At 33.2% G+C, this 52,476-nt stretch carries 64 protein-coding genes; 11 read left to right on the top strand and 53 right to left on the bottom strand.

Translation table 11 applies throughout. From position 1 onward, the window contains the following. Positions 1 to 373: 373 nt before the first annotated feature. The 34 genes from GKG01_RS07675 to rpsJ all read right to left on the bottom strand — a co-directional run bounded on the left by GKG01_RS07675 (position 374) and on the right by rpsJ (position 20,621). The gene (locus tag GKG01_RS07675) at positions 374 to 1,609 is read right to left on the bottom strand and encodes a peptidoglycan binding domain-containing protein (protein WP_154271266.1); all 1,236 of its coding nucleotides are present in this window, start codon (positions 1,607 to 1,609) and stop codon (positions 374 to 376) included. A gap of 103 nt (positions 1,610 to 1,712) precedes the next feature. Next, complete coding sequence (rpsD, locus tag GKG01_RS07670; RefSeq protein WP_094205171.1) at positions 1,713 to 2,309, bottom strand: 30S ribosomal protein S4; 597 nt, start codon at positions 2,307 to 2,309, stop codon at positions 1,713 to 1,715. A 96-nt stretch (positions 2,310 to 2,405) separates the two neighbouring features. After that, positions 2,406 to 4,379, bottom strand: coding sequence for a cell wall-binding repeat-containing protein (locus tag GKG01_RS07665; protein WP_154271264.1), 1,974 nt, complete (start codon positions 4,377 to 4,379; stop codon positions 2,406 to 2,408). A gap of 153 nt (positions 4,380 to 4,532) precedes the next feature. Then, positions 4,533 to 6,326: a serine hydrolase domain-containing protein gene (locus GKG01_RS07660; RefSeq protein WP_172975078.1), complete on the bottom strand. Its 1,794-nt coding sequence runs from the start codon at positions 6,324 to 6,326 to the stop codon at positions 4,533 to 4,535. Between the two features lie 411 nt (positions 6,327 to 6,737). Further along, positions 6,738 to 7,133 (bottom strand): 50S ribosomal protein L17, encoded by a 396-nt coding sequence (gene rplQ, locus GKG01_RS07655; RefSeq protein ID WP_094206707.1) that lies wholly within the window; start codon positions 7,131 to 7,133, stop codon positions 6,738 to 6,740. Positions 7,134 to 7,146: 13 nt separating this feature from the next. Then, complete coding sequence (locus GKG01_RS07650) at positions 7,147 to 8,100, bottom strand: DNA-directed RNA polymerase subunit alpha (protein ID WP_094205167.1); 954 nt, start codon at positions 8,098 to 8,100, stop codon at positions 7,147 to 7,149. 55 nt (positions 8,101 to 8,155) lie between these two features. Then, complete coding sequence (gene rpsK / locus GKG01_RS07645) at positions 8,156 to 8,563, bottom strand: 30S ribosomal protein S11 (RefSeq protein ID WP_002836140.1); 408 nt, start codon at positions 8,561 to 8,563, stop codon at positions 8,156 to 8,158. A gap of 15 nt (positions 8,564 to 8,578) precedes the next feature. Further along, on the bottom strand, positions 8,579 to 8,929 hold the full coding sequence (gene rpsM, locus GKG01_RS07640; protein WP_002841105.1) for a 30S ribosomal protein S13: 351 nt from the start codon (positions 8,927 to 8,929) through the stop codon (positions 8,579 to 8,581). A gap of 12 nt (positions 8,930 to 8,941) precedes the next feature. After that, positions 8,942 to 9,055, bottom strand: coding sequence for a 50S ribosomal protein L36 (gene rpmJ, locus GKG01_RS07635; protein WP_002836138.1), 114 nt, complete (start codon positions 9,053 to 9,055; stop codon positions 8,942 to 8,944). 14 nt (positions 9,056 to 9,069) lie between these two features. Beyond that, positions 9,070 to 9,285 carry a translation initiation factor IF-1 gene (infA, locus tag GKG01_RS07630; protein ID WP_002836137.1) on the bottom strand — a complete coding sequence of 72 codons (216 nt, stop codon included), beginning with the start codon at positions 9,283 to 9,285 and terminating at the stop codon, positions 9,070 to 9,072. Further along, a complete protein-coding gene (locus GKG01_RS07625) occupies positions 9,266 to 9,550 on the bottom strand; it encodes a KOW domain-containing RNA-binding protein (RefSeq protein ID WP_002841110.1) in 285 nt (94 codons plus the stop codon). The genes infA and GKG01_RS07625 overlap by 20 nt, the downstream gene beginning before the upstream one ends. A 5-nt stretch (positions 9,551 to 9,555) precedes the next feature. Beyond that, positions 9,556 to 10,203: an adenylate kinase gene (locus tag GKG01_RS07620; protein ID WP_002841116.1), complete on the bottom strand. Its 648-nt coding sequence runs from the start codon at positions 10,201 to 10,203 to the stop codon at positions 9,556 to 9,558. 10 nt (positions 10,204 to 10,213) lie between these two features. After that, on the bottom strand, positions 10,214 to 11,488 hold the full coding sequence (gene secY, locus GKG01_RS07615) for a preprotein translocase subunit SecY (protein WP_002836134.1): 1,275 nt from the start codon (positions 11,486 to 11,488) through the stop codon (positions 10,214 to 10,216). Between the two features lies 1 nt (position 11,489). Next, positions 11,490 to 11,939, bottom strand: coding sequence for a 50S ribosomal protein L15 (gene rplO, locus GKG01_RS07610; protein ID WP_002836133.1), 450 nt, complete (start codon positions 11,937 to 11,939; stop codon positions 11,490 to 11,492). Between the two features lie 11 nt (positions 11,940 to 11,950). After that, a complete protein-coding gene (rpmD, locus tag GKG01_RS07605) occupies positions 11,951 to 12,133 on the bottom strand; it encodes a 50S ribosomal protein L30 (RefSeq protein ID WP_002836132.1) in 183 nt (60 codons plus the stop codon). Positions 12,134 to 12,146: 13 nt separating this feature from the next. Continuing rightward, positions 12,147 to 12,653 carry a 30S ribosomal protein S5 gene (gene rpsE / locus GKG01_RS07600; RefSeq protein WP_002837356.1) on the bottom strand — a complete coding sequence of 169 codons (507 nt, stop codon included), beginning with the start codon at positions 12,651 to 12,653 and terminating at the stop codon, positions 12,147 to 12,149. 20 nt (positions 12,654 to 12,673) lie between these two features. Then, on the bottom strand, positions 12,674 to 13,036 hold the full coding sequence (rplR, locus tag GKG01_RS07595) for a 50S ribosomal protein L18 (RefSeq protein ID WP_094203273.1): 363 nt from the start codon (positions 13,034 to 13,036) through the stop codon (positions 12,674 to 12,676). Positions 13,037 to 13,050: 14 nt separating this feature from the next. After that, positions 13,051 to 13,590: a 50S ribosomal protein L6 gene (gene rplF / locus GKG01_RS07590; protein WP_094205165.1), complete on the bottom strand. Its 540-nt coding sequence runs from the start codon at positions 13,588 to 13,590 to the stop codon at positions 13,051 to 13,053. Positions 13,591 to 13,616: 26 nt separating this feature from the next. Next, complete coding sequence (gene rpsH / locus GKG01_RS07585; RefSeq protein WP_002836125.1) at positions 13,617 to 14,012, bottom strand: 30S ribosomal protein S8; 396 nt, start codon at positions 14,010 to 14,012, stop codon at positions 13,617 to 13,619. Positions 14,013 to 14,033: 21 nt separating this feature from the next. Then, complete coding sequence (locus GKG01_RS07580; protein WP_002836123.1) at positions 14,034 to 14,219, bottom strand: type Z 30S ribosomal protein S14; 186 nt, start codon at positions 14,217 to 14,219, stop codon at positions 14,034 to 14,036. A 12-nt stretch (positions 14,220 to 14,231) separates the two neighbouring features. Next, positions 14,232 to 14,774: a 50S ribosomal protein L5 gene (gene rplE, locus GKG01_RS07575; protein WP_002836122.1), complete on the bottom strand. Its 543-nt coding sequence runs from the start codon at positions 14,772 to 14,774 to the stop codon at positions 14,232 to 14,234. Between the two features lie 18 nt (positions 14,775 to 14,792). Beyond that, positions 14,793 to 15,101: a 50S ribosomal protein L24 gene (rplX, locus tag GKG01_RS07570; protein ID WP_002841124.1), complete on the bottom strand. Its 309-nt coding sequence runs from the start codon at positions 15,099 to 15,101 to the stop codon at positions 14,793 to 14,795. A gap of 18 nt (positions 15,102 to 15,119) precedes the next feature. Beyond that, entirely contained in the window at positions 15,120 to 15,488 is a 369-nt protein-coding gene (gene rplN / locus GKG01_RS07565; RefSeq protein WP_002836120.1) for a 50S ribosomal protein L14, read from the bottom strand. Positions 15,489 to 15,512: 24 nt separating this feature from the next. After that, positions 15,513 to 15,767, bottom strand: a complete 255-nt coding sequence (rpsQ, locus tag GKG01_RS07560; RefSeq protein ID WP_002836119.1) for a 30S ribosomal protein S17 — start codon at positions 15,765 to 15,767, stop codon at positions 15,513 to 15,515. Between the two features lie 5 nt (positions 15,768 to 15,772). Beyond that, positions 15,773 to 15,979: a 50S ribosomal protein L29 gene (gene rpmC, locus GKG01_RS07555; RefSeq protein WP_002836118.1), complete on the bottom strand. Its 207-nt coding sequence runs from the start codon at positions 15,977 to 15,979 to the stop codon at positions 15,773 to 15,775. After that, entirely contained in the window at positions 15,969 to 16,412 is a 444-nt protein-coding gene (gene rplP / locus GKG01_RS07550; RefSeq protein WP_094209381.1) for a 50S ribosomal protein L16, read from the bottom strand. Before rplP ends, rpmC begins: the two co-directional genes overlap by 11 nt. A 21-nt stretch (positions 16,413 to 16,433) precedes the next feature. Beyond that, positions 16,434 to 17,168 carry a 30S ribosomal protein S3 gene (rpsC, locus tag GKG01_RS07545; protein WP_094205164.1) on the bottom strand — a complete coding sequence of 245 codons (735 nt, stop codon included), beginning with the start codon at positions 17,166 to 17,168 and terminating at the stop codon, positions 16,434 to 16,436. Positions 17,169 to 17,179: 11 nt separating this feature from the next. Next, the gene (gene rplV / locus GKG01_RS07540; protein WP_002836114.1) at positions 17,180 to 17,518 is read right to left on the bottom strand and encodes a 50S ribosomal protein L22; all 339 of its coding nucleotides are present in this window, start codon (positions 17,516 to 17,518) and stop codon (positions 17,180 to 17,182) included. A gap of 17 nt (positions 17,519 to 17,535) precedes the next feature. Continuing rightward, a complete protein-coding gene (gene rpsS / locus GKG01_RS07535; protein WP_002836113.1) occupies positions 17,536 to 17,820 on the bottom strand; it encodes a 30S ribosomal protein S19 in 285 nt (94 codons plus the stop codon). 12 nt (positions 17,821 to 17,832) lie between these two features. Then, a complete protein-coding gene (rplB, locus tag GKG01_RS07530) occupies positions 17,833 to 18,663 on the bottom strand; it encodes a 50S ribosomal protein L2 (protein WP_094203270.1) in 831 nt (276 codons plus the stop codon). 16 nt (positions 18,664 to 18,679) lie between these two features. Further along, complete coding sequence (gene rplW, locus GKG01_RS07525) at positions 18,680 to 18,970, bottom strand: 50S ribosomal protein L23 (protein WP_154254991.1); 291 nt, start codon at positions 18,968 to 18,970, stop codon at positions 18,680 to 18,682. Beyond that, complete coding sequence (gene rplD, locus GKG01_RS07520) at positions 18,970 to 19,593, bottom strand: 50S ribosomal protein L4 (protein ID WP_002836109.1); 624 nt, start codon at positions 19,591 to 19,593, stop codon at positions 18,970 to 18,972. Before rplD ends, rplW begins: the two co-directional genes overlap by 1 nt. A gap of 15 nt (positions 19,594 to 19,608) precedes the next feature. Continuing rightward, positions 19,609 to 20,238, bottom strand: coding sequence for a 50S ribosomal protein L3 (gene rplC / locus GKG01_RS07515; protein ID WP_094209379.1), 630 nt, complete (start codon positions 20,236 to 20,238; stop codon positions 19,609 to 19,611). Between the two features lie 74 nt (positions 20,239 to 20,312). Then, positions 20,313 to 20,621: a 30S ribosomal protein S10 gene (gene rpsJ, locus GKG01_RS07510; RefSeq protein ID WP_002836107.1), complete on the bottom strand. Its 309-nt coding sequence runs from the start codon at positions 20,619 to 20,621 to the stop codon at positions 20,313 to 20,315. A 738-nt stretch (positions 20,622 to 21,359) separates the two neighbouring features. Here rpsJ and GKG01_RS07505 point away from each other — a divergent pair. Then, complete coding sequence (locus tag GKG01_RS07505; RefSeq protein WP_002840199.1) at positions 21,360 to 21,893, top strand: DUF308 domain-containing protein; 534 nt, start codon at positions 21,360 to 21,362, stop codon at positions 21,891 to 21,893. Between the two features lie 80 nt (positions 21,894 to 21,973). Here the strand turns inward: GKG01_RS07505 and GKG01_RS07500 are convergent, their stop codons facing one another. Together GKG01_RS07500 and GKG01_RS07495 are read right to left on the bottom strand one after the other, a co-directional pair. Next, a complete protein-coding gene (locus tag GKG01_RS07500; protein WP_154271260.1) occupies positions 21,974 to 23,314 on the bottom strand; it encodes an MATE family efflux transporter in 1,341 nt (446 codons plus the stop codon). Between the two features lie 67 nt (positions 23,315 to 23,381). Continuing rightward, positions 23,382 to 24,353 carry a GNAT family N-acetyltransferase gene (locus GKG01_RS07495; protein ID WP_154271258.1) on the bottom strand — a complete coding sequence of 324 codons (972 nt, stop codon included), beginning with the start codon at positions 24,351 to 24,353 and terminating at the stop codon, positions 23,382 to 23,384. A 156-nt stretch (positions 24,354 to 24,509) separates the two neighbouring features. Between GKG01_RS07495 and GKG01_RS07490 the strand changes: the two genes are divergently transcribed. Together GKG01_RS07490 and GKG01_RS07485 are read left to right on the top strand one after the other, a co-directional pair. Beyond that, positions 24,510 to 25,346 carry an MIP/aquaporin family protein gene (locus GKG01_RS07490; protein ID WP_154271256.1) on the top strand — a complete coding sequence of 279 codons (837 nt, stop codon included), beginning with the start codon at positions 24,510 to 24,512 and terminating at the stop codon, positions 25,344 to 25,346. Between the two features lie 37 nt (positions 25,347 to 25,383). Beyond that, positions 25,384 to 26,442 carry a methyltransferase domain-containing protein gene (locus tag GKG01_RS07485; RefSeq protein WP_094206697.1) on the top strand — a complete coding sequence of 353 codons (1,059 nt, stop codon included), beginning with the start codon at positions 25,384 to 25,386 and terminating at the stop codon, positions 26,440 to 26,442. Positions 26,443 to 26,498: 56 nt separating this feature from the next. Here the strand turns inward: GKG01_RS07485 and GKG01_RS09190 are convergent, their stop codons facing one another. The 9 genes from GKG01_RS09190 to GKG01_RS07445 all read right to left on the bottom strand — a co-directional run bounded on the left by GKG01_RS09190 (position 26,499) and on the right by GKG01_RS07445 (position 37,365). Next, positions 26,499 to 27,125 (bottom strand): Fic family protein, encoded by a 627-nt coding sequence (locus GKG01_RS09190; protein WP_347233099.1) that lies wholly within the window; start codon positions 27,123 to 27,125, stop codon positions 26,499 to 26,501. Then, positions 27,092 to 27,541 carry a hypothetical protein gene (locus GKG01_RS09185; protein ID WP_241684727.1) on the bottom strand — a complete coding sequence of 150 codons (450 nt, stop codon included), beginning with the start codon at positions 27,539 to 27,541 and terminating at the stop codon, positions 27,092 to 27,094. The genes GKG01_RS09190 and GKG01_RS09185 overlap by 34 nt, the downstream gene beginning before the upstream one ends. Positions 27,542 to 27,698: 157 nt before the next feature. Then, the gene (locus GKG01_RS07475; protein WP_154271254.1) at positions 27,699 to 29,429 is read right to left on the bottom strand and encodes a proline--tRNA ligase; all 1,731 of its coding nucleotides are present in this window, start codon (positions 29,427 to 29,429) and stop codon (positions 27,699 to 27,701) included. Positions 29,430 to 29,696: 267 nt separating this feature from the next. Further along, the gene (locus GKG01_RS07470) at positions 29,697 to 32,030 is read right to left on the bottom strand and encodes a hypothetical protein (protein WP_154271252.1); all 2,334 of its coding nucleotides are present in this window, start codon (positions 32,028 to 32,030) and stop codon (positions 29,697 to 29,699) included. Positions 32,031 to 32,041: 11 nt separating this feature from the next. Continuing rightward, positions 32,042 to 34,096, bottom strand: a complete 2,055-nt coding sequence (locus GKG01_RS07465) for an MMPL family transporter (protein ID WP_154271251.1) — start codon at positions 34,094 to 34,096, stop codon at positions 32,042 to 32,044. A gap of 13 nt (positions 34,097 to 34,109) precedes the next feature. Then, a complete protein-coding gene (locus tag GKG01_RS07460) occupies positions 34,110 to 34,700 on the bottom strand; it encodes a TetR/AcrR family transcriptional regulator (RefSeq protein WP_094206692.1) in 591 nt (196 codons plus the stop codon). 303 nt (positions 34,701 to 35,003) lie between these two features. Then, complete coding sequence (locus tag GKG01_RS07455) at positions 35,004 to 36,260, bottom strand: adenylosuccinate synthase (protein ID WP_154271249.1); 1,257 nt, start codon at positions 36,258 to 36,260, stop codon at positions 35,004 to 35,006. Positions 36,261 to 36,529: 269 nt separating this feature from the next. Further along, positions 36,530 to 36,769 carry a hypothetical protein gene (locus tag GKG01_RS07450; RefSeq protein WP_102164407.1) on the bottom strand — a complete coding sequence of 80 codons (240 nt, stop codon included), beginning with the start codon at positions 36,767 to 36,769 and terminating at the stop codon, positions 36,530 to 36,532. A 98-nt stretch (positions 36,770 to 36,867) separates the two neighbouring features. Then, positions 36,868 to 37,365, bottom strand: a complete 498-nt coding sequence (locus GKG01_RS07445) for a nucleoside 2-deoxyribosyltransferase (RefSeq protein ID WP_102164408.1) — start codon at positions 37,363 to 37,365, stop codon at positions 36,868 to 36,870. A gap of 132 nt (positions 37,366 to 37,497) precedes the next feature. Here GKG01_RS07445 and GKG01_RS07440 point away from each other — a divergent pair, with 132 nt between their 5' ends. The 4 genes from GKG01_RS07440 (at position 37,498) to GKG01_RS09040 (ending at position 39,610) form a co-directional block, all read left to right on the top strand. Next, positions 37,498 to 38,529, top strand: coding sequence for a M42 family metallopeptidase (locus tag GKG01_RS07440; protein ID WP_094206688.1), 1,032 nt, complete (start codon positions 37,498 to 37,500; stop codon positions 38,527 to 38,529). Positions 38,530 to 39,039: 510 nt separating this feature from the next. Beyond that, the gene (locus GKG01_RS07435; RefSeq protein WP_002835797.1) at positions 39,040 to 39,204 is read left to right on the top strand and encodes a hypothetical protein; all 165 of its coding nucleotides are present in this window, start codon (positions 39,040 to 39,042) and stop codon (positions 39,202 to 39,204) included. Between the two features lie 12 nt (positions 39,205 to 39,216). After that, a complete protein-coding gene (locus GKG01_RS07430; RefSeq protein ID WP_002835798.1) occupies positions 39,217 to 39,366 on the top strand; it encodes a hypothetical protein in 150 nt (49 codons plus the stop codon). Between the two features lie 70 nt (positions 39,367 to 39,436). After that, positions 39,437 to 39,610 carry a hypothetical protein gene (locus GKG01_RS09040; protein ID WP_002835799.1) on the top strand — a complete coding sequence of 58 codons (174 nt, stop codon included), beginning with the start codon at positions 39,437 to 39,439 and terminating at the stop codon, positions 39,608 to 39,610. Between the two features lie 116 nt (positions 39,611 to 39,726). Here GKG01_RS09040 and wecB read toward each other — a convergent pair whose 3' ends face one another. From wecB to GKG01_RS07390, 8 genes are all read right to left on the bottom strand, one after another. After that, positions 39,727 to 40,818: a UDP-N-acetylglucosamine 2-epimerase (non-hydrolyzing) gene (wecB, locus tag GKG01_RS07425; protein ID WP_154271247.1), complete on the bottom strand. Its 1,092-nt coding sequence runs from the start codon at positions 40,816 to 40,818 to the stop codon at positions 39,727 to 39,729. Positions 40,819 to 40,873: 55 nt separating this feature from the next. Further along, positions 40,874 to 42,100 (bottom strand): nucleotide sugar dehydrogenase, encoded by a 1,227-nt coding sequence (locus GKG01_RS07420; RefSeq protein ID WP_154271245.1) that lies wholly within the window; start codon positions 42,098 to 42,100, stop codon positions 40,874 to 40,876. Between the two features lie 13 nt (positions 42,101 to 42,113). Beyond that, complete coding sequence (locus GKG01_RS07415) at positions 42,114 to 43,256, bottom strand: glycosyltransferase (protein ID WP_154271243.1); 1,143 nt, start codon at positions 43,254 to 43,256, stop codon at positions 42,114 to 42,116. 215 nt (positions 43,257 to 43,471) lie between these two features. Continuing rightward, a complete protein-coding gene (locus GKG01_RS07410; protein WP_154271241.1) occupies positions 43,472 to 44,155 on the bottom strand; it encodes an ATP-binding cassette domain-containing protein in 684 nt (227 codons plus the stop codon). Next, positions 44,156 to 46,315 carry a hypothetical protein gene (locus tag GKG01_RS07405; RefSeq protein ID WP_154271239.1) on the bottom strand — a complete coding sequence of 720 codons (2,160 nt, stop codon included), beginning with the start codon at positions 46,313 to 46,315 and terminating at the stop codon, positions 44,156 to 44,158. A 118-nt stretch (positions 46,316 to 46,433) separates the two neighbouring features. Next, on the bottom strand, positions 46,434 to 47,516 hold the full coding sequence (locus GKG01_RS07400) for a HAMP domain-containing sensor histidine kinase (RefSeq protein WP_154271237.1): 1,083 nt from the start codon (positions 47,514 to 47,516) through the stop codon (positions 46,434 to 46,436). Continuing rightward, positions 47,509 to 48,210 (bottom strand): response regulator transcription factor, encoded by a 702-nt coding sequence (locus GKG01_RS07395; protein WP_154271235.1) that lies wholly within the window; start codon positions 48,208 to 48,210, stop codon positions 47,509 to 47,511. Before GKG01_RS07395 ends, GKG01_RS07400 begins: the two co-directional genes overlap by 8 nt. 29 nt (positions 48,211 to 48,239) lie before the next feature. After that, a complete protein-coding gene (locus tag GKG01_RS07390) occupies positions 48,240 to 48,506 on the bottom strand; it encodes an ATP-binding cassette domain-containing protein (RefSeq protein ID WP_241684726.1) in 267 nt (88 codons plus the stop codon). A gap of 290 nt (positions 48,507 to 48,796) precedes the next feature. On the opposite strand from GKG01_RS07390, the gene GKG01_RS07380 reads away from it, so the two are divergent. From GKG01_RS07380 to msrB, 4 genes are all read left to right on the top strand, one after another. Beyond that, positions 48,797 to 49,123 carry a carboxymuconolactone decarboxylase family protein gene (locus GKG01_RS07380; protein WP_002835813.1) on the top strand — a complete coding sequence of 109 codons (327 nt, stop codon included), beginning with the start codon at positions 48,797 to 48,799 and terminating at the stop codon, positions 49,121 to 49,123. A gap of 93 nt (positions 49,124 to 49,216) precedes the next feature. Beyond that, positions 49,217 to 49,774, top strand: a complete 558-nt coding sequence (locus GKG01_RS07375) for a TetR/AcrR family transcriptional regulator C-terminal domain-containing protein (protein ID WP_154271233.1) — start codon at positions 49,217 to 49,219, stop codon at positions 49,772 to 49,774. A gap of 150 nt (positions 49,775 to 49,924) precedes the next feature. After that, positions 49,925 to 51,322, top strand: coding sequence for a radical SAM protein (locus GKG01_RS07370; protein ID WP_154271231.1), 1,398 nt, complete (start codon positions 49,925 to 49,927; stop codon positions 51,320 to 51,322). 99 nt (positions 51,323 to 51,421) lie between these two features. Continuing rightward, entirely contained in the window at positions 51,422 to 52,366 is a 945-nt protein-coding gene (gene msrB, locus GKG01_RS07365) for a peptide-methionine (R)-S-oxide reductase MsrB (RefSeq protein ID WP_154271229.1), read from the top strand. Positions 52,367 to 52,476: the final 110 nt, after the last annotated feature.

Below are 52,476 nucleotides of genomic sequence, written 5' to 3'. Positions count from 1 at the left end.
CGTTCGTCCTGAGCCAGGATCAAACTCTCAATTTAATGTTTGTTTGAAGCTAGCTTTTCAGCTGACTTTTGCTTTTTTTATTCTCACCGAATTATTGTTTGGTTTGTACTTCTCTCAAAGTATTTACTTTATTTAATTTATTAAGGTTCTATACTCACGAAATATATTTTAAAACGTGATTTTCAAAGTTTATTTGAAGTTCGCGTTTTGTGAGCTAACTATTACATTATACTCTTGTATTTCTTTATTGTCAAGTGTTTTTTTATTTTTATTTAATTAAAAAATTCACCGAACAATTGAGTGCTTATATATATTATCAAGTTTGCACTGTATTGTCAAGTGAATTTTAAAATTTTTTTACCTTTATTTTACTTTAATACACTATTACTGCTATGTTGTCTGTCACATCATAATATATGCTTTCTAATAGGTTGGGACTTACTTGTATGTCAGAGTTTTGTTCTGTAGATATTGTATGTCTGTAAAATCCGAGTGTGTAGTTTTTGGAGTAGCCTTTTATTTTATTATCTATGTTGTAGATTCCTTTTGGGATTGGTTGTGTGATTTTTATTGGTATACTTTTGTTGATTTTGTAGTTGTTGATGTAGTAGAGTGTTTTGTTTTGTTGGTCGATTTCAATGTATTCGTCTTGAATGTCGTTTTTGAGTCTTGACTTTGCTTTTTTTGAATACACTGGTTCTATTGTTTTATCTTCTGCATCATCTAGTGTAAGTTTTATGAGTTCGACTGTTTTGTGTTTGTCGATTTCCCAGCCGTAGTCTGTTGCGTTGAGTGTGAGTGTTTTGTTTTCTGCTGTTTTTATTGTGTGTGGTTTGTTATATGTGTCGGTTTCTTTTTTCAAATCATCTACGTAGCGTTCGATTTCACTGTCTTTATATACGAATCCATCTCTTTCGTCAAAGTCCATCATATCGCGAAGTTGTGTGCCTTTTAGTTTATGAATTGTGTCGTTGAAATCAAAGCTTATTTCGATGTCTTTGAGTTTGTTGAGTTTGTTTTTGGCGCGTATGATGTTCCAGTCGTTTGCGTAGACTTTTGGTTTGATGTATTCGTTTTTGAGGGTGATGTCTTCTTTTTGTTCTAGGAGTGATTTTTTTATCGTGTCTTTTAGTTTATTTGTATCTATTTCGTTTCCGATTTCTTCTGGTATTATTGTGTATTCGTCATCCAAGTAACTGATGTAGGCGTTGTACGATTTTTTGGCGTTCTTATTGAGCTGTGCTTGGTAGATTTTTTTGTTTAGTTTGTCTTCGTCAATTGTGTAATCGAAATTGATGTTGTATTTTTTGGTGTCAAAAAACGACAACGGCCATGAGAATGGGTTTTGTTCGATTTTGAAATCTTCTGGTATTTTTAGGTTGAAATCCACTTCTTTTGCATCTATTACAAGTTTACGGTTATCAGTAGCATTGATTGTGAGTGTTCTGATGTCTGCATTTCTGTCAACTATTTTGGATTTTTCGACATAGCTCATGTTGTAACCATTGACGTATGTGTTGGGTAGTGCGTAAAATGTGAAGAATGTTGTTGCACTAAAATACACTAGGAATAAGAATAGTATTGTGGTTATGAGTACTCGTTTTTTCATTTGTTTTTCCTTTTCTTTTATGATTAATATTATTGTACTTTTAATTTGAGTATATATCAATGTTTGCAAATAAAAAAAGCGAGTATAATTACTCGCCTTTTGATTATCTTGAGTACAACTCAACTACTAATGAGTCTGTAATTTCGATTGGAATTTCTTGTCTTTCAGGAAGTCTTGTCAATGTTACTTTGAAGTTTTCTTCCTTGTCAATGTAAGGTAATGATTGTGCAAAGTTTGTTTCGTAGTTTTCTTTGAACAATTCATTTGATCTTGATTTTTCTTTCAATTCGATTACAGATCCTTCAGCTACTTGGTAAGAAGGGATATCTACTTTTTTACCGTTTACTCTGATTAAACCGTGAGATACCATTTGTCTTGCTTGTCTGATTGATGATGCAAATGAAGCTCTTAGTACTAGGTTGTCTAATCTAGTTTCTAATTGTCTTACCATTACATCCCCTGTTGTAAGACCTTCTTTGTTGTTAAGGGCTTTTTCGAAGTATTTGTGCATTTGTTTTTCGTTTACTCCGTAATATGCTCTTAATCTTTGTTTTTCAAGAAGTTGCATACCATATTCAGTTAACTTCTTGTCGTTTCTTCCAAGTCCTTTACCCATTCTTTTGTTAGCTTTTGGGTGACCGCATACGTTTAGACCTAATCTTCTAGATTGTTTAAATCTAGGTCCCATCATTCTTGCCATTAATATTCATCTCCATTAAAAAATTATTTGCCGCGATAATTTTTTAAGCCAACGCTATTATATCATCTACGGGTTTGTTTTTCAACAATTTTTGTGTTAATTTTGTTGTAAATTTTCGATGAATTTAATGTATTGTTTTGCAAGGTCGTTGTCTTTGTTAAGTGTAGCACCTTTTTCAAGGATTGCATCGTCTATTACAACCTCATCTTTTTCAATATTTACTGATACTGCTACTTTTGTTTTTCCATTAGCTGATACTAATGTAAAGTAGTTGTCAAATATGCTTTTTAATCTTTCACCTGTAACATATTTTTCGTGTTCGTTCATTAATTTTGCTAATTCGTTAGCTTCTGCGTTAGTAAGTTCTCTTGTAACTTTTTTGCCGTCTTTTGTGTATGTGAACTTAACAGATGTTGCAACGTTTGGGTTGGTTTTGGCTAATTCTTGTTGAATTTGTTTGGATACTGTCTTTTCTCCACCTATTATAGCTATTTGAACGATTTTGGAGTTGTCAAGGTATTCTTGTGTTTTTTGTGGTAGTTTATCTTTTGGTGTAAGAATCAATGGTACATCAAATCTTGCAGCGATTGGGTTTATTGCCAAGCTATCTGCGAATACTTCTCCACTTGCAAGGTATGCTCCTTGTGCATCTTTGTAGAATTTGTCAGCTATTTTAAGTGATGTTTCGTATCTGTCATTGCCAGCTATTCTTTCGATTACTTGTGGTAGTTCTTTTTCTAATGATTTGGATACGGAGTTTTCTCCACCGACGATGTAGCATTTTTTGATTTTAGAATCTTTTAATGATTGTTTTGTTACGTCGTTGATTTTATCTTTTTGTACTAATACGATTGGATATCCGTTTTTTGTTGCAAATGCGCCAATACTTAAAGAGTCTGCAAAATTTTCACCACTTGCTATGATACAAGTGTCTACGTCATTAAATTCTTTAATGATTTCGGCATTTGTAGCGTATCTGTCAGCGCCTTTGTATGATTTTACTTTGCTTTTTTCTGGTAATAATTGTATTGCTACTTCGTTGCTGATGGATTTTTCGCCGCCGATTTTTACAAAGTATTTTGTTTGTAATCTTTTGATTTCTTGGATTAAACTTTTGTCAGCTTTTATCGCATCAGTCAATAAGATTGGTGCGTTGTATTTTTTAGATAGAACTGTTGCACTTAGTGAATCTGGGAAGTTGTTTTGATTTGCAAGGATAGCAAATTCTGATGTTTTGATGTAGCTTTTAGCTATTTGTATTGATGTGTCGATTCTGTCTTTGCCATAAATTCTGGATACTAGGTATTGTTTTTTGCTTTGTGTGTTGGCGTTTGATTTGAGCTTATCAGCTCCCAACAATTCTTTTGTATTAGCATCTACGTATACTTTTGTTCCTTCGTATTCAAATACATATGCAACTACTAGACCTTTGTTTTTTGTAAACTTTGTTGGCAAGTTGTCTATGTTGATTACTGAGGTTTCTGATTTTACTTTTGTTTCATCAAAATCTTTGATACCTTTTAATTTTTCTATCGCAACTTTCTTTGCATCCTCAATCTTTATTGTAGGTTTTTTTGTAACTTCAAAGTCTCCGATTTTGTTGAAATTTTTAAATTCATTGGTTTTCTTGTCAAATGATACTGTTATTATGTTGTACGGATTTTTGACATTAAAAGAATTTTCTTTTTCAAATACAACTTTGTATCCGTTATCAAGTATGTCTTGTCTGTTGACTAGTTTGTATTCTTTAGGAATGTAGCCGTCTTTTTGAAGCTTAGATATTGTGCTGTTTAAGTAATCTTCGAATTTGTCGTCTGATTTTCCTGAGAACAGCTTTTCTGTACTAGAAAGCGCATCAATTCCTACAAGTTTTCCTTCTTTGTCAAATTTCAATGTTATTCCATTTTGTAATTTGATTTCATCAGCTAGGTTGGTCTTATCGATGGATTGATCGATTTTTAGACCAAGTTTTTCGACTGCATCTAACTTTTGTGTTTCATTTGATGCGAATGAGTTTGTTGATAATAACAACGCTGATAAAGTTAGTGCAGCTACTATTTTTTTGTTCATAGGTTCCTCCCAATAAATTTTTGAATTATTCATTATTAACTAACAAATTATTCTTAATTTTATTATAATCCTATGATTTTTCTTTTGCAATTGGGCATAAAAAAACACCTACAAATGTAGATGTTTTTAGACTATTTTCCTTTTGATGATGTTTTAGAATCCCCAAAACTTATACATTTCAAAACTTAAAATCACTAAGCATTGCGTTATAGCAAAAAGACTTGTAATAAAAAACTTATGTTTTTCTTTTTTTGTAGATTCCTCATTATATTTTTTCATTCCCACAAAAATGGAAATTGCCATAAGTATCATTAAGACAGTAAATACCACACTTTGAATTATATAGGATTCTACGCTACCAATATCGCCAGTTCTATATCCCTTATTAAGGCGCATAAAAATTACCACTAAATTAATTAACGTTATCCCCATCAGACCACATAAGATATAGGAATACTTACGAAGCGGTTTTGTTTTTAATCCTTCTTTCTTGTTTTTGAGAAAATCAATAATAAAACCACCAACAACTAGTTTAACTATTCCATAGATTCCTGCAATTATAAAAAATAACATGCACAGAACATTAGTTATAGCCTTTGGTGTAGATGTAATAAAGTCTGAAAACTGAGTCTCAACAACACCATCTTCCTCATACCACCAATTCTCTAAATCTTCTTCACTGTAGGAACTCACACCCATAGCCCCCATAAATGAAAGTGGCCCTTTGAGTATTCCACGGGTATTTAGAATGAGTCCTTTTGGTACTTTCCTTTTGATTTGAGCAAGCTTAGAATCCGTGAATTTTCCATAAATAAGTTCATACATCTCATAGTTATAAATAGTTTCATGAGCTTGATTAGTCATTACTACCATTCCAACTCCACTTTTGGGATCGAATTGTAACATTGACGAACATCCAAAAGTGTTTCCACCATGTCCAATGGTTTCAACCCCATATTCACTTGCGAAGAAGCCATGATAGTTCTTCGGAATTTTGGTGGATCCATAAAAACTTGTGGCTTTATAAATTTCTTCTAGGGTGCTTTGCTTTTTAAATAGTGGTGATGGGTTCTTTTCATTAGGCATAATTGCTTGAGCAAAAGTTTTTAAATCATTTATAGTTCCAGCTGCACTTCCTGCAGGATAAAGATGAATATAGTACATACCTACACCATCGATAATCTCACCCTCAGTGTCATAGCACTTTAACTTAAGCCTTTCACTTCTTACCCAATCATTGTCCGCATATATTGGACTTATAGAACTATGTTTCATGTTTAGTGGTTCAAAAATATTCTTATGAACATAGTCCACATAATCCATTCCAGAAATTCTTTGAACTATATAAGCTGCAAGTGCAGCTGACCAGTTTGAATAGGCAGTATGTTCTCCTGGTTCATATACTTGCTTTGGCTGTCTTGTTTGAAGCGCTTCTTCAAGACTTTTTATATCAGAGGCATTTGGCGTTTGTATAAAATATGTATCTTGAAAACCTGCTTTATGATTCATAAGATCTAGCATAGTTATAGGTTTCTCAAAACTCAAGTTCTTAAGAAAATCATCAGGTAAATAATTTTTTATATCTTCAGTTAAATCGATTTTATCCTGTTCATAAAGCTGCATAACACTTACCCATATAAACAGTTTGGATATTGAACCCCATTCATACACAGAATCCAACTCTGATTTTAATTTGGCTTCTTTATCCACATAACCCAATGAATTTTCATAAATTGTTTCATCACTATCATAAACAATAACATTCATTCCACAAGTTGTGTCGCTATGTTTATTAACATAATCTTCTATTTTCCTAGGTAATTCACTATAATTTAGTCCTGAAGGCAAAGTCTTTGCAGCGGCCTTAACTATAGTAATCTGACTAATGATACTAATCAACATAAAAAATACTAGTACTTTGCTAAATAACGCTTTTAAATTTTTCATTATACGCCTCCACAATACTTTTATATTATAGTAACACTCAAGTTTCATTTATATGTTAAACAATGATTAAACTAAAGTAAATTTTAAACCATAAGTATAGTGAGACCTCACGGGATAAGTTCTGATACTTTTATCGTTTACTTGCAGAATTTACGCCTTGGGGTTACGGTTACCTTTTGGGCCTTTGCCATCTTTAAGCTAGCTTGCCCACCTGTTACGCCTTATATTCTGTTTCTGTTCGTCAAGCCACGATTTCGCTACCCGTTCTTCTCTCCTAGATGTCACCATCTAAAACTTGCAAGTCACTATTAGATTCGTCGGTAACTACGCTCTGTAGGAATTTTCACCCCAGCATTAGAATATGCCCGTCATACCATAAAAAAAATAACTAAGCAAATGCTTAGTTATTTTCTATTTGTCAGCTTTCACTGTTTCTTTTTCTTCTGAGGATTCTTTTTTTGTGTAATCTACTAATTCAAGTATACACATTTCAGAACCGTCTCCTCTACGAGGTCCTAATTTTAAGATTCTAGTGTATCCACCTTGTCTGTCAGCATAAACTGGTGCGATTTCTTCAAACAATGTGTTTACAACGTCTTTTTTGTATATATATTTAAGAGCTTCTCTTCTAGAGCTCAAATCACCTTTTTTACCAAGTGTAATCATCTTTTCAGCTTCTCTTCTAACTTCTTTTGCACGAGTAACTGTTGTTTCGATTTTTCCATTTTCGAACAATGATTGAACTAGGTTTCTTAACATTGCTGTTCTGTGATCAGTTCTTCTACCTAATTTTCTTAAGTTAGCCAATGTCTATCCTCCTTTATTCGTCTTTTATTTCTTCTTTAAATGCAAGGCCCATTTCTTGAAGTTTTTCTTCAACTTCGTCTAAGGATTTTTTACCAAAGTTCTTTATCTTCATCATTTCTGCTTTTGTATGAGATACGATATCTCCTACAGTATTGATATTAGCTCTTTTCAAACAGTTGAATGATCTTAATGAGAAATCTAATTCTTCGATATTGATGCCCATTTGAGTTTCTTTATCTTTTTGATTGTCTTCGTCGTCACTGTTTGTATTACACTCGTAGTTAGGTAATTCACTGAATAATTCCAGGCAATTGATTAGGATGTTGCTTCCTTCACTTAAGGCATCTTGTGGTCTAATTGTTCCATTAGTCCACACTTCTATCGTAAGCTTATCGTAATCAATTACTTGGCCAACTCTGGCATTATCTACTGTGAAATTAACCTTTTTCACAGGGCTAAACAGTGAGTCAATGGCGATATCTCCTATAATATCTTCATCTGTTTTGTTAAATTCAGATATTTTGTAGCCTTTTCCGTTGATAACTGTGATTTGCATTTCTAATGAAGCGTCTTCATTTAGTGTTGCAATGTAGTGATCTGGGTTTTTAACTTCCAAATCAGTATCAACTAAAATATCCTTAGCTGTTAGAACACATGGACCTTTTATGTCTACATTTAATGATATAGGTTCTTCATTGTATTTCTTTACAGCGATACCTTTTAAATTCAAAATTATTTCAGGTACGTCTTCTTTGACACCTTTAATCGTAGACATTTCATGAGCTACACCTTGGATATTTATCTTTGATATAGCAGCTCCTGGTAATGATGATAATAAAACTCTTCTGAGAGAGTTTCCTAGAGTAGTTCCATATCCCCTTTCCAGTGGCATTATGACAAATTTACCGTAATTATTTTGTTCATCTAATTCAACGATTTTTATTTTAGTATCTAATTGTTCAGTCATAAATACAGCCTCCTTCGACAAGTCCCATCAGGAAATCCTGAATTAAGCCTATGTGTTATACTCTTCTCTTCTTTGGTGGTCTACAACCGTTGTGAGGGATTGGAGTTACATCTTTAATAGAGCTAACTTCAAGTCCAGAAGCTTGCAAACTTCTAATTGCAGATTCTCTTCCTGAACCTGGTCCTTTTACATAAACTTCAACAGTTTTTAATCCGTGTTCCATTGCTTTTTTAGCAGCTTCTTCAGCAGCTTGTTGTGCAGCGTATGGAGTTGATTTTCTAGATCCTCTGAATCCTAATTGTCCAGCAGAAGCCCAGCTTAATACGTTACCGTTAAGGTCAGTTAAACATACCATAGTGTTGTTGAATGTAGAAGAAATGTGTGCTTGACCTTTTTCAATATTCTTTTTTACTCTTTTTTTACCGCGAACGTTACGTTTTGCGCCTTTAGTTTTTAGTGCCAATTAATTTCCCCCTCTCTATGCTTGTTTTCTAGGACCCTTACGAGTTCTTGCGTTGTTCTTTGTATGTTGTCCTCTTACTGGAAGGCCTTTTTTGTGTCTTGATCCTCTGTAGCAGTTGATTTCTTTTAATCTTTTGATGTTCATTGCTACATCACGACGTAAATCCCCTTCAGTAAGATAGTTGTCTAATTCATTTCTGATATCAGATAATTCAGATTCTGTTAAATCTTTTACTCTTGTGTCAGGATTGATTCCTAATTTAGCTAAGATTTTATTTGATGATTGTCTACCTATTCCATAAATTGCAGTTAGTCCAATTTCTACACGTTTGTCATTTGGTAAGTCGACACCTTGAATTCTTGCCATTTATACCTCCTACTAACCTTGTCTTTGTTTGTGTTTAGGGTTATCGCAAATAACCATAACACGACCTTTTCTTTTTATAATCTTGCACTTTTCGCACATTTTTTTAACTGATGGTCTTACTTTCATTGCTTAACCTCCGTTTATTTCTTTCTCCATGTTATTCTTCCACGATCCAAATCGTATGGTGATAGTTCAACCGTTACTTTGTCTCCTGGAAGAATTCTTATATAATTCATTCTTAATTTGCCTGAAATATGAGCTGTTATTACATGGCCATTTTGAAGTTCTACCTTAAATACCGTATTAGGAAGAGCATCTACTACTGTTCCTTCTAATTCAATAACTTCTTTGGACATCCTTGTCTTGATCCTCCTTTTTTAAATTGTTTAACATATATCTTAGTTTCTTATCTGTTAAATTCTCTAATTGCAACTTTTTGTTGTATTTTTGAAGATGTTTTATCTTCTTTTTCTTTGGTTTTTCGATTTTACGTTGTTTTCCATCTACTACCAATACATAAGAATCGTCAAGAATTTCCAAAACCATTTGTAGTTTGCCCACATCACGACCACAAGTACTTAAAACAACTTGTCCTGTTTCAAGTTTGTTGTATTGGCTCATTAATTCTAACCTTTTTTTAATTCTGTTACTAACTTATTAGTGATTTCATCTATTGGAAGAGTTCCGTCAACTGTGAATACTAAATCTTGTTTGTTGTAGAAGTCTACTAAAGGTTTAGTTTGTGAATCGTAAACTTTGATTCTGTCTAATACAGTTTGTTCTTTGTCATCTTCTCTTTGGATTACTGGAGTTTGGCATACATCACAAATTCCTTCAACTTTTGGAGGGTTGTTGTCAATGTGATAGCTTGCACCACAGTTTGGACATACACGTCTTCCTGAAAGTCTTTTTACAAGAGAATCTTTGTCAACGTCTATGTTTAATACGCGGTCTAGTTTCAATCCTCTTTTAGCTAGTCCTTCATCAAGAGCTTCGGCTTGAGGGATTGTTCTTGGGAATCCGTCAAGTAAGAAGCCATTTTTGCAATCTTCTTGATCTAATCTGTCCCAAACTATTTCTATTGTTAATTCATCAGGTACAAGTTTTCCTTCTGCAAGTAAGCCTTCAACTTTTTGACCTAGTTCTGTCTTTTCTTTGATATTTTTTCTGAAAATATCTCCTGTTGAAATATGAGGAATATCAAATTCTTCAATTACTCTTTTAGCTTGAGTTCCTTTACCTGCTCCCGGAGGTCCTAATAATATTAATCTCATTATAAACTCCTTATTTCAAAAATCCTTTATAGTGTTTCATAGTTAGCATACTTTCCATTTGTTTTACAGTATCTAATACTACCCCTACTACGATGATGATTGATGTACCACCGAATAGGATTTGTATTCCTATAGCTTTTGATATTAGCATTGGTGCTGATGCTACTAACGCTAATATGATTGCGCCTATAAATGTTACTCTATCAGAAATTTTCTTTAGATACATACCTGTTGGTTTACCAGGTCTAATTCCCATAATGAATCCGCCATATTGTTGCAAGTTTTTAGCGTATTCAACAGTATTAAACTGAATTGCTGAGTAGAAGAATGCGAATATTATAATCAATAACATGTTTACTATTGAGAAGATTACTAACCCTGATGTTGTTTGTACTGTGAATATGTGGGCTAACCATCCTGGCATGTCTTTGCCGAATAATAATGCTATTGTTTGTGGTAATTGTAATATTGCTGATGCAAAGATTACTGGCATTACACCACCCATATTAACTTTGATTGGAATATGAGTTGATTGACCACCATACATTTTTCTTCCTACTACTCTTTTAGCGTATTGTACAGGAATTCTTCTTTCACCTTGGTTAATTAATACCACTACTACTAATATTATAATCGCTATTAGTACAAAAAGTAATATTTTCCACCAAGATAACATTCCTTGTCTAGATTGATAAATCATTGTACCGATTTGTCTTGGCATATTTGAAATGATACCTAAGAAAATCAAGATTGAAATTCCGTTACCGATACCTCTTTCAGTAATCATTTCTCCTAGCCATACTAGAAACATTGATCCTGCTACCAAGCTTATTAGTATAACAAATCCTGTTAAAAAGCTTTTGTCTACGATTGCTCTGTTAAATAAACCATTAACTGTAGCATATCCTTGAATGAATGCCAAAATTATACTACAGATTTTAGTGTATTTACCCATTCTCTTCTTTCCTTCTTCACCTTCACGAGTAAGCTCTCCCAATCTAGGAAATGCTACTGTTAAAAGTTGAAGAATGATTGAAGCGGTAATGTAAGGGTATATCGAAAGAGCGAATATGCTCATTTGTCTCAATGATCCCCCACTTAATAGGTTCAATAAAGAAACTATTCCGCCTTCTTGACCGCTCATTATTTGTTTGATAATGGCCTTATCCATAAAAGGAACCGGTATTGCATTACCTAATCTAAAAACTACAACCATTAGTAGAGTAAAGCCGATTCTTTTACGAATGTCTAAAACCTTCCATGCGTCTTTTAAGGTTTTAAGCATCTTAAATCACCTCTACCTTTCCTCCGGCTTTTGTAATTTTTTCTTCAGCTGATTTAGTAAATTTATTAGCTTTTATAGTTAATTTCTTAGTTAATTCTCCGTCACCTAAAATCTTAACGCCGTCTTTTGCCTTAACTGGCTTAAAGAATCCTGCGTTTGCTAGGATTTCTGGTGTTATTTCATCTCCATCTTCAAAACAATTTAAGTCTCTGATGTTGATTTCAGCGTATTGTTTTGCGAAGTGGTTTTTGAAGCCTCTCTTAGGAAGTCTTCTGAATAAAGGCATTTGACCCCCTTCAAATCCTGGTCTTACGCCTCCGCCTGATCTTGAGTTTTGTCCGTCTCTACCACGTCCAGCATTGTGTCCTAATCCTGAACCGTAACCTCTACCAACTCTTTTTCTTGCTTTTACTTCTCCACCTTTAGCAGGTCTTAAGTTGTGTAATTTCACTATAACACCTCCTACTTAACTTCTTCTACGTCAACCATGAATGCAATGTGTCTAATCATTCCACGAATTGCATCATTGTCTTCTTTGATTACTGATTGTCCGATTTTATGAAGTCCAAGGGCTTCACAAGTTCTAATGTGTTTTTCAATTCTACCGATTTTGCTCTTTTTAAGAGTGATCTTTAATTTACTCACTTAAAAGCCCTCCTTATTTTAAAATTTCTTCTACAGACTTTCCTCTTAATTTAGCTACTTGTTCAGCTGTCTTAAGTGATTTAAGTCCTTCTACAGTTGCATTAACAATGTTTTGAGGGTTTGATGTTCCCAATGATTTAGAACGAACGTCTTTGATACCTGCTAATTCACATACCGCACGAACAGGGCCGCCGGCGATAACTCCAGTACCTTCTCCAGCTGGTTTCAATAATACTCTACCAGCACCAAATATTCCTGTTACTTGGTGAGGAATAGTTGTGTTTACGATAGGAACTGTGAAGATGTGTTTTTTAGCGTCTTGGCTTGCTTTTCTGATAGCTTCTGGTACTTCTTGTGCTTTACCAATACCAACACCAACGTGTCCGTTTTTATCTCCAACTACTACAAGGGCTGCGAATCTAAAGTTTCTACCACCCTTAACAACCTTAGCTACACGGTTAATATTTACAACTCTTTCTTCTAATTCTAAACCTTCTATTTCTTTATTTAAAAGTTCCAATACTAAATACCTCCCTTGCACTAAAATTTAAGTCCGGCGCTTCTAGCACCTTCAGCTAATTCTTTAACTTTTCCGTGATATAAATATCCAGATCTGTCAAATACGCATTGTTCAATGCCTTTGTCGATAGCTTTCTTACCGATTAATTCACCAACAAGTTTTGCAGCTTCCATGTTAGATTTTGATTCGCCTTTGTAATCTTTATCTAATGTTGATGCAGCTACTAATGTGTTGTGGTTAACATCATCGATTAATTGTGCATAGATGTTAGTATTAGACTTGAATACGCATAATCTTGGTTTTTCAGAAGTTCCTGTAAGGTTCTTACGAATACGTAAATGTCTTTTAACTCTATTTGCGTTTTTATCAATTTTCTTAAACATACCTTACTCCTTTCTTACTTACCTGTTTTACCGACTTTACGTCTAATATGTTCATTTTCATATCTGATACCTTTACCTTTGTATGGTTCAGGTCCTCTTAGGTCTCTGATTTTTGCAGAGTAGTTACCAACTTGTTGTTTGTCGTTACCACTTACAATTATTGTGTGTTGTTCTGGTACTTCAACTGTGATTCCTTCTGGATCTTCTTTTTCAATTGTGTGTGAATATCCCAAGTTTAACACTAATTTTTTACCTTGTTTTGCTGCTCTGTAACCAGTACCTTCTATAATTAAAGTTTTCTTATATCCTTCAGTAACACCTTCAATCATGTTAAAAACAAGAGTTCTTGTTAAACCATGAAGTGATTTGTGTCTTTTAATGTCTGAAGGTCTTGAAACTGTGATTGTATTATCTTCTATTTTGATAATCATTTCCTTTGGCATTTGTTGAACTAATTCACCTTTTGGTCCCTTTACAGTACACAAATTGTCTTCAGTTATTTTTACTTCAACGCCATTAGGAATTTCAATTGGTTTTAATCCAATTCTTGACATGGTCAAACCTCCTTATAATGTTTGTGTTACCATACGTAACAAATTACTTCTCCACCAATACCTTCTTTTCTAGCAACTTTATCAGTTACAAGGCCTTTTGATGTAGAGACAATAGCAATACCAAGTCCGCCTAAAACCTTAGGAACTTCATTTGCTCTGGCATAGACACGAAGTCCAGGTTTAGATATTCTCTTGATACCTGAAATTACTTTTTCTTCGTTAGGACCATATTTTAAATCTATTGTAATGATTCCTTGTTTACCATCATCAGTAACATTGAAACCATCGATAAATCCTTCATCTAATAAAATTTGTGCTATTGATTTTTTGATATTAGATGCAGGAACTTCAACAACTTTATGTTTCGCATTAACTGCGTTTCTTATTCTTGTTAGCATATCTGCTATAGGATCAGTCATCATAAAAGCTTCCTCCTTCCTTTCTTACCAGCTTGCTTTTCTTACGCCAGGGATTTCGCCTTTATAAGCCAATTCTCTAAAGCATATACGGCAGATGCCATATTTCTTTAAATATCCGTGAGGTCTACCACAAATTTTGCATCTGTTATATTCTCTTGTGCTAAACTTTGCAGGTCTTTTTTGTTTTGCGATCATTGATTTTTTAGCCACTAAAACTCCTCCTTATTTCTTAAATGGCATTCCCATTTTGTCTAATAATTCCTTAGCTTCTTCGTCAGTGTTTGCAGTAGTAACGACCACAATATCCATACCTCTAATTTGATCTACCATATCGTATTCAATTTCAGGGAATATTAATTGTTCTTTGATACCTACAGCATAGTTTCCTCTACCATCGAATGATTTAGAAGAAATACCTCTAAAGTCTCTTACACGTGGAAGAGAAATGTTCATAAATTTATCTAAGAAATCATACATTTTTTCACCACGTAATGTAACTTTAACACCAACATTCATTCCTTCTCTAAGTTTGAAGTTAGCGATAGATTTTCTTGCTTTTGTTACAATTGGGTGTTGTCCTGTAATTGTTTCTAATTCTTTAACTGCGCTTTCGATAGCTTTAGGATTTTCTTTTGAAGAACCTAAACCCATGTTAAGCACGATTTTTTCCAATCTTGGAACTTGCATGATGTTTTCATATTTGAAACGTTCAACCAAGAAAGGAACAACTTCATTTGTATATTTTTCTTTTAATCTGGAAGTCAAGTTTATACCCTCCTTATGTTACTTAATAGTTTCGTTGTTAGACTTCATAAATCTAACTTTCTTACCGTCTTCAAACTTGTAACCTAATCTTGTGCCTTTCTTGTTTTTAGCATCATAATACATTACGTTTGAAACATCAATAGGAGCTTCCTTTTTGATTAGTCCACTTTCAACACCACGTCCGTTAGCTTTTTGGTGTTTAGTAACTATGTTAACTCCTTCTACTACCACTTTATTTTGTTTGGCTAATACTTCAATAACATTTCCAGTCTTTCCTTTGTCCTTACCAGAAATAACTATTACAGTATCTCCATTTTTAATCTTCATATCTCTTTACACCTCCAATTATAATACTTCAGGTGCCAATGAGATTATTTTCATGAAGTTATTGGCTCTCAATTCACGAGTTACTGAACCAAAAATTCTTGTTCCCACTGGATTTTTATCATCTTTTATAATTACAGCTGCGTTATCGTCAAATCTGATGTAACTTCCATCAGCTCTTCCCAATGGTTTAGTTGTTCTTACGATAACAGCTTTTACTACATCACCTTTTTTAACCATACCGCCCGGTTGTGCAGATTTAACTGAGCAAACTACGATGTCTCCGATAGCTGCGTACTTTCTTTTAGTACCACCTAAAACTCTTATTACTAGTAGTTCTTTTGCACCAGAGTTATCTGCAACTCTCAAACGACTTTCTTGTTGAATCATAAAATTCTCCTTTCGTAATAAGAATTACTTAGCTTTTTCTATAACTTCTACAAGTCTCCAGTTCTTTGTCTTAGAAAGAGGTCTTGTTTCCATTATTTTAACTTTATCGCCGATACCAGCAATGTTTTCTTCATCGTGTGCTTTAAATTTAGTTGTTTTTCTTAATTGTTTACCGTATTTAGGATCTTTGACAAGTGTCTTAACTTCTACAACAATTGACTTATCCATTTTATCTGAAACAACTATACCAACTATGGTTTTTCTCATATTTCTTTCCATAATTGTTAAGCCTCCTTACCAATGTTTAGCTCACGTTCTCTAATAATAGTCTTAATGCGAGCTATATCTTTTTTTACAAGTCCTATCATCATAGGGTTTTCTAATTGCCCAGTAGCTAATTGAAAACGTAGATTAAACAATTCACTTTTAGATTGTTCTAATTGTTTTTGTAAATCTTGATCTGATAGATTACGAATTTCTTTAGTTTTCATCAGCTTCACCGTCCTTTTCTCCGAACTCTTCACGAGCTATAAATTTAGTTTTGATAGGTAGTTTGTGTTGAGCAAGTCTCATAGCTTCACGTGCTACTTCTTCAGGAACACCTGCCATTTCAAATAATACTCTACCTGGTTTAATTACTGCTACCCAATATTCTGGAGCTCCTTTACCTGAACCCATACGAATACCGATAGGCTTCTTTGACACTGGCTTATCTGGGAAAACTTTAATCCAGATGTTACCGCCTCTTTTTATATATCTTGTCATAGCACGACGTGCTGCTTCTATTTGATTAGCTGTTAACCAACAAGAACCTAACGCTTGTATACCATAATCACCGTAAGTTAAAGTATTGCCTTTTAATGCTTTACCTTTCATTCTGCCTCTGTGAACTCTACGGTATTTTACTCTTTTAGGCATTAACATAGAATATTTCCTCCTCTCGAATTAGTTTTTAGCTGCTTGGGATTTACCTTTTCTGTTATTGTTTCTTCTTTTTCTGTTTTTGTCGTTCTTTTTGTTTTTGTAAACAGGTAAATCTTCTTCTGTCATACCAGGTAACATTTCACCTTTGTATAACCAAACTTTAACACCAAGCTTACCATAAGTTGTGTCTGCTTCTGCAAATCCATAGTCGATTGCAGCTCTTAGAGTTTGAAGAGGAATAGTTCCTTCGCTGTATCCTTCGCTTCTTGCCATATCAGCCCCACCAAGTCTACCAGAAACCATAGTCTTAATACCCAAAGCTCCTGCCCTCATGCTTCTTTGCATTGTTTGTTTCATTGCACGTCTGAAAGAAATACGTCTTTCTAATTGACTTGCGATGTTTTCTGCAACTAATTGTGCATCTAAGTCTTGGAACTTAATTTCTTCTACATTTATGATTAATTTCTTACCTGTTAATTTTTCTAATTTATTTTTTAATTCTTCAACGCCAGCACCTTGACGGCCAATAACCATACCAGGTTTAGCTGTGTTGATAGTTACTTTAATTTTGTTTGATGCTCTTTCGATGGCTATACTGCTAATACCAGCGCTGAAAGATTCTTTCTTGATTAGTTCACGAATTTTGTGATCTTCTACTAAATAATCACTAAAATCTTTTTTATCTGCAAACCATCTTGAATCCCAGTCTTTGATAACACCAACTCTTAATCCTTTAGGATTAACTTTTTGACCCATCAGACTCCTCCTTATAATTCTCTTTCTTCTACAACTACGCCAACATGACTTGATCTTTTAAGGATTGGATAAGCCATTCCTTTAGCTTTTGGTCTCCATCTTTTCATTACTGGAGCATTATTAGCGTATGCTTGTGATACAAAAAGATCTTCTCTGTTTAATCCAAAATTGTGTTCTGCGTTTGCAATTGCTGAATTTAGCACTTTTTCTAAAATTCTAGCACCTTTTTTAGGAGTGAATTTCAATATAGCAAGGGCTTCATCAACTTGTTTACCTCTAATTTCTTTGCATATAAAGTTAACTTTTAGAGGAGAAATACGTACATATTTCGCTATAGCTTTAGCTTGCATTGTCATACCTCCTTATATTAATTACGAACCTTACTCGTTTTTTCGTTTTTAATGTGACCTTTGTATGTTCTTGTAGGAACAAATTCTCCTAATTTATGACCAACCATATCGTCAGTAATATAAACAGGTACATGCTTTCTTCCATCGTGAACTGCAATTGTGTGACCTACGAAGTTAGGGAATATTGTAGAACGACGAGACCAAGTTTTAATAATCTTCTTTTCATCGTTTTTGTTAAGTTCTTCCACTTTCTTCATTAAGTGTTCATCGCAGAAAGGTCCTTTTTTAAGTGATCTACTCATTCTATCCCTCCGTTATTTCTTTCTTCTTCTTACAATGTACTTATTAGACTTTTTGTTTTTCTTACGAGTCTTAAGTCCAAGTGCTGGTTTACCCCATGGAGTTGAAGGAGCTGGTCTACCGATTGGTGCTCTACCTTCACCACCACCGTGAGGGTGATCTACTGGGTTCATTGCTGAACCTCTTACGTAAGGTCTCTTACCTAAGTGTCTGTTACGTCCAGCCTTACCAATTGTAACCAATTCGTGAGAGATATTTCCAACTTGTCCTACAGTAGCTCTGCAGTCAAGGTGAATTAATCTATATTCTCCTGATGGTAATCTTAATTGTGCAAATTTGCCTTCTTTAGCCATAAGTTGTGCTTCAGCACCAGCTGTTCTAACTAATTGAGCTCCTTTGCCAACTTTCATTTCAATGTTGTGAACTGTAGTACCAACTGGAATGCTTCTTAATGGAAGAGCATTACCAGGGATAATATCTACATCCGCACCACTTTCAACTACATCTCCAACTTTTAAACCTTGTGGTTGGATGATGTATCTCTTTTCACCATCTTCGTATTGTAACAAAGCGATGTTTGCTGTTCTGTTTGGATCGTATTCGATTGATTTAACAACAGCTTTAATACCATCTTTGTTTCTTTTAAAATCTATAATTCTATATTTTCTCTTAGCTCCGCCGCCTCTGTGACGAGTAGTTACTCTACCATAAGAGTTTCTTCCGCCAGATTTGTTTAAGCTAACAGTTAATGATTTTTCAGGAGTAGTTTTTGTGATTTCATCAAATGATAAAACACTCATACCACGTACACCGGCAGAAGTCGGTTTATATTTTTTTATTGCCATGTTTTTACCCCCTTAATTACATTCCTTCGAAAAATTCAATTTCTTTTGAATCTTCTGTTAATGCAACTATAGCTTTCTTCCAATCAGATCTCTTACCACTGTGAGCGCCCATTCTCTTAACTTTTCCTTTAACGTTCATAGTGTTAACAGATTTTACTTTAACATCAAAAATCTTTTCGATAGCGTTTCTGATTTCTATTTTATTCGCATTTTTATCTACTTTGAATACATATTTCTTTTCTTCCATTTTTTCCATAGAATCTTCAGAAATAATTGGTTTCAAAATAATATCATATGGTGATTTCATTATTGAAACACCTCCTCAAGAATTTTAACAGCATCAGTTGTAATAACTAATGAGTTGTATTTCAAACAATCATATACATTGATTAATCTAGCTTCACAAATAGCTACATTTTCAATGTTTCTAAATGATCTGTAAAGTGTATCATCATTTTTATCAACAACTACTAAAGCTTTCTTGTCTGCTTTAATATTCTTTAATACTTCAACAGCTTTTTTAGTGCTAATAGCATCTAAGCTTAATTTATCTAAAACGATCATTTCATTGTCATTAACTTTGTCAGTTAATACTGATTTGATTGCAAGTCTTCTAACTTTCTTAGGAACAGCGTAGCTGTAATCTCTAGGTTTTGGAGCGAATACTACCCCACCACCTCTCCATTGTGGAGATCTGATAGATCCTTGTCTTGCTCTACCTGTACCTTTTTGTCTCCAAGGCTTCTTTCCTCCACCTCTTACCTCACTACGAGTTTTAGCAGATTGTGTGCCTTGTCTTTTATTAGCAAGTTGATTTCTAACTACTTCGTAAACAACGTGCTCATTAACATCAACGCCGAAAATGGCTTCATTTAATTCTAATTCTCCAACATTTTCTCCTTGTTGGTTTAAAATTTGAACTTTAGGCATGTTTCATCCTCCTTCCTATTTTGACTTAATAGCTTCTCTAACAGTAACTACTCCACCTTTATTTCCTGGAACAGCTCCCTTAATAAGAAGTAAGTTTCTTTCATTGTCAACTTTAACAATTTTCAAGTTTTGAACAGTTACACGGTCATGGCCCATCTTTCCTGAACCTTTACGTCCTTTGAATACTCTTGCTGGATAAGATCCCGCACTTCTTGCACCTGCAACTCTGTGTGATTTAGAGCCGTGTCCCATAGGTCCTCTTGAATAGTTGTGTCTAACTATTGAACCTTGAGTTCCTTTACCTTTTGAAATACCGATAACGTCTACAACATCTCCGTCTTGGAAAATATCTAATTTGATTTCATCCCCAAGGTTGAATTGTTCGTCATCACCTATTTTGAACTCTTGTAAGTGTTTCTTGAATGAAACGCCTGCTTTGCCAAAATGACCTCTCATTGGTTGGTTTACATGTTTTTCTTTCTTTTCGATGTAACCAACTTGAATTGCGTTATATCCTTCTTTTTCTTTAGTTTTGATTTGTGTAACAACCATTGGACCCGCTTCAATGACAGTTACTGGAACAACACTACCATCTTCATTGAAGATTTGAGTCATTCCGATTTTTTTACCTAAAATACTCTTCATTGAGTACACCTCCTATAGTGTGATATCCACATTAAAATTTACTTACAGCGGATTGCTTTACAATCATACTAAGATTAAAGTTTAATTTCGATATCTACGCCGGCAGGAAGGTTAAGCTTTTTAAGTGCTTCCAATGTCTTTGCGTTAGGATTAATGATATCGATTAATCTCTTATGTGTTCTTTGTTCGAACTGTTCTCTTGAGTCTTTGTACTTATGAACAGCTCTTAAGATTGTAATAACTTCTTTTTCTGTTGGCAACGGAATAGGACCTGAAACTTTAACGTCAGTTCTCTTAGCTGCCTCAACGATTTTTTGAGCTGATTGATCGATTAATTCGTGATCATAAGCTCTTAGTCTGATTCTGATTTTTTGATTTGCCATTTAGGCACCTCCTCTATATTTTTGAAGAAGCGTCTTGCTGGGTTATGTTCATACACCCTCCCGGGTGTACAGTGACCTAAAATTTAAAAAACTTTTTTAAAAAGTTTAACCCATCGCCCTAATCGTGTAGGACTTCTCGGTGAAAATTACCTCGGAAGATTAATCACGTTTCCCGAGCAACCTTCCACTTCTACGCTTACTAACTTTAGGCACAACTGGTATTATACATTGTCTATACAACAATGTCAACACCTTTTTGAAGTTTTTTTGTAAAATTTCAATATTTTTACGAAAAATTTGTTTCCTTCATTATTATATAATAAAAGGGCGGGGAGTAAAAGTTATATTCTTGCTGAACGCATTTCAAAAAACAAAAATAATTTAGCACGAATATCTGTCTCCAAAAATAAACAAATTCAAAGCTTGTGAACCTAAAATCTCAAGTGCGAGCTTCGCTCTGGCACGAGTGAGATTTTTTCACGGTTCACTTCGCTAGAATTTGTGATTATTTTTTACGAATGATATTCTTAGCTAAAACTATTTTTGTTTTTATTGCTAAGAAGTGTCGTCAGTAATTTTCGGTAACATTTTTCGTTTTAACTTGCGACAAATTTTCATCCAACAATTTTCGTTTTAACTTTCAACAAAGTGTTGTTAATAATTTTCTTAATATTTAGTGAATAATATTCTTTAAATCTGGGTATATAAAGTATATCAACAATTTAAGGAGGTGTTAGTATGGTAGAAGAAAAGAAATCAGTTGATTGGATTTCTCTTATTACAGGTATTTGTTTTATTATAGTTTCATTCATAGCTTTTAAAAATCCATATGCCAGCTTAGCGAGTCTGGTGATTTATTTTGGAATAATTGCAATTGTTAAAGGCGTAGGCGGAGTTTTAATTTATAAAAAGATAAAAGATTTTACAAGACTGAACATAAAATTATTCTTTTGGATAAGCATAATAGATATAATACTTGGCCTCATTCTTCTTTTTAATGTCGAATCTGCTGTATTGATCATTCCGTATGTGTTCTCGATTTGGTTTATTATCGATTCAATCAACGATATTAGTTTCGGAAGATATCTAAGGTTTGTTCCAGGTGGACTTTACCATCTTAATATCATAATTAATATTATTACTTTAATTCTTGGAATTATGATGTTGTACAATCCTTTAAGAGCATCTTTTACGGTTGTATTTTTAATTGGAATGTATTTGACAATATCTGGCGTTAAATATATTGCATATGCTTTCAAACATGAGTATTAAAAAAATCGTCTCAAAATGATGTGTGCCATCTTTACCGGGTCATCCAGTAAGGATGGTACATATCAAAACGAGACGATTTTTTATATTTTAATGTTAACCCATTTACCTTGTCTAAATCTGATTGAATTGAACATGTATCTGGAGAATTGGTCGGAGAAGATTCCTAGCCATATTCCCACGATTCCCATTTCAAACACAGATACAAGGATGTATGTTACTACTGTCCTTATGATTGTTACACTTATGATTGAAGAGATTAATGTGTATTTTACATCACCTGCTGATCTCAAACATCCTCCGTAGATGATTTGTGAGATTTGTAGAAGGACTATTACTGTGATGAATCTTGCGATGATTTCTCCTGTTTCTATGATGGAGAGTTTGTCGAAGAACAAATGGAATATTCCTTTTCCAAATAACAACAATATCAAAGATAGTACAAGAGATATCATAAGTCCTATTCGTTGGCAGACTTTGCCGTAAATCTTGGCGTTTTCTTTCTTGCCAGCGCCAAGGCTTGATCCCGTTAGAACGACTGCTGCAACTTGCATCCCATCTGCGAACGAAAAACAAATACTTAGAAGATTCATTCCTACGTTGTGTGCTGCAAATGTGTCTGTTCCAAGTCCTGCTGCCATCAACGCTGTTGTCAAGAATCCGATTCTCATGGCTATATTTTCTACGAACAAATTGGTTCCAAGTTTTACGATACTTGTGAATACTTCAACTGTTGGCTTGATTTTCTTCTTGAAAATGTATTTGATTTGTACGAAACCATCTTTTCTGTAAAGCGATCTGATGCACATAATGCTACTTACGACTGTTCCAAGCACTGTCGCAAGTGCCGCTCCAGAAACTTCCATTTTGGGAAAACCAAAATTACCACCTATCAAGCAGTAATTAAAAAATATATTGACAATACTTGACACCAAGTTAGTTGTAAATGCAATTCTAGTGTTGCCACTTCCCCTTTGTGCTGCATTTATCGTCATACTCACCACGGAGAAAATCATTCCTCCCATGATTATTCTGAAATAATTCAGCGCATCAGTATGCGTGTCTGAGTTACTTCCGGCAAGTCTCAGAATGCTATCCGAAAAATACACCATCACAGCGCTTATAACAACCGTTAGCACAAGTCCCATGATAATCGCTGTGACAAGTATTCTGTTCGCTCCTTCTTTGTCCTCTTCTCCAAGACGTCTGGCAACTAAAGCTGACGTAGCGATATTTATGGAGAAGAATATCGCTAGTGCTATGAATTTGGGTTGTGTTGTAAGACCTACAGCCGCAACCGCAGAGCTTCCAATCGAAGACACCATGTAAGTGTCGATAATTCCCGCAAGCGCTATGAAAAAGCTCTCCAACACCGACGGCCACGCCACCTGTATTGCTCTTTTGTAAAAATTCTTATTCTTCATCTAATCATCCATTCTATCGTTCAATCTAAAATAAAATTATATATTACATCATACTACTAGCGAAAAATTAATACAAGTTAGAAAGGATGATTCTTACAATTGAATACTCTTCATTAGTATATATAACTTCAAATCCACATTTCAAAAACAAATTCAACGAAGGATTGCTGATACCAATATTATCGTATAGTTCATCTATGTCTAATTTTTTTGCCAAATCAATCAAAAACATCAACGCTCTTTTTCCGTAGCCATTGTTTCTGTATTCATCTTTTACAATTAGACTGCAAATCCACCTATCATCTTCCTTATATATACAACATTCTCCGACAGGCTTGTTATGACCCAAAATGTAATAGTAAAATCTGTCGTCAGAGTTTATCCACTTGTCATACCAACTTTGCCATTTGTCTTCTGAGAAATCAATAGATCCGCCGTATTTTTCATTGAAACTCATCGTCTTTTCATCCGCCAACAGTTCTTTCCTGAAATTCATCTCATCGTATTCAGGAATCACAAAATCACATTCATAGTCTTCATCAATCATAGAATACATACAAAAATCTGCGACGCCTTGGTTGTTTGTGGCTGATTTTCTAAGACATCCTTCGTATTTCATATTTGCGTTCATCATTACTTTTCCACTTGCAGAGTTTCTCCTGTCATGAGTCGCTTCTACTCTAACAGCCGTTTTTTCTTCAAATAAATATTTTAGCATGAGTTTCAAAGACTCAGTCATTATTCCCTGTGACCAATAATCGTATGCCAAGCAGTAACCGATAGCGTAAGTCTTCGGATTTTCTTTGATTAAACTAGCAGATATACAACCAATGTTTTCATTGTTAGTGTTGCAAATCGCAAAGTACACATTCTTGTCATCATTTATCCATTGTTTAATTATACTTTCAGTTTGGTGGATTGATGTGTGAGGCGTCCACGTCAAAAACTTCGTAACTCTGCTGTCACTTGCCCAGTTTTCATACATTTTGTCTGCATCATTTATTGTAAATTTTCTTAAAATCATTTTGTCAGTTTTCATAATCACATTCCTTTTTTATATAATATCATATTATTTTCTTTGCACTAACCACTTTTAAAATGAAAAGTTTTTCAATTTCGTTGACTAGTTATCTTTTATAATTTATAATTAAATCACGATAATGTTTATCGTTAAATAGTTTCTGGAGGTGAACTAATGAGTTCAGAAGATAACAATTGTTGCTGCGAAGTCGTGACGAAAGAAAGCCTCATTCAAGGATTTACAGGAGAGATTATCGGTACATTTTTGATGTGCTTTTTGGGAATTGGCTCTGTAGCCACAGCTACATTGTTCCAAGCTCACACAGGTCCATTCCAAGTTGGTATCGTGTGGGGTCTTGCAATCGCTATTGCGATTTACGCTACTAGAAACTTGTCTTGTGCGCACTTCAACCCAGCGGTTACTTTTGCAATGTGTATTTCAAAAAGATGTTCATGGAAGAATTTCCCTGTATACATATTTGGTCAATTCATTGGAGCTATTCTAGCTGCAAGTGCGCTTTGGATATTTTTCGCTGATTCCGTGAGAGAAAATTTAGCTGCAGCTAATTTAACAATGGATGTTGCAACTCCTGCATCTAGTATTTGGTGTGAAGTATTCCCTAACACAGCAAACGGCGTAATCAGTATGCCTGTTGCGGCTTTCGCAGAAGCTCTAGGAGTTTTCATTTTGGTTATGATTATTTTCTCAATGACTGAAGGTTGTAACATTGGTAGACCAAGCGACGATTTGTTCCCATTATTTATCGGTCTAACAGTTGCCGCTTTGATATGTACAATTGGTCCTATGACTGATGCAGGACTTAATCCAGCGAGAGATTTCGGCCCAAGAATCGTGGCGTATTTTGTTGGATGGAAAAACATCGCATTCACAATGGATGCATTCATAGTTTATGTACTTGCTCCACTAATCGGGGCAGGACTTGCAGCGATTTTCTTTACAAAAGTAATCGAACCAATGCAAAACTCAAAAAATAGTTGCGGTTGCAATTAATGATATAATAATATTAGAATAACATTAGGAGGTATTTATGGAAGATATTAGAAAACAAGTTTCAGAATATTACAGCAATATAACTACAGAAAAAGAAGGCAAAATGCAAACTCAAATCTGTAGTTGTTCGGATAGTATGCCACTTCATATCAAAAAAATAAGAGGAATGGTTAATCCTGAACTTTTGAAGAGATTTTACGGTTGTGGCTCTCCAATTCCATCAGCACTTGAAGGATGTACTGTGTTGGATTTGGGATGTGGAACAGGGGTCGATGTGTATGTCGCTTCTAAATTAGTCGGTGAAAACGGAAAAGTAATCGGCGTCGACATGACAGATGATCAATTGGATTTTGCCAGAAAATATCAAGACCAAATGGCTGAAAAATTTGGCTACAAGAAATCAAACGTAGAGTTTAAGAAAGGCTACATCGAAGATTTGAAATCTATAGGAATAGAAGATGAATCTGTAGATGTTGTAATCAGTAACTGCGTTATCAACCTTTCTCCATTCAAGGAAGAAGTGTTCAAAGAAGTGTGGAGAGTTTTGAAAAAAGGTGGAGAATTGTACTTCTCAGACATTTTCGCTGACAGAAGGGTTTCTGATGAAATATACCAAAACCCTGTATTACGTGGTGAATGTTTAGCCGGTGCGATGTATGTAGAAGATTTCAGAAGATTATTGCATAAAATCGGCTGGGAAGATTTCAGATATACTAAAATTACAAAGGCACCAATCGAAAACAGAAAAATCGAAGAATTAGTCGGCAATGTGAACTTCACATCAAGAACTGTAAGAGCAGTGAAATTACCAGGAATTATAGAAGATAGATGCGAACAATACGGACAATTCGTAACTTATCGTGGAGGTATTTTAGGTAGCGAACACTACTTCGACCTAGATGACCACCACAGATTCTATAAAGATTTGCCAATGGCAGTGTGTGGAAATAGCTGCGCAATGATCGAAGAAACTAGATTTAAAAAATACTTCGATGTCGTTGGAGATAGAACAAATCACTTTGGTTTGTTCGATGGTTGTGACGGCCCAGGAAATGAATGTGATTGTGATGGAAACAGCGGTTCTTGCTGCTGCTAATTATAAAAATATAAGCTGTGAGATAGTCTCACAGCTTTTTTTATTTTTCGCTAGTATCACTCTTTAATATATTTAGTTGCTCTTCCACTACCTATTTGTTTAATTAATTGTGTGTCTTTTAATTCTTTCAAGGCTCTTTCAATGGTTCTTTGAGAAATATCTGGACAAAGCATAACAATATCAGATTTTGACAATGGTTTTAACGTTTTTTCGAAAATCTTCATAACTCTCTCAGCAGATGTCAAAGATTTTTCTCCGATAAGTCTGAATCTCTCATCACACTCAACATACGCTTTGTAAATAACAGATAACATATATTTTATAAATGGCAACTCGTTATTTTCTCCAGAATGCCAATTCTTGCTTGATGATTGTAATTGTTCATAATACATGTCCTTAGTATCTTCAATTATCATTTCCAAGGAAATATATTTTCCTACAAAGAAACCATTTTTGTATAAAAGTAAAAGCGTCAAAAGCCTTGACATTCTACCATTTCCATCATAAAAAGGGTGAATGCACAAAAAATCATGCACCACAGATGAAATTAATAACAATGGTGGTACTTTTAATTTTACGGCTTCATCATAAGCACTTATCATTTTATCGATATAATTTTCCGTTTCAAATGCAGACACTGGCTGAAACCTTATCTTTTTCTCTCCAAATGCATTTGTTTCCACAATGCTATTATCGATAGTTTTGAACTCCCTTTATGACTTTCAGAAGAGTAATAATACAACCTACTATGAAGAGTCAATATATTATTTTTCGTAAAGTCAATATCTGAATAATTTTCGTGGATAATATCCAGCACTTCCCTATATCCATATATTTCTTCTTCATTTCTATTTCTAGGTTCACTTTTTTTCTTCATTAACTCTTCTAATCTACTATCATTTGTAGAAATTCCTTCGATTGCATTAGAAGATTTTGTTGACTGAATCTTCGCAACCTCCACCATCTTTTCAAGTACATCAGAAAAATTTGCCACATAAAGTTCCTGTTTGCCTTTATATTCGTAAATTTTTGATATCAAATCATACATATTCGCAGGAATATTTAGATTTAATAATTTTGAATAATCAAACTCTCTCATACATTCTCACCATCTTTCTCGCCATTATACCATAAATGGCGTAGATAAATCAATATTGGCGAGATTAATCTCGCCATATTTATCAATTTGGCGTAGATAAACAAAAAGTGGCGAGAAAAAAACTACGAGCCTTATCGCCCGTAGTTCTCATTATAAATTATCTGTACAATCCACCAACTGATTTTAAGTTAAGATTGATGATTTCCATTACTTTTTCGTAAGCTTCTGTTGATGACATTTCTACATTTTCAAGTGTTTTTCTTTCAGAAAATTCTACTATGTCATCAGATGCTTTCTTTCCTACAGTTATTCTTAGTGGGATTCCTATTAAGTCACGGTCGTTGAATTTTACTCCTACTCTTTCTTTTCTGTCATCAAGTAGAACTTCTACTCCTTGAAGAAGTAACTTTTCGTAAAGTTTTTCTGCAAGTGTATTTTGTTCTTCATTCTTTGTGTTAACAACTGTGATGATTACGTGATATGGCGCTACAACTAATGGCCAAATCATTCCCTTGTCGTCATGGTTTTGTTCTACAATTGCGCTGACACTTCTTGTTACGCCGATTCCGTATGATCCCATCCAGAAGAATTGTTCTTTTCCATTTTCGTCCAAGAATGTTGCATTCATGCTCTTGGAATATTTTTGTCCCAATTGGAAGATATTTCCAACTTCGATTCCTCTTTTAAATTTCAATGGAGATTTTGTTTCAGGATCGATATCCCCTTCTTGTACCATCAATAAATCTTCTACGATTTCTCCTTCGAAATCATCTCCATAGTTTACATTTTTGATGTGGTAGTTTTCTTCATTCGCTCCAACGACGAAGTTTTTCATTTGTGTAACTCTTGAGTCAATTATGATTCTTGAATCTAGTCCGATTGGTCCAGTAAATCCTGGTGAACTGTTCAAAGCCAAGATGTCTTTTTCTTCCATCATTTCTATTTCGTGTTCTGGACATTTCAAATAACTTACAAGTTTGGACATGTTAAGTTCACGATCTCCTGGAATAAATACAATTACAGGTTTCCCTTCAACCATTAAATCGACTGCTTTCAAACAATGTGCAGGGTCGACTTTTAAGAAATCACTTACTTCTTCAATTGTTTTGCAATTTGGTGTTAGAACTTTTTCTGATGGAAGTTTTTCTACATTTTCATCTTCAACTTTGTAATATACATAAGCTTTTTCGTCAGTCGCTGCGAAATCACTGTCATCGCTGTAGCAAATCACACCTTCACCTACATCACTAAGTGCGATAAATTCGTGCGAACTGTTACCACCCATGGCACCGCTGTCTCCTGCTACGATTTTGTATTCCAAACCAAGTCTATTGAATACAACTTCATACGCTCTCCACATATTCATGTAAGCTTCACGCATCGCTTCTTCATCTACATCAAATGTGTAAGAGTCTTCCATCAAAAATTCTCTGGAACGGTTGATTCCAAATCTTGGTCTTTTTTCATCACGGTATTTTGTTTGGATTTGATAAATATTAAGTGGAAGTTGCTTGTAGCTTTTGATTTCACCTTTTACTAAATCTGTAAAATATTCTTCAGCTGTTGGTCCAAGGCAGAATTCACGATTATTTCTGTCTTGCAGCTTGAACATTTCCGGTCCAAATGTCTTCCATCTTCCCGATTCTTCCCAGATTTCACGAGGTTGAGTTATAGGCATGTGGATTTCTTGTGAACCGTAGTTGTCCATTTCTTCACGAACGATGTTTTCTACCTTTCTTACAATTCGATATCCCAATGGCAAATAACTGTACAATCCTGCTGCCGTTTTTCTAATCATGCCAGCTCTTAATAGAAGCTTGTGGCTTGCTATTTCTGCATCTTGTGGATCCTCTCTTAAAGTTGGCATATAAAATTTATTCATTCTCATAATTTACATGTTCCTTTCTTTGGTGTATTTAATATGTATCTAAAAAAAGATCCTCCGTCACGAAGACGAAGGATCGCTATACCACTTCTAGTTTGTTAGTTATAAGGTGACAACCCTATGATTTTGACATAATCTCCGAGTTAGGTTCATTCTATCGTAAATGAAAGTTTCCACCTTACACTTTCTCTCTGAAAAATCGTATAGAACTAATATTCTCTTCATCGATACATTAGATTGTATCAGAATAGAATGTTTTTGTAAAGATTACTATTTTATTTTTTCAACAATTCTTGATTTTGTTTCAAAATTATTGTCCGTTCCTGTGAATGAAGAATCTTTAACTGCCAAATCACTCATAGCGTCAATAATATCTTTGAATTTGTTCAAATCTTTTGTCTTGTTGGATAATTCATCAATTCCTTTTTCTTTGTATTCTTTTAATTTGGAACTGAATTCTTTTTGTCCAGAAGCAAGCTTGTCGCTACCTGATTTTAATTGTCCAGTTGATGAATCTAATTTTCCAAGTCCATCGTTTAACATATTGATTGCGTTACTCATTGGAATGATTGCTTTTTCATTGATTTGTGACAATGAAGATAAAAGAGCTGATTGTTTGTTGAATTCTTGTAATCCACCAGATAATTTTGATGAGCCTTCAACTAACGCACTTGAATTCTTGTCCAATTCTTCCATTCCATTCAAAAGCATTGCCATTGCTTTTTCGTTTTGCAATGTTCCTTCTTTTAATGTTTGTGATCCACCTTTGATTTGACCTGTTGCATCGTCAAGTTTGTCGATGGAATCTTTCAATGTTGATAATCCGTCTGCGCCATTCAATGCGCCACCCATTTGTCCCAATCCTTGAGATAATTGGTTAGAAGAATCTACAAGTTTTGCTTTTGATTGATTCATAGCGGCAGATGTTCTCATAAGTGCATTGGATAAATCAGCGTTTCCTTGTGATAATGCACTTGAACTTTGAGCTAATTGTGCCAATGCTGCTTGTAATTGTTGTTGCCCAGCATTTTGTGAACCAGCATTTCTAATGGATTCTGCTTGAACGTACATTACATTTTTTTGTGCTTGAAGATATGCAATTGTATCGTTTAGTTGTCCTTCTTCATTGTTTGCTTGTAATTGTTGGATTGCATTGTTCAATCCTTCTGCTGAGCTTTCAAGTCCAAGTGCGATTTTTTCTGCACTTGCACTTGTCTCAGCACCACCTGCAAGTTGTGCAACTTGTTGTAATTTTTCGTTGAATTGTGCGCTTGAATCTTTTAATTGTTGAGATTTTCCTGAAATTTGTTCAACTGTATCTGCTAATTGACCATAACTTCCTGCCAAACCATTCAAACCATTTGATAATTGTGATGATTTTTCAAGTAGTTGGTCTTTTTGCGCAGTCATTTCTTTCATATTTTCAGTTCCAGCTCTTAATTGTGAAGTCGCATCTTTTAATTTGCCAACTCCATTGTCCAAATCAGTCGCACCTTTGGCTAATTTTTCGGAGCCTTCTTTGATTTTAGCTGTGTTTTCTTTGATTTTAGCTACAGCAGCTGTGTAGTCAGAAATTCCGTTGTACAATTTCAAGCTACCGTCATTCATTTGAGCTACATAACCTTGGATAGGACCTACTTTTGATTGTATTCCTGAAAATTTACCTTGCATTTGTTGTGTAGATGATGCAAGTTTTTGTGAACCCGAGTGAAGTTTTGTAACTCCTGTTTGCATTTGTGAAATTCCTGAGTTTAGTTTGTCTTGTCCTTCAGATAATTTAACTGATGCATCTACAAGTTTTTGTGAATTATCTTGTAATTCTTTAACACCGTTTTGAAGTTTGTCCAATGAATCGATATTTTTCTTTTCTTGGAAGAATTCGTTAGTGATTACAGAGTAGATTTCTACTGGTTTGTAATCTTTAATATCCATTTCAACTGAAACTTCGTCTTTGAAGTTGTCCAATTCTTTGTCTTCTACAATTCCTGTTAAGTTTTGTTTCATACCTGGTGTCATAACTGTAGTTACTATTTCGTTCTTGCCATCTTTTACAACTTTGATATCGTCTGATGTGACGTTTTCTACTTTTTCATCGTCAAATGTCATCGCTGCTACAACGACATATGGTGAATATACATTTCTTGATTGTCCGTCAATTGTTTTGGCTTCGTATCTGTTATTTTTAGAAGTGATTACAATCTTCAAATGACCAGACTTACCTTCCAATTCAGAAGCTTTCATTTCTTTTCCATCTAAGAAGTATTTTACAGATACATCCACTGGAAGTTTTTTGTCAGTGTCACCTTTGTAGTAGATGTCTTTTTTGTTTTCGTCTAATTTCAAATATCCGTTTTCAGATTTTAGTTCTTTGTCTGTTTTCAAATCTTTTACATTTGTCAAATTAGATTTGTCGTTCGCTTTTATATTTTTATCTGAATTTAACCACACAGAAACTGATTTGTCTTTGATTTCGTTGCCTTCTACTGTTACATAAACTGTTTCTGATTTTTTGATTAAATCTTGTTGTTCTGCAAATGATAGGTTAGCAAATGTCATTGAAGATACTAATGACAAGGCTAAGATTTTTTCAATTTTTTTCTTCATAGTCTTCTCCTTTACGCTAAATTTTTAGTTGTTTTCTTGATAAATGGGAATGTAACACTCAATATTGCTGGAAGTAATATTATGATTACAAGCATACTGATGATTGCTCCCCTAGCCAATAATGTACATATTGTGGATACTATTTCCATTTTTGAATAAATTCCTACACCAACTGTCGCTGCCATGAATGATAAGGCACTTGTAACAATTGATTTAGATGTTTCTCTTACCGATGTTTTCAACGAACCATTTACATCTTTAGTCTTTCGATATTCGAACAAGAATCTGTCCGTCATTAATATAGAATAATCTATCGTAGATCCTAATTGAATTACGCCGATTACTATCGATGTAATAAACGGAATTGTTTGGTTGAGGTAGAATGGGATTGCCATGTTGATTTGAATTGCAAGTTCTATGGCTGCTATCAATACAACTGGAATTCCAAATGATTTGAACGATATTGCGATGATTATGAATACTGCAATTAATGATGCTATATTAACCATCTTGAAGTCTTGATCGGAAATATCTGTCAAATCGTCTGTAAGAACAGCTTCACCTGTCAAATATCCTTCCTTGTCGTGTTTTGCAATTACATCACGCATTTGTGTGATTTGTTTGTCTACTTCGTCAGATGCTGTTTGGTATTCTGAATTAACCATAAGCATTTCGTAGCCGTTTTTTACGAAGTTATCTCTGAGTTTGTCTGGCAAGAATGTCGCAGGAATTGTAACACCTGTGATTGAATTCGTTCCGACAACTGCAGTGATACCGTCGATGTGTTCTAACTCATCAATCATAGAATCCATAGCAGTGTTAGATAAATTATCTTTTACTACGATAAAATGAGTACTTGCCATATTGTAGTCTTTCTTCATTTTATTAAGAGATACAATAGAGTCCAAATCTTGTGGCAATGATCTATCCAAGTTGTAGTATAATTTTGTGTTTACAGATCCGTAAATTGCTGGAATGAACAACACTACAAATACTAATGCCAACACTTTTCTCTTGTCTACGACGAAGTTTGGTAATTTGGTAAATTCTGGAAGTAATACTTTGTGATTGTATTTGTCCACAGCTTTTTCTGTAAGAAGTAGCATTGGTGGAAGAACAACCAAAGTAGATAAAAGTCCGATGAATACACCCTTGCTCATTACAAGACCGATATCTTTACCCAACGATAATCTCATCAATATCAAAACCAAGAATCCTGCAAAGGTTGTAAGTGAAGATGAGAACAACGATGAGAATGTCGCTTCAATAGCTTTTGCCATTGCCTTCTTATGTGTGTCTCTCTTTTTCTTTTCCGCTGCATATCTATGATACAAGAAAATCGAATAATCCATCGTAACGGCAAGTTGCAACACCGCTGCAATCGCCTTAGTAATGTAGGATATTTGTCCTAAGAATATATTAGTCCCAAAATTATAAATAACAGCATATCCTATATTCAACATAAACACGAATGGAATTACAGTCGATTCATTCGTCAAGCTCAACACCACAAGTCCAAGTGCCACAGCAAGCATTACATAAATCGGAGTTTCCTTGTCAATCAAATCCTTTGTGTCTTTTACAAGAGCACTAATACCACTCAAGTATTTTTCTTTGGATTCGATTTGTTTGATTTGATCTATCGCCTTCATAGTTCTCATTGAAGATGACGATTCGCTAAACTTAACCATCATTAAAGTACTATCTTTTGCATAGAACACATCTCTAATATCATCTGGCAAAAATTCATTAGGAACAGTTGGCCCTAAAATTGAAGTCTTGGATATAACATCCTCAACCCCGTCGATTTTTTGCACTTCTTCTCTTAATTTCTCGGCATCGTTGTCTGTGCCTTTTAAAATCAACATCCCAGTAGCTGCATTTTTGAAATCTTTGTCCAAAATAGTTTGACCTTGAGTTGATTTCAAATCAGTTGGCAAATAAGACAAAATATCGTAATTGATATTTGTTGCCTTATAACCAATTATTGATGGAATCAACAACAAAGTCATAACCAAAAGCACTAACTTAGGATGATTAGCTATAAATTCTGAAAATTTCTTCATGTAAAAATCACCCTTATCTATTTAAAATTTGTTTAATAACTTCAACCAAAACAGACTTCATTTCATCAATAGATAAAATGGAATCCTTTCTGATTGCAAGCTTACAAGTCGAAATCACAGTCTCAATCGTCAAAGAAAGAATATATAATTTTTGTGAATCAGAATATTCTTTTGAGAACAACTGTGAATACTTGTTCAAAATATATTTCAGAGCAGTGTCTGTTTCAGAAAATCTCTTATCATTTTCTACCTTAGCATACAACGCCCAGTTCAAATTACTCGCAACAAGTTCAAACTCAAAAGGATTAGCAATATAATAATCAATAATATAATCCAAAAAACTAATAAACCTTTCAACATGATCTTCTTGCGTACATTTCTTCTCAGTTTCCACCACCAAATCTGTAAGCTTCTTCAGGACGATTTGTTCCTTCAAATCTTCCTTATCCTTAAAATAAGAATAAAAAGTTCCCAATCCCAAATCAGTGTTGCTCATAATATCTCTGATAGTCGTCTTATCAACGCCTTTTTTCTCAAACATCTTAACTGCAGACTGAATTATTTGTAATTTATTATCTTTTTTCTTTTCGTCCAAATACGACACAACTAACCTCCTTTCATCTATTGAACACTGTTCATTTCTTTTGACGTTTTATATTGTAACACTTTTTTGAACTATGTTCAACATTTTTCCTAAATTTTTTTATTTTTATTTTTTCGTTTTAAAACATTGAAAATCCAACATTTGTTTTGCAAATTTCGTTTTTATTTGATATTTTTCAATTTCATAAAACAAAATTTTTGAAATTTTGTAACATTTTTTTATAAATTTTCCGGGATTGGAGTCTGATGTGAATTTGGACAAAAAAATACCGTGGAGCTAGTCCACGATATAATTTGTAATATTTTATTTTATATTCATGATAAAATCTCTTTTTTCCATAATTTCTTCTGTTTTTGGACCATAAGAAACGTAAGAGATTTCTGTGTCTAATTCTTTTTCAATGAATGTCATGTATTTCAAGAAGTTTACTTCGAACACATCATCCCAACCGTCAAATTCTTTGTAAATTGGCTTAGCTTTTTTGAAATCATTTGAAATGAATGGCATTTTTTGTTCTATACCATCAATTTCATATCCAACGCATACTTTTACCTTGTCGTAGCCGTTTAATACGTCTGCTTTTGTCATGACAATTGAGTTGATTTTGCTCTTTTTGATTGCATAACGTAATTGTGCAAGGTCAATCCAACCTACACGTCTGTTTCTTCCAGTTGTAGCTCCGAATTCATTTCCTAATTTTCTAAGCTTGTCAGCTTCTTCATCGAACAATTCTGTTGGAAATTCTCCTTCCCCAACTCTGGATGTGTATGCTTTTACAACTCCCATGATTGTGTCATCATCAGTTAATGTAACATCTGCTGCTGATGTGCTGTAAGCAGTTGTTGTGCTTGATGTAACGTATGGATATGTTCCTGAGTCTAAGTCAAGCATAATTCCTTGTGCACCTTCGAAAAGAACTTTTTTGTTTTTGATTTCATCTTCGATTTCAGATGCTGATGTGAATGTAACGCCCAATTTTAATAATTGGTCGAACTTGTCAAGCAAATAATTTACTGTTTCGTCGACATCGATGTGCATTTTGCCTTCGTAGATGTTGTTTTTCAAATAAACTATTTCTTCAACGCGTTCTCTTAGCAATTCATCGTCAAACAAATCAATAATTCTAACGTTTTGTCTAGCAGCTTTGTCTTGATAAGCAGGTCCTATACCTCTTTTTGTAGTTCCGATAGGATTTTTTCTCATAGATTCCAACAATCCGTCTTCTTCTTTGTGGTAAGGTAGAACGATAAATGTTTCTACATCGACCATAAATCTCTTGGAAATTCCTGGGAAATCAGCTTCCAAAACCTTCAACTCTTCAATCATTTGTTCTAATTCGATTACCATTCCTTTTGCCAAGAATCCCTTAGAATCTGTGTCAAAAGTTATAGATGGTAGTAAATGATGTACGTACTTTTTGTCTTTAAAATAAATAGTATGTCCTGCGTTGGCACCACCTGAAGATCTTACAATAATATCATTAAATTTGGAAAAGTAATTTACAACCTTTCCCTTACCTTCGTCTCCCCATTGTGCACCAATTATCGCTAATTTATTCATAACAACTTCCTTTCAAATTATTAGATTCATTTAACTGTTAAGTTAACTACAAATCACAACTACTAATTATACCATATTCCAACATTTAAAAATAGTATAAAACAGGTAATTTGACTGATTTGTTATTTTGAATTATTCTTTCATTTATATTATACACCAAGTTAGATCTAATTCTGATACCAACAAAAAAGTCCTCACCAAATCTCTACCAAAATCCAATGAGAACTTCTGAAAAGTCACTGATAAGAATATTTCAATTTGCTATTAAATCATATTAAAATTACGAAAATTACGTAAAAAATTACTAGCACGGAAATTGATCCAATTTTTAACTTTTTTGATGTTTCCGACAAAAATGTATCTGCGGCTAAACTAAAAATATTAATTCCCACTAAAAGAATCAATGTGATTTTTGATATTTCAATATTTTTCTTGTTAACTATAAACATTAAAATTAATGTTATCAAATAAATTAATTTGCATATTGCAGATAAGTACTTTCTTCTCATTCTTCTCCCTCTTGATAATGAATATTCTTATCACTTATATAATAATTTTTTATTTATCATTTGTCAATAAAAAACTAGCTATTTCTAGCTAGCTTTTTCTAATATTCCTTTTTAATAATATCCACGATTTTGTTTTTGTAATCGTCTGTGTTTGGATAACCTACGATGAAGTATCCCTTGTCTTTAACTTGTCCGATTATCATTTGGTTTCTGTATAATTTGTTCTCTCCAGTTCCCAAATATCTCATGTCTGTCACAAAACCAATTATAATTCTTTTCTTGTCAGTCAATTTGTATTCTTCTTCGTAATCTTTCATCACAGAAAAAGCCATGATTTCTCCTGCAACACCATCGTCAATCGACAATCCATCAAGACAAGCTATCAAAACATCTGCTTCTTTTAACTTCGCCATATCATTTCTTGCAATGTCGATGTCAGTGATTGTAGCATCATTGTCTTTTTTGTTGTTTATCGAATCATTTCGTTGTGGCACATACAAATCAATGTCCACTTCTTTCTCTATAAATCTCGCCAAATCTTCAGTCCAACGAAACATAGCGTCGTTGAAGAAATGTGATGCAAAATATCCTTTCATTTTTCACCTCAATTAATTTTATCATATATTTGGTTTGTAAAATTTTAGTTAAAACATTAACCCTCACTTTAAAGATTGAAACAATGTGATTATATGTGGTATCATAAAAATATATTTTAGGAGGTTCTCAATATGGAAAATTTAGATTTTTTACAAGAAATTTTAATGACTTCTTCTCCATCTGGCGACACTAAAGTCGTTATGGAAAAAGTTAGAAAAAAATTCGAAGAATTAGGAAAAGTTGAAATCAACTTCACTAACAAAGGTGCAATGGTTGTTACTCTTCGTGGTGAAACTGACGAAAAACAATCTACATTTGCAGCTCACGTGGATACATTGGGATTAATGGTTAAAGAAATCAAACCTAACGGAAGATTAAAAACATTCTTAGTAGGTGGATACGCATACAACTCTGTTGAAAATGAATACGTAACTATCTCTACAATGTCTGGCAAAAAATACACTGGTACATGCTTAAACGACAAACAATCAGTTCACGTTTACGGCCCAGAAGCTAAAAGCAACGAAAGAAATGCCAAGACAATGGAAATCAGAATCGACGAAAAGGTAGAATCAGCTGAAGATGTAGAAAAACTTGGAATCAATGTTGGTGATTTCATCTATTTGGATTCAAGAACACAATTAACAGAAAGTGGATTCGTAAAATCAAGACACTTAGATGACAAAGCTTGTGTATACGTATTGTATGAAACTGTAAGATATTTTGTAGAAAACAACATAACTCCAAAACACACTCTTAACTTCTTCATCTCAAACTACGAAGAAGTTGGTCACGGTGCATGTTACGGAATTCCAGAAGAAACTGACGAATTCATAGTTGTTGACATGGCTGCTCCTGGAGATGGACAAACATCTTCTGAATTTAAAACAACAATTTGTGCAGCAGATTCTACAGGTCCTTACGATTTAGAATTAAAAGAAAGATTAGTCAGAATTTGTGAAGAAAATAATATTCCTCACGCAGTTGACATCTATCCATTCTATGGATCAGACGGATCAGCAGCATTAGCAGCAGGATATAATTTGAGAGTTGCTTTGATTGGCCCTGGTGTTGATGCATCACACGCAATGGAAAGAACTCACCAAGAAGGATTACAAGCATCTATCGATTTATGTATAAAATACATCGAAGATAAGAAATAAATTGATTTGAATTAGCCGAATAATTCGGCTAATTTTTTTGTGCAAATAGCTTTATTTTGCTAAATTTCTTTGCAATCACCAATATACATTATCAACTTCACAAAAAATTTTCCCATATTTTTAAAATGCTATCTGTTTTCTTTTGGGAAAATTGCAGGAAAACATTGAGTAACTGGGGAAAATTTATTTTTATTAGAAAACTTGAACATATCAACATTTGTTTTCCTGAAAAAATATTTATCGAATAAAAATAAGCCTTCTGTGAAAACGGTACTCACAAAAATCATTCGTTTTCCTAATTTTTCTTTACAAAAATTTTTCAAAAAACTTTGAAAAAGTGCTTGACATAGCTGTTTTATGGTTATATAATACTTAATGCAGTGAGGGATATGAGATGAGTTATCATTTGGATATTCCTTGAATATTAAATTCGATAATTTCGATTCGGTGAATATTTAATTATTACCGAATGGAAAATAACATATAAATATTAAATGAGGGGGAACTAAAATGATTAAGAATAACAGAAAATATTTAGATTTTGCAAAGAAAACATCTCTTGGTTTGAACACAAATATGTCATCAATGACATTCGCAAGTGTCGATCATTTTAACGAAAGATTCTCTCCATTGTTTGGATCAAGAAGAATCTTCAAAAACAGAAAAAACGCATAGGGGGTAAAATTTATGAGAAAAAATAATATTAGAAAAAGTTCACAAATTAGTTTTAACACAAGTATGGCGAGCATGAATTTTGCTCAAGCGGATAACTTTTACGAAAGAATGACACCATTATTTGGTTCAAGAAAATTAAAGAAAAATAAAAAACAAGCGTAATAACTAAACAAATTAAACAAATAATAACATCTTAAAAGAATAATAAACAATTAATAAGGGGGAAAATAATATGTTCACAAAAACAACACAAAAGCAAATTAGAAATTTCGGTAAAAACTGTACAGTAAGCTTAAGCTCAAACATGGCAAGTATGAACTTTGCACAAATGAATGACTTCTACGAAAGAGTTAATCCTCTTTTCAATACTGAAAGAAAATCAAGAAAGAGCAAAAAACAAGCTTAATTAAATAATTCAATTCCAGATTAAGATAATTGAGAAAATCCAATCTGTTAACGTCTCAAATTTATTTGACGTTTAAATATGAAATCCAACTTCATGTAGAAGTTGGATTTTTTAGTTTATAGATTTTTTGATAAAATGTCACAGATTCTTTCGGATGCGTGCCCATCTCCGTAAGGGTTTGTGGCTTCACTCATTTTGTCGTATTCATTTTTGTCAGAAAGAAGTGTGGTCATTTCGTTGTAGATGTCTTCTTCACAAAGCCCAGTTAATTTTAATGTCCCTGCCTCTACCCCTTCAGGTCTTTCTGTTGTGTCTCTCATTACTAAAACGGGCTTACCAAGTGCTGGGGCTTCTTCTTGAATTCCACCTGAATCTGTCATTACGAAGAATGATTGTTTCATGAAGTTGTGAAAATCAACTACATTCAATGGTTCGATGAGTTTGATTCTAGGATGATTGTCAAATACTTCGTTTGCGATTTCTCGTACTTTTGGATTCAAATGTATCGGATAAATCACATATATATCTTCGTTTTCGTTGACAACTCTTTTAATTGCTCTGAAGGAATTTTTCATAGATTCTCCCAAGTTTTCCCTTCTGTGCATTGTTAGAAGAATCATTTTTTTACCTTCGATCAAATTTTCGTTAGAATAATTGTCACGTACTGTTGTTTGAAGTGCATCTATTACTGTGTTTCCCGTTACGAAAACTTTGGATTCGTCTTTGTTTTCTCGTAGCAAATTATCCCTTGCAGTTGTAGTTGGTGCGAAGTGGAAATCTGCCAACGATCCTATGGCTTGTCTGTTGAATTCTTCTGGATATGGAGAGTATTTGTTGTAAGTTCTAAGTCCTGCTTCAACATGACCTACTGGTATTCTCAAATAAAATGCAGCAAGTCCTGCAACAAAACTTGTCGAAGTATCTCCATGAACCAAAACAATGTCTGGTTTTTCTTCTTCTAGTATAGATTTTATTTTGTCCAAAATAGTTATGGTAACATCGAACAAGCTTTGTCCTTTTTTCATGATAGCCAAGTTGTAGTCTTCTTTGATTTCGAAAACGTCCAACACTTGGCGTAGCATTTCTTTGTGTTGTCCAGTTACAAGCATACAAACTTCGAATTCGTCTCTTTTTTTGAGTTCTTTTACAAGTGGACACATTTTAATCGCTTCTGGTCTTGTCCCAAAAACCACCATTACTTTTTTCATTTTTTACCTCTTTTGAAAAAAAGGCGCTGCAAATATTAGCGCCCTTTGATTTGTTTTATAATTTGTAGAAATTGTATTTGTTATCAACATCGATGTTTCTTGTATCAAGTACAACTTTGTCTTTTAATACATCCATGTTTTCTCTGATTTCATCGTGACCAATCATCACGATTACGAAATCAACATCGTCTAAGAATTTGTTCAAATCGTGGTATTGATTTTCCACAACTTCTCTTTTCACCATTGGATCGTAAACTTTTAGTCCATCTCCCAAATGTTCTTTTTGGTGTTGTAACAATTGAAGTGTTGGAGATTCTCTGACATCGTCTACGTTTTCTTTGTAAGTCAATCCGTAAATACCAACTCTTGAAAAATCTTTTAAGTTGTTTTCTTTCATAATATTGTAAGCACGTTTAAGAACATATTCTGGCATTGAATCGTTGATTTGACGAGCTTTGTAGATTATCTCAGTAAGAAGTGGATAATCTCCAACTAAAAACCATGGGTCAACTGAAATACAATGTCCACCTACACCAGGTCCTGGTGAAAGTATGTTAACTCTTGGGTGTTTGTTGGAAATTCTGATAACTTCGTTGACATCAAGCCCACCTTGGCGACAAATCTTAGCCAATTCATTCGCAAATGCAATGTTGATGTCTCTGAATGTATTTTCAACAACCTTTGTCATTTCAGCAGTTTTGATGTTAGTTAGATTGATTTCACCTTTACAGAAAGTTGAGTACACTTCCCTAACTTTTTCGCCGTATTTTGGATCGTCAGCGCCAATTGTTCTAGCGTTGTGTTCCAATTCGTAAACCATATTACCAGGAATAATTCTTTCTGGAGCGTGAACCAAGTTTAATTTCTTGCCTGATTTTTCGATATATTCTTCTACAACAGGTCTAACGTAAGTATCGATAGCTCCCGGTGAAACTGTTGATTCAACAACTATAATCGCATCTTCTTCTGCAGGTTCCAACACTGATTCTACAGCTTTTACTACATAAGAACAATCCAATTTCTTAGATACAGGATCGTATGGAGTTGGTGCTGTAATAATATAGAAAGAAGTGGACACTGGTTTTAATGAAAAAGTGATGTCTGAATTCAAAGCTTTTTCGAAAAGCTCATCCATTCCTTTTTCTTCAAAAGTTAATTCTTTATGCTTTAATTTGTCAATTACTTCTTCTTTAATATCTGTTCCAACTACCTTATTGCCTGATGTTGATAGCATCAACGCTGTAGGTAGACCTATGTAACCTAAACCAATTACATTAATCATAATATTCTCTCCTTTAAAATAAATTTTCTATTCTATTTAATAATCTTTCGTTATTTTTTTGTGGATTCAATTCTGATTGCATCTTTCTGCAGTTTTCTTGAAGCGTGTGGTAGAATGATTGGTCATCTCTAAGTTTGATTAAAACATTTCGCATTTCCTCATCTGATTCGTGATCAACCGCAACTCCCACATTCCATTCATTCACAACCTCCGACAAATAAGTGTCTCTTGCGACAATTATAGGAAGCTCTGCGTGAATGGATTCGTATAATTTGTTCGGAAGTGCAATCCTAACATTCTTCATCGACGCATCGTACACTGAGAATATGCAGTCGCATTTCGAATAAAGCTCTGCAATATCATCGTCATAGTAAAATTTGCCACGATATTCAATGAAATCTTTCGTTTGGGCAAGCTCTTTGAAGTAAGTTCCACTCTCGAAACCTGCCATCATCAAATTCATTCCCAAACCATCCATAGCTTTCGTAAGCTTTTTCAATTCGTTCAAATATCTTAGCCCACCAATGTATCCTACAGTGAAAGTATCGTGTTGGTTTTTCACCCTTAACTTATCATAATCTCTGAATAATTCCAAGTTTGGAATATTGGGCATGAACACCAAATTATCCTTGCTGTATTTCCCTTCAAAATGTTCCCAGAATTTCATACTAGTCACAATCATCAAATCGACAAATCCAAGCATATTGTTCTCTCTTTTTTTCAAAACAGAAGATACAACATTCATAGGGAAATTCTTCTTGTCATCAGTCAAATATCTGTGAATATCTGGCACTTCGTATATAATCTTAACCTTGTCGTCGTTGTTTTTCTTGTATTTCGTAGCTATCTCTAGCATATCATAACTTTGAACGTGAATTAAATCCGGTTTAATTCTCTCCAAAATTTTATAAGCTTTTTGTGAGAATTTGTAAGTTGGAATAAGTCTTTTCATAGGGTTACTGTTGTCAGCATCTATATTGATTATTTCCTTCTTGCAAAAGTCACGCTTGAAATCATATTTTTCATCTCCACCTTTGTCCCAACAAACAGCATACAAATCGAACTTTTCTTTTACAAGATCCATTCTCTTTATAAGTCTTGGAGGGGGTGTCGTATTAATCAAAAAAGTGTATTTTTTTTGATTTGATTTTTCCATTTTTCATCATCCTATTAATATATTTAACAGTTAAAATTATATCACAACTTCACTAACTTTGCTTATTTTTTCTGTAATCTTTAGAATTTCTTAACGTTTGAAATCAAAAAAATCCTACCTGCTTAACTAGCAAGTAGGATAATTGAAGTATGTGAAAAGTTTTGTGTATCAGATCCTCGAAATAATAACCTGATATTATAATCCCAAATATTCTATTATTTCTCCACAGCAAATTCCAGCTGTTTTAATGTTCCGTTTTCAATAATATAATTCTTGTGTGCAATTTTTTCAAATTCCTTATCATGACTTACTACAATTATAGTTTTCCCCAGTTTGTTTAGTTTTACAAGTGTATCAATTACTATCTTTTTGTTTTCACTATCTAACGATCCTGTTGGTTCGTCTGCTAACATTATTTCGTATGGCTTAACCATATTTCTCGCGAGAGCTACTCTTTGCTGCTCTCCACCTGATAATTCAAATATTTTTGATTTAAGCTTGTCTTCTATTCCCATATTCATAAGAGCTTTTTTTATAATTGATTTTTTATCTGTACTTCTACTGTATTTTACTGCCAAATTCAAATTTTCTTGAACTGTCATATTATCAACTAAAGCAAAGTTTTGAAAAAGATATGCTATTTTATACCTTCGTAAAAGTTCAGATTCTTTTTCATTTCTAATTGGATTATGTTGAGAAAAGCAAATCAATTCCCCTTCATCATATTCTTCAAGAGTTCCAATAATATTTAATAGCGTTGTCTTGCCACCACCACTTTTACCAAAAATGCAAATAAAATCTCCTTGATAAATGTCAAGATTAATATTTTCTAATATTTTATGGTTCCCATATTTTTTCGATATATTTTTCAATGATATTTGAGGTTTATCAATATTCATTTAATTACCTTCCTTTATCTTTGTCACTAAACTTTTTTCGTTCTTTTTTACGTTAATAATTTCATATATAAAACAAATAATAATACTAATAATTGACATAATTAGACAAATTACTAATTTTCTTAAATTCCACCCATCTCTTGGTTCAAAAAAACCAAAACTTCTAAAATATATCGTAAAGAGTATTATCATAAAACAAATAATAACACTTACGAGAAACCCAACTATAATCTGAATTATTTTAGATTTATGGATAGATTTAAAATCATATCCCAATAATCTAGAAACGTAAATTCTTTGTCCATAATTATAAAAATATGATTCTTCATCTATTTTTATCGTTACAAACAATACTAAAACCGATAATAAAAATCCTAAAAGATAAATAATAGTTTCCGTCTTATACATTTCTATTTTTTCAATGACTTCATCATAAACGCTTGTAACGTAAAGTATATAAGGAGACGATTCTGTTTTTTGAATAACTGGTTTTAAATATTCATAGCACTTATTAGGATTTGAAATATAAGGATGAAACTTCCCGTTAACCAATGACGATATTTTAATCTCTCCAGTAGGCACTAATTCTTTGCCATTAACCATAATCAAAGCATAATTCAATATATCTGGACTATTTATTTTTTGCTGACTATCAAATGTAAAAACTTGTTGATTTCCCTTAATTTTAATATACTTCTCACTGACATTTTCTTGTTTAGTTGTACAATTAAACACATGTGATTTTCTTATATTTTGCCTATCATTATCAGTTATTGAAATGTTTTCAGGTACAAATATAATCCATTCATTAGAATTAGACGTATATTTGGCTAATGGTCTGTCTTTTTCATCAACCAAATTATTTAGTTCAAGATAATTTTTGTTGATATAAGCATACCTTCCCCTAAAAAACTGATTGTTTAAATATTCATCATCATTTTCATGTTGGATATTTGGTGCGAAAAATAGTATTGCTCCTTTAGAATCTAATTCATCCCATAAATTATTTAACTTTGGAACTACTATTTTTTCAAATTTATCATCATTTTCAACATAAGTCCACGGCCATGCACAAGCTATATTAGCATAATTCTTTGATTTCTCCCATGCATCAAAATATGAAGTAGAAGTAACATAGTCATATAATCCAAACACAGTTACTACAAAAAGATAAAGGACAACAGAAAATGAAATAACTTTAAAAATCACAGGACTCATTTTATATCTTTTTTTGTAGCCTTTTAACCAAGAAATAGTGCTAACATTCTTAACTCTAAAGTAAAGCATAAAAAAATAAAATAATATCAAGGAAAATCCTATTACTCCAAGTAATAAGAATATTTGTTTGATAGATATTAAAAATCCGATCATTGAGTCTGGATTAATCAAATAAAATAAAACTCCAAACATTCCTATCCATGAAATTAATATTGGAATTGCTAACAAATCCACAGCCTTTTTATAGCAAAATTTCAGTTTATTATGACCCAATAAAGAAATTATCGATATTTCCTTAGAAAGTGATGAATTATAAATTACAAAACTAAATAATAGAGCAAAAATAATTACTAAAATAAGCATTACGTATAATATGGCTTGCTTTTGAGTAACTTCACTAGCAACAGAAAAAGACTTATCAACAATCGCATCAATTCCCAAATCTTGTCTGTTATTTAATTCATTCATAAATTCCAAAACATCAGAAGGCGATCCTTTAATATGATAATCTCCATTAAACGTATAATCGTTAATCTTAGAATAATCAATAAAATCAATTTTTTTACTAGTCAAAAGGCTATTCTTAGTTACATTCTTGAACTTATTAATACCATTATCATCTTCAACGATATCAATATTCTTAAATGATTTCTTAAACCACATCGCATCATCAAGATAAACAAATATATTTATTTTTTGTTTTTCTTTTAAAGAATTTTTGGGTATGTAAACTTCTTTGATGAAACTAATTTTATTTTTCTTCGCAATTTTCTGAATTTCAAGAATATTATTTTCAACATTTTGTGGTTTGGTAGTTATATTTACTGTAGTATTAAATTCTCTTATAAAAAACTCCATAAAACGTGAATCGTTACTATAGAAAAATCCTAATCCTACAACAAAAACCAATAAAAATGTTAATAATCCTATTACTTTTTTCATAAACTATTTCCCCTTAAGCCTTATCAATAAAAAACTAACCTTATAAAATCATTATAGGTTAGTCTTGAAAATAAGAGATTAAGTTTTCTTATATTAATTCTTGCTTTTTTCTTTCTTTTTAAAATACTGGGATAATTACATTTGCAATTACCAAATTATCTTTATTGTACACTTCAAATTCCCCATCTAAATGAGCTACAATATCATTTACAATTGTAAGTCCAACTCCGGATCCGTTGTTTTTTATACGATTTCTAGACATATCTCCACGATAAAATTTATTTTTCACCAATTTCCAATCTACATTTAGATTGTTTTCAACTTCATTTTTAACCGTCAAATTTAAAGCTTTATCCTGTATCTTAACTTCGACTATTATTGTTGATCCTTTTTTTGAATATTTGTTTGCGTTCGATACCAAATTATCTAAAATTCTCACGAGTAATTCAGGATCCGTATTAATTTCTTTATCAGAAGTATTTGCAAATCTAATATCCAAAACATTATCGTTTACTAATGTTTTTCTTTCTTCTTCCCATTGTTTTAAGAATAGTTCGACATCAAACTTTTTGATATTAATAGGGATTTCATTCAAATTGAATTTCAAATAAGAAAAGAAATCTTCGCTCAAACTATTTAATGATTTCACATTTTCGTAGATAACTTTTATAAACTTTTTTTGTTGCTCATAAGTTAAATTATCTTCATCATGAAGCAAAGTAGAATATCCCAATAAATTTGATAGAGGTGTTTTAATATCATGTGCCAAATACGTCAGCAAATCTGTTTTTTCCTTATATGCTAGTTCATAATTGTTTTCCATTTCTAATATAAGTTTTCGAATATTAATGAAATCTATTCTTTCGTTAGATAAAGATTCATGAAATTCTCTTATCTCAGGAATTTCGCCTTTAATGTATTTAATTCCAGATACAAAATACTCGCGATATTTCTCGAATTCTTTATTCTGAATATAAAAGCATCCGAAAATTATGAAGATTGCGCATATCATAATGAAAACATAATTACCATATTGAAAATAAATCTTATATATTGATCCTAACTCAGCTTCTGTATCAATATTATAAATTATTAAACTATCGATTAATCTATGAAAAGCAAATGTAAGAAAAATTACAACAGCTATCCATAAGCATTGATACAGAATAATTCTTTTAATATATGAATTTTCTTTACGCATTAATTTTATACCCCACTCCCCAAATTGTCTTTATTATGGAACTTATTCCATGTTTTTCAAATTTACTTCGTATTCTTCTTATATGCACCATAACAGGATTTACCTCGGTTGATAAAACTTCATCTTTCCAAATTTTGTAATGTATTTCGTCCATATTATGAACATCATCCGGTTGTTCCATTAACAGCCACAAAATATCAAATTCTTTCGGAGTTAAAGTTATTTCTATTTCATTATAAACGCTTTTATGAGTTTTCTTATTTAAGCACAAATTTCCTACAACGAGTTCGTCAGGTTCGTGTCCTTCATCGTTTATAGATTTTACAGAAGAAAATTCATAACTTCTTCTAAGATTTGACTTAATCCTGGCGACTAATTCTGTTGGCTCAAAAGGTTTTATGATATAGTCATCTGCACCCATATTTAATCCTTGTACTTTATGAATAGAATCTTCCAGAGCAGTGAGCATGATTATTGGAATTGTGGATTTTTCTCGTATTTGTTTGCATATCTCAAACCCATTTATATCTGGAAGCAATAAGTCCAAAAGTATTAAATCATAATGATTTCGATTAAAACTTTCAACCGCTTTTTTACCAGCATGAAAAGTTTCTATCTCCCATCCTTCTGGAATCAAATACATCCTAATTAATTCTGATAAATCAATATCATCTTCAACTACCATAATTTTCATATTTTCTCTCGTCCTCAAATCTTATATTATTATATTTCATCTTGTTCAATCAGTTTTTTATCTTCAATAAACAAAATCCTATCTGATATTCTTTGTGCTTGGTCTGTATTATGTGTCGAAATGATAATAGTGTAGTTTTGTGATAGATTTTTCAACAGATTTTCTATTGCCAATGTGTTTTGCAAATCCAAAGATGAGCAAGGTTCATCAAATATCAGTATTTTGGGATTTGTTGTAAGCATTCTGGCTATGCAAAGTCTTTGTTTTTGTCCTCCGGATAGTTTGTTAGCATTCATTTTCAAGTGTCTTTTCGTTTGAATTAGTTTTGTTAGAATTATTGGCGCATCCTGTAAATCCGATCGCCATAACCATCATTAAAACTAGTAACTTGTAAGGTTTTTTCATATTAACCTCCTAATTTTTATAGTTATATTATATCACATATATTTTATTTTTATTTATATGAAAACGCTATAAATCTCCCATCATTTATTGAAATATTCTATAATTAAGATTTTATACGCCGTATTTGATAAGATTATATTACAAGGGCAATGCAAATTGTCTAAAAAATAGGAGGTAATTTATGGATAGTAAAGAAGTATTGGCTGAAAACTCAAAATTATTTGGAGAACATTTACCAGATGTAGCTAAGAATTTCTCTGGTATGTGTGGAGAAATTTTTAAAGACGGAAAATTATCTTTGAAGGAAAAAGAATTGATAGCTCTTGCAATCGGAATTACTGTAAAATGCGACGGATGTATCGTTCATCACACTAAAGGATGTATTGATGCAGGTTGTACAATCGAAGAAATCTCAGAAATGATGGAAGTTTGCGTTGCTATGGGTGGTGGCCCTGCTACAGTTTATGCTGGAAAATCTTTGAGAATTGCTGAAGAATTATTAAAATAATTACGATTGACTAGCTGCAAGCCATGTGCAGCTAGTTTTTTTGGTGGAAATTTTTCTAGTTTTGGAATATGATTATGTTAAAAGGGGGAGTTTATGAACGCGGATTATACGAAGAAAATGATAATGGAAAATCTGATTAGTCTTCTGAATAGAATTCCTTTGAATAAAATCACTGTTGGAAAATTAGCTGAAGAATGTGGCATCAATAGAAACACGATTTATTACCATTTTAAGGATTTGAATGATATTATCGACACGATTTTTGAGACCAGATTACAGAAGGTATTGGATGAGTCAGAGGATATGTCGTGGGAGGATAATTTTATCGAAGAAATGCAGTTTGCTATTGAAAACAAAACTGCGATTTATCACATTTACAATTCTATTTCTAGAAAAACACTGTCTGATTATTTGTACAATAAATCGGGACAAATTATGAGAAACTACATAGAAAATGTGGACAAGGAAATTCACGCTAAAAAGGATGACAAGGAGATTATTATTAAATTTTTCCAAAGTGCGATTACGGATTTAATTATCAGATGGCTAACTTCAGGAATGGATGAGGATATCGAGAAGAAGATTAAAAGGATAGGATTTTTATTAAAAGATACTGTTAAATCTTCATTAACTAGGAGTAAAATGAATTAATTTTTTAGATTTTTTTTCATTTTTGTTAGAATTTTAGGCAAATACACCCTTTTGTCCAAAGACTTCGATTAACGTTTGAGATACAATGAAGTTAAGAGATATATCTAATAGGATAGTTCTAAAAATTTTAATATATGAAAAGGTGGTTATATGAAAATTATAGAAGCTGGAAAAAGATATGGATTTGATAAGGTATTCGATTATGTTGCGAAGGATCCTCAAAAACGAGGGGTACAATTAGTCGAATGGGCAGAAAACCTTTCTCACGGAGATTTTTCGCCTCAAATTAAAATTATAAGGGAAGTTTTCGAAGACGAAAATCACCCTTACCATAGTTTTGTGATGAAAATTTTCCAAGAAGTTGACAAAAAACAAATTAAAAAAGTAGCGTATAACTTTTTTATGAATGCGTCTGTTTTGGGATGGCAAACTCAACAAAAATACAGAGAAGAATACAATTGTAATATTCCATGGGCGATTTTGTTGGATCCTACATCTGCATGTAACTTAAAATGTACTGGATGTTGGGCTGCTGAATACGGCTACAAACAAAATTTAAGCTATGATGAGATTGATTCTATCATCACCCAAGGAAAAGAATTGGGAACTTACATGTACATATACACAGGCGGTGAACCTCTTGTGCGTAAAGATGATTTGATTAAATTGTGTGAAAAACACAACGACTGTGTATTCTTATCATTTACTAATGCAACTTTAATAGACGAAGATTTCGTAAACGAAATGCTAAGAGTTGGTAATTTCATTCCTGCGATTTCACTTGAAGGTTTTGAAGAAGCAACTGACGGTAGACGTGGAGAAGGTGTTTATAAAAAAGTAATCAAAGCAATGAAGATGCTACAAGAACGTCATTTGATTTACGGTATTTCTTGTTGCTACACTTCACAAAACTTTGATTCAATTACAAGCGAAGAATACTACGATTACCTAATAGAGTTAGGTGCATATTTCGTGTGGTACTTCCACTACATGCCAGTTGGAAATGCCGCTGTAACTGATTTATTACCTACTCCTGAACAAAGAAAACAAACTATCGAAAGACTAAGAAAATATAGAGCAGAAAAACCATTATTCGCATTGGATTTCCAAAATGATGCTGAATATGTTGGAGGTTGTATCGCAGGTGGAAGAAGATATCTTCACATTAATGCATCCGGCGATGTGGAACCTTGTGTTTTCATTCACTACAGTGATTCAAATATCAGAGAAAAATCTTTGTTGGATTGTTTGAGAGCTCCCCTATTTACAAAATATCACGACGGTCAACCATTCAACGATAATATGTTGATGCCTTGCCCAATGCTTGAAAATCCAAACGAACTTAGAGAAATGGTTCATAGCACTGATGCAAAATCTACTGATTTGGAATCTAAGCAAACTGTAGATTCACTTTGTGGTAACTGCGATGAATATGCGAAAAACTGGGAAGTTGAAGCAGAAGAAATCTGGGACAAGAGTCCTAAGAAGGAAAGATTCAAAGGTTCATATCACACAATGAATCGCCAAGAAACAATGAAATCAAAATAATTTCAATGAGCAGCTTTTAATAAGCTGCTTTTTGTATGCGCAAAATTTTCTGTTGAATAAAAAATATTTAACTGGGTATAATTTTGTAAGAGGTGTAATATGAGATTTATTGAAAAAAGTACGATTTATTTAGCCGGTGGATGTTTTTGGGGAGTGGAAGCTTATTTCAAAAAATTACAAGGTGTAATAGACACTGACACAGGCTATGCAAATGGCGAAGGAACAGACACTGATTATAGAAGAGTAAAACAAACTCATCACGCAGAAACAGTGAGAGTTGTTTATGATAAAAACAGGTTGGATTTGGCAGAAATTTTACTTCATTATTTCAGAATTATCAATCCAATTTCTGTGAATAAGCAAGGAAACGATGTTGGCGAACAATACAGAACGGGAATTTTCTACGAAGATGAAAAAGATTTGGAAATAATCAATTCTGTTGTGAATTACATTCAATCAAAATACGATGAAAAGCTAACTGTTTTGGTTGAAAGATTAGAAAATTTTGTGTTGGCAGAAGATTATCACCAAGATTATTTGGACAAAAATCCTGGTGGATATTGTCACATCAATCTGAATGCTTTTGATGAGGATTTGGATACGACTGAATACAAGAAAATGTCCGATGAAGAATTGAAACAAAATCTATCCGATGTGAGTTACAGAGTTACTCAAAACGAAGCGACTGAACGCCCTCACACATCAAGCTATAATGATTTTAACGAAAGAGGAATCTACGTCGACATCGTAAGTGGTGAGCCATTATTTTCTTCAAAGGACAAATACGATGCGGGCTGTGGTTGGCCATCATTTACGAAAACTATTACGTCAAGTTCTGTAAATTATTCTGATGATCACAAATTATCCAGAGTTAGAACTGAAGTTAGAAGTAAACACGCTGACAGTCATCTTGGTCATGTGTTCGACGATGGTCCTAGTGAAAAAGGCGGTCTTAGGTATTGCATCAACGGCGCAAGTTTGAGATTTGTCCCATTAGAAAAAATGGAAGAAGAAGGATATTCACAATATATTCCGTTCGTATAAATCGGAAAATCACAAGGAGGATTTCGTTCCTCCTTTTTAGTACCATAAATAGTGTAAGAAAGGAAGTAATTCCTATCTTGCACTATTTTTGTATAATGAAGAAGTAGTAT

It is taken from the genome of Finegoldia sp. BIOML-A4 (assembly GCF_009679635.1).
Taxonomy (GTDB): domain Bacteria; phylum Bacillota; class Clostridia; order Tissierellales; family Peptoniphilaceae; genus Finegoldia; species Finegoldia magna.
Note: the sequence above shows the minus strand (reverse complement) of the source record. Positions and strands in the feature narration are given on the sequence as shown.

Coding starts and splice junctions, on each gene's coding strand:
- GKG01_RS07370 (WP_154271231.1), top strand. CDS start 49,925: ATGAAAATTATAGAAGCTGGAAAAAGATATGGATTTGATAAGGTATTC.
- rpmJ (WP_002836138.1), bottom strand. CDS start 9,055: ATGAAAGTAAGACCATCAGTTAAAAAAATGTGCGAAAAGTGCAAGATT.
- rpsQ (WP_002836119.1), bottom strand. CDS start 15,767: ATGGAAAGAAATATGAGAAAAACCATAGTTGGTATAGTTGTTTCAGAT.
- GKG01_RS07440 (WP_094206688.1), top strand. CDS start 37,498: ATGGAAAATTTAGATTTTTTACAAGAAATTTTAATGACTTCTTCTCCA.
- rplX (WP_002841124.1), bottom strand. CDS start 15,101: ATGAAGATTAAAAATGGAGATACTGTAATAGTTATTTCTGGTAAGGAC.
- msrB (WP_154271229.1), top strand. CDS start 51,422: ATGAGATTTATTGAAAAAAGTACGATTTATTTAGCCGGTGGATGTTTT.
- infA (WP_002836137.1), bottom strand. CDS start 9,285: ATGTCCAAAGAAGTTATTGAATTAGAAGGAACAGTAGTAGATGCTCTT.
- GKG01_RS07625 (WP_002841110.1), bottom strand. CDS start 9,550: ATGAGCCAATACAACAAACTTGAAACAGGACAAGTTGTTTTAAGTACT.
- GKG01_RS07660 (WP_172975078.1), bottom strand. CDS start 6,326: ATGAAAAATTTAAAAGCGTTATTTAGCAAAGTACTAGTATTTTTTATG.
- rpsC (WP_094205164.1), bottom strand. CDS start 17,168: ATGGGTCAAAAAGTTAATCCTAAAGGATTAAGAGTTGGTGTTATCAAA.
- GKG01_RS07435 (WP_002835797.1), top strand. CDS start 39,040: ATGATTAAGAATAACAGAAAATATTTAGATTTTGCAAAGAAAACATCT.
- GKG01_RS07465 (WP_154271251.1), bottom strand. CDS start 34,096: ATGAAGAAATTTTCAGAATTTATAGCTAATCATCCTAAGTTAGTGCTT.
- GKG01_RS07445 (WP_102164408.1), bottom strand. CDS start 37,365: ATGAAAGGATATTTTGCATCACATTTCTTCAACGACGCTATGTTTCGT.
- GKG01_RS07665 (WP_154271264.1), bottom strand. CDS start 4,379: ATGAACAAAAAAATAGTAGCTGCACTAACTTTATCAGCGTTGTTATTA.
- rpsS (WP_002836113.1), bottom strand. CDS start 17,820: ATGAGTAGATCACTTAAAAAAGGACCTTTCTGCGATGAACACTTAATG.
- GKG01_RS07455 (WP_154271249.1), bottom strand. CDS start 36,260: ATGAATAAATTAGCGATAATTGGTGCACAATGGGGAGACGAAGGTAAG.
- rplF (WP_094205165.1), bottom strand. CDS start 13,590: ATGTCAAGAATTGGATTAAAACCAATTGAAATTCCTAATGGCGTTGAA.
- GKG01_RS07495 (WP_154271258.1), bottom strand. CDS start 24,353: ATGAAAACTGACAAAATGATTTTAAGAAAATTTACAATAAATGATGCA.
- wecB (WP_154271247.1), bottom strand. CDS start 40,818: ATGAAAAAAGTAATGGTGGTTTTTGGGACAAGACCAGAAGCGATTAAA.
- GKG01_RS07415 (WP_154271243.1), bottom strand. CDS start 43,256: ATGGAAAAATCAAATCAAAAAAAATACACTTTTTTGATTAATACGACA.
- GKG01_RS09040 (WP_002835799.1), top strand. CDS start 39,437: ATGTTCACAAAAACAACACAAAAGCAAATTAGAAATTTCGGTAAAAAC.
- GKG01_RS07395 (WP_154271235.1), bottom strand. CDS start 48,210: ATGAAAATTATGGTAGTTGAAGATGATATTGATTTATCAGAATTAATT.
- GKG01_RS07375 (WP_154271233.1), top strand. CDS start 49,217: ATGAACGCGGATTATACGAAGAAAATGATAATGGAAAATCTGATTAGT.
- GKG01_RS07410 (WP_154271241.1), bottom strand. CDS start 44,155: ATGAATATTGATAAACCTCAAATATCATTGAAAAATATATCGAAAAAA.
- GKG01_RS07405 (WP_154271239.1), bottom strand. CDS start 46,315: ATGAAAAAAGTAATAGGATTATTAACATTTTTATTGGTTTTTGTTGTA.
- GKG01_RS07420 (WP_154271245.1), bottom strand. CDS start 42,100: ATGATTAATGTAATTGGTTTAGGTTACATAGGTCTACCTACAGCGTTG.
- GKG01_RS07475 (WP_154271254.1), bottom strand. CDS start 29,429: ATGAGAATGAATAAATTTTATATGCCAACTTTAAGAGAGGATCCACAA.
- GKG01_RS07675 (WP_154271266.1), bottom strand. CDS start 1,609: ATGAAAAAACGAGTACTCATAACCACAATACTATTCTTATTCCTAGTG.
- rplN (WP_002836120.1), bottom strand. CDS start 15,488: ATGATTCAACAAGAAAGTCGTTTGAGAGTTGCAGATAACTCTGGTGCA.
- GKG01_RS07505 (WP_002840199.1), top strand. CDS start 21,360: ATGGTAGAAGAAAAGAAATCAGTTGATTGGATTTCTCTTATTACAGGT.
- rplP (WP_094209381.1), bottom strand. CDS start 16,412: ATGTTAATGCCTAAAAGAGTAAAATACCGTAGAGTTCACAGAGGCAGA.
- GKG01_RS07450 (WP_102164407.1), bottom strand. CDS start 36,769: ATGAGAAGAAAGTACTTATCTGCAATATGCAAATTAATTTATTTGATA.
- GKG01_RS09185 (WP_241684727.1), bottom strand. CDS start 27,541: ATGAGAGAGTTTGATTATTCAAAATTATTAAATCTAAATATTCCTGCG.
- rplC (WP_094209379.1), bottom strand. CDS start 20,238: ATGAAGAGTATTTTAGGTAAAAAAATCGGAATGACTCAAATCTTCAAT.
- GKG01_RS07400 (WP_154271237.1), bottom strand. CDS start 47,516: ATGCGTAAAGAAAATTCATATATTAAAAGAATTATTCTGTATCAATGC.
- GKG01_RS07620 (WP_002841116.1), bottom strand. CDS start 10,203: ATGAGATTAATATTATTAGGACCTCCGGGAGCAGGTAAAGGAACTCAA.
- GKG01_RS07490 (WP_154271256.1), top strand. CDS start 24,510: ATGAGTTCAGAAGATAACAATTGTTGCTGCGAAGTCGTGACGAAAGAA.
- rplD (WP_002836109.1), bottom strand. CDS start 19,593: ATGCCTAAAGTTCAAATTTTAAACCAACAAGGAGAAAATGTTGGAGAA.
- GKG01_RS07380 (WP_002835813.1), top strand. CDS start 48,797: ATGGATAGTAAAGAAGTATTGGCTGAAAACTCAAAATTATTTGGAGAA.
- GKG01_RS07470 (WP_154271252.1), bottom strand. CDS start 32,030: ATGAAGAAAAAAATTGAAAAAATCTTAGCCTTGTCATTAGTATCTTCA.
- rplW (WP_154254991.1), bottom strand. CDS start 18,970: ATGAAATCACCATATGATATTATTTTGAAACCAATTATTTCTGAAGAT.
- rpsH (WP_002836125.1), bottom strand. CDS start 14,012: ATGATGACTGATCCTATAGCAGATATGCTAACAAGAATAAGAAACGCA.
- rplB (WP_094203270.1), bottom strand. CDS start 18,663: ATGGCAATAAAAAAATATAAACCGACTTCTGCCGGTGTACGTGGTATG.
- GKG01_RS07430 (WP_002835798.1), top strand. CDS start 39,217: ATGAGAAAAAATAATATTAGAAAAAGTTCACAAATTAGTTTTAACACA.
- rplR (WP_094203273.1), bottom strand. CDS start 13,036: ATGTTTAAGAAAATTGATAAAAACGCAAATAGAGTTAAAAGACATTTA.
- secY (WP_002836134.1), bottom strand. CDS start 11,488: ATGCTTAAAACCTTAAAAGACGCATGGAAGGTTTTAGACATTCGTAAA.
- GKG01_RS07500 (WP_154271260.1), bottom strand. CDS start 23,314: ATGAAGAATAAGAATTTTTACAAAAGAGCAATACAGGTGGCGTGGCCG.
- GKG01_RS07485 (WP_094206697.1), top strand. CDS start 25,384: ATGGAAGATATTAGAAAACAAGTTTCAGAATATTACAGCAATATAACT.
- GKG01_RS07650 (WP_094205167.1), bottom strand. CDS start 8,100: ATGACTGAACAATTAGATACTAAAATAAAAATCGTTGAATTAGATGAA.
- rplV (WP_002836114.1), bottom strand. CDS start 17,518: ATGCAAGCTAAAGCTATAGCGAAATATGTACGTATTTCTCCTCTAAAA.
- rpsM (WP_002841105.1), bottom strand. CDS start 8,929: ATGGCAAGAATTCAAGGTGTCGACTTACCAAATGACAAACGTGTAGAA.
- rpsD (WP_094205171.1), bottom strand. CDS start 2,309: ATGGCAAGAATGATGGGACCTAGATTTAAACAATCTAGAAGATTAGGT.
- rpmC (WP_002836118.1), bottom strand. CDS start 15,979: ATGAAAACTAAAGAAATTCGTAATCTATCAGATCAAGATTTACAAAAA.
- rpsJ (WP_002836107.1), bottom strand. CDS start 20,621: ATGGCAAATCAAAAAATCAGAATCAGACTAAGAGCTTATGATCACGAA.
- GKG01_RS07390 (WP_241684726.1), bottom strand. CDS start 48,506: ATGAATGCTAACAAACTATCCGGAGGACAAAAACAAAGACTTTGCATA.